Here is a 56,654-nt window from a genome sequence, read left to right as displayed (position 1 = left end):
AGCGGCAATGGCGAAGGCAGCGAGCGCGCGGAAAGCCGCCTGTTGCTCGTAGCGCTGGACCAACCCGGCACAGCTCTGTCGATCCAGGTGCCTCCAGTTGCCAGTCGAGGGGGCCTTGGCGCCCCTGCGGTGGCACTCGGGCCGCACGGAACAGCCACCTTCGCTTACGTCGCGGACACGCATGGCCAACTCTGGCGCTTCGACCTGACGGGCGCGCCGCCTTGGTCGCACGCACTGGGATCCAACGATACCGAGCGCCGCACGCCCTTCTTCACGGCCACCTCACGCGGCGGCTCCATCCAGCGCATCCTGAGTCCGATCCTCCTGGCGTCCACCACTGGCGGTCCACTGCTTGTTTTCACCGCACTCGGTGCCGACGGGCATGCCACGCTGTATGGCGTCGCAGATACAAACATGTCTCGACGCAATCTATCGCGCGACAGCCTCGAAGGTTTGAGTACCAGCGAAGTGTTAGATGGCGTGGTCATCCAGCGGGGAAGTAACAGCGTCGTAGGCTGGCGCATCGATCTGCCCACTGGCCAAAGGCCAGACGACCTGACCGCAGCCGGTCTGAACAGTTTGCTGCTCACCACACGCGACGCTGCCGACCGCGAACGTACCTATCTGCTGGACGCGAAAACCGGCCTCCCCGTGAGCAAAGATGGTCGAACAGGCCGGGTTGTCCTGGGCGCACCGCTCATCACCATACAGAGCGCTCCGCCCGCCGAGACACCTCGCGGTGACGCCACGCAGGCGACACACACCGTCCTGTGGCAACTGGATGGCCAACGTGTCCAGCAACTGGAATCGCGCACATACACGCGCCAACTCGGCCGACTCAGCTGGCGCGAAGTGACCGAAGCCGGGGCACGCTGATGCGTCCTACGCGTGCATTCACGTTGGTTGAGTTAATGGCAGCGCTTGCCGTCGTGGGGTTGCTAGCTTTTTTCGCCACATCAAGCTGGTCTGCGTATCGGCAGCGTGCACATCGCGTCAGCGCGGGCGCCGCCTTAGTCGGTGCCCTATCGCAGCTGGAACTCCGGCGGGCGCGCACAGGTACGTACGATGGGGAATCACCATTTCACGGCCCGATCCCGCATGCGGACGGTTATTCCATCCGCCCACAGGCATGCTCCAGCGCGGGTATAGAACTGCCGAAGACTCAATGTATTGAAGTGGTCGCCGTTCCGGATAGAGCAGACGCCTCCTGCGGCATGCTCGTTCTACGAAGCACCGGCGAACGCGAACCGCACGACGCGGCATGTTGGCCATAACACCACCAATGCTAGCCACCCGGAAAGCAGGCGTGACCCTCTTGGAATTGGTGATCGTGCTTGCCATCCTCACTTTACTGGCCGTAATGGCAGTGCCATCAACCATCGACCGCTGGCAGCGCGAGACCGTGACGCTTCTCGCCGAACGCTTGGCCAGTACGATATCGCTCGCCCAGCGTACGGCTCAGCATCGACATCTTCAGACAGAAATCGCCCCTCGGAACGCCTCAACAGGCTGGTCTAGCGGGTGGGAGTTGACAGTATTGGGAACGACAAGTACGCCGGGCGCAGCTACCGCGTCGGAGAGAGAAATCATGGTGTCCGTGCCATTGCCTACGGTGCCTGCGGTCCGGCTCAGCGTGCCTCGTGGCACGCTTTCCTACGAGGCTGTGGGATACTCACGGATGACCGAAGTCACCGGCACCACAGTGACGATCTCTAGCGGACGCCATACGCGCCTAGTACGGATCAACACAGTTGGCCGCCCCCGAATCTGTGACCCAGATACGGACCGCAGCAGCAGTTGCCGAGCTTCCAATACTGATCCGTAACCAGGCCGCTTTACACCCATGTTCTCCGACTTCGACCACGCCATGATGCAGCGCGCCCTGGCGCTGGCCGAGAAGGGTTTGTTTACCACCACGCCGAACCCGCGCGTCGGCTGCGTGATCGTGCGTGACGACACCGTCATCGGCGAGGGCTACACACAACCCGCCGGCCAGGACCACGCTGAAATCCAGGCCATCAAGGATGCGCAGTCTCGCGGCCACGAGGTGCGCGGCGCCACTGCCTATGTGACGCTGGAGCCCTGCAGCCACTTTGGTCGCACCCCACCCTGCGCTGATCGCCTGGTTGAAGCCGGTATTGCGCGCGTGGTGGCGGCCATGGAAGATCCGAACCCCGCCGTTTCCGGACGTGGCTTGCAGAAGCTGCGAGACGCCGGCGTTGACGTGCGCTGCGGCCTCCTGGAACGCGAGGCGCGGGAGCTGAACATCGGTTTCGTCTCGCGCATGACGCGCGGCACGCCGTGGGTGCGCGTGAAGGTCGGCGCATCGCTGGATGGCCGCACCGCGCTGGACAATGGCATCAGCCAGTGGATCACCGAAACCGAAGCCCGCAACGACGGCCACCGCTGGCGCGCGCGTGCCTGCGCCATCCTCACCGGCATCGGCACGGTGCGCGAAGACAACCCGCGACTGACCGTGCGCGCCGTCAATACACCGCGCCAGCCGCGGCGTGTGCTGATCGATTCGGCGCTGGACGTGCCGCTCGATGCGCACATCCTGACTGCAGATGGCCACCACGAGCCGACGCTGATTTTTGCCGCTCACCCCGAAGCCGGCCGCATGCGTGCGTTGAGCGAGCGCGGCGCAGAGGTCATCCTGCTGCCCAACGCAGCCGGAAAGGTCGATCTGGCCGCGGTCCTGCGCGAACTGGGCCGCCGCGAGATCAACGAGCTGCATGTTGAGGCCGGTTTCAAGCTCAACGGCTCGCTGCTGCGCGAAGGGCTCGTTGACGAGGTCCTTGTCTATCTGGCGCCCAAGGTGCTCGGCTCGGGTCAGGGCATGTTCAATATGGGGCCGCTGCAGACGCTGGAAGGCGCGGCCGAATTCTTCTTTCACGATATCTCGCGCATCGGGGGCGACCTCCGCATCCTGGCGCGCCGCAACCCGACGGATTGATTGCTTATGTTTACCGGAATCGTCGCCGCAGTTGGCCGTATTGAAACCGTCTCGCCGCTGGGCGACAACGCCGATGCTGGCGTGCGCCTGTCCATCGACTCCGGCGGCCTGCCGCTCGCGGATGTGGCTTTGGGCGATTCGATCGCCATCCAGGGCGCCTGCATGACGGTCGTCGCCAAAACCGACACCCGTTTCGAGGTCGATGTGTCACGCGAATCGCTCTCCAAGACGGTCGGGCTGGAACACCCGGGCGAGGTGAATCTGGAGAAGGCGCTGCGCCTGGCCGACCACATCGGGGGGCACCTCGTATCGGGTCATGTGGACGGCCTAGGCACGGTCACGCATTTCGCGCCGGTCAACGAATCGCACGAACTGCGGGTGCGGGCGCCGGCAGAGTTGGGCAAATATCTGGCCTACAAGGGCTCCGTGGTGGTCAACGGCGTGTCGCTGACGGTCAATACCGTCCGTGACGATGCCGAGGGCTGCGAGTTCTCGATCAACCTGATCCCGCACACGGTGGCGGTCACCACGCTGAAGCACTTGAAGGCCGGCAGCCAGGTCAACCTGGAGATCGACCTGATCGCCCGCTACGTGGAACGCATGCTGACCCACGCCGCCATTGGCCTGCCCGTGGGCACCCAGCCGCTGGCAGCCGTTTGAACCGCTGGCCCCCACTGGCTTGGGGCCGCCTTGGCGTACAATAGCGGGCTTCCCATTTACGCAGTCGCACGGCCCCCGAAATCATGGATTTACGGGAGTGGGCCGGCGGCGCGCACCCCTGCTACGCCATGTCGATCGCCACAGTCGAAGAAATCATTGCCGAAATCCGCGCCGGCCGGATGGTCATCCTGGTCGACGAGGAAGACCGTGAGAACGAAGGCGACCTGATCCTGGCGAGCGATTTCGTCACGCCAGAAGCCATCAACTTCATGGTCACGCACGCGCGTGGCCTGGTGTGCCTGACGCTCACCGAAGCGCACTGCGACCAGCTCGACCTGCCCATGATGGCGAGCCGCAACGGCACGCAGTTCGGCACCAATTTCACCGTATCGATCGAAGCGGCGGAAGGCGTGACCACCGGTATTTCCGCGGCCGACCGCGCACGCACCATCCAGGTGGCGGCGGCCAAGAACGCCAAACCGTCTGACCTGGTGAATCCGGGCCACATCTTCCCGCTGCGGGCCCAGAAGGGTGGCGTGCTCATGCGCGCCGGCCACACCGAAGCCGGCTGCGACCTGACCGCAATGGCTGGCTTGACGCCCGCCGCCGTGATCTGCGAAATCCTGAAGGACGACGGCACCATGGCGCGCTTGCCGGACCTGGTGGAGTTCGCCAAGAAACATGGCTTGAAGATCGGCACGATTGCCGACTTGATCCAATACCGCAGCCGCACCGAGAGCATCGTCGAGCGGGTCGGCGAGCGCACGATGGAGACGCAGTTCGGCACATTCCATGCCGTTGCCTTCCGCGACCGCGCGGCTGGCCGCGCCCATCTGGCGCTGGTCAAGGGCACGCCGACGCCGGACACCGAAACGCTGGTGCGCGTGCACGAGCCCCTGTCTGTGCTCGACCTGCTGGAGTGCCAGCGCACGACGCACTCTTGGAGCGTCCCTGCCGCCCTGCGCGCCGTGCAGGCCGCCCCGACCGGCGTGGTCGTGCTGCTCAATTGCGGCGATTCGGCGGATCGCCTGTTCACCCAGTTCACCGCACTGGATGCGCCGCACGAGCGCCCGCGCACGAAACCCGATCCGCGCATTTACGGTATCGGCGCGCAGATCCTCAAGGACGTGGGCGTCGGCAAGATGCGTGTGCTCGCCTCGCCGCTCAAGCTGCCAAGCATGGTCGGCTACGATCTGGAAGTGACGGCGTATCAGTCGATGGCAGATGCGCCGGACGTCACTTCGGCTTCGTCCGCCGCCACGCATTGAACTTGGCGCGGTAGCTAAACTGCCGCGCCGGCTTTCTTTTTTTTGACGTTGCCAGATAGACAACCTCAGGCAACCCCAACCGGAATACACCATGGACCACGGCTTCTACCCGACCAATCTCAACGGCGAAGGCCTGCGCATCGGCATCGTCCAGGCGCGTTTCAACGAGCCCGTGTGCGAAGCGCTGCGCGAAGCGTGCGTCGCTGAACTCGAACAACTCGGCGTGGCCGGCGAAGACGTGCTGCTGGTGACTGTGCCGGGCGCGCTGGAAGTCCCGCTGGCCCTGCAGAAGATGGCCGAATCGGGCCAGTTCGACGCGCTGATCGCACTGGGCGCAGTCATCCGCGGCGAGACTTACCACTTCGAGCTGGTGTCCAACGAATCGGGCGCCGGCATCACGCGCGTGGGTCTGGACTTCAACATCGCCATCGCCAACGGCATCCTGACCACCGACACCGACGCACAGGCCCACGCCCGCACCCGCGAAAAGGGTCGCGACTGCGCCCGCACCGCTGTCGAAATGGCCAACCTGACCAACGACCTCGACGGTCTGCAGGATCACGGCCAGGACGACGACGGCGAGAACGAATAAGCGCTTCCTCGCGCAAAGGCTTTTCCCATGACGCAAGACAATTCCCAAGCCAAGACCAAGGCCCCCGCCAAGAGCGCGCGCCGCCGTGCGCGCGAACTGGCGCTGCAGGGCCTGTATCAATGGCTGCTCAATCGCAACGACCCGGGCGTGGTCGAGGCGCATCTGCAGGACGCGCAAGGCTTCAACAAGGCCGACCGCGCGCACTTCGACGCGCTGCTGCACGGTGCGATCCGCGAAGAAACCACGCTGACCGAGGCGTTCACGCCGTACCTGGATCGCCCGGTTGCCGAGCTGTCGCCCGTCGAGCGTGCCGCCCTGCTGGTCGGCGCGTACGAGTTGGTGCACTGCGTGGACATCCCGTACAAGGTCGTGATCAACGAGGCGGTTGAACTGACCAAGACCTTTGGCGGCGTCGAAGGCTACAAGTACGTCAACGGCGTGCTGGACAAGCTGGCTGCGCAAGTGCGCGCTGTCGAGGTCGCTGCCCGCCGGTAATTCGGCGTCTGCGGTTCGCTTTACCTTTTTGCTTCGCTTCAAGATGGACGCCCACCGCCTGCAGACAGCCGCCCGGCTCGCCAATATCCGCGCCTTTCACGTGATGGAGCTGGCCAAGCAGGCCCGCGAACTGGAACTGGCGGGACGCAGCATCATCCACATGGGCATCGGCGAGCCGGACTTCACCGCCGCCGAGCCCGTCGTGCAAGCCGCGGCCGACGCCATGCGGCGCGGCGTCACGCAGTACACCGGGGCCTTGGGCATTCGCCCGCTGCGCCAGGCAATCGCCCGCTACTACCACACCGTTTACGGCCTCGACATCGCTCCCGAGCGCATCATCGTGACGGCGGGCGCGTCGGCAGCATTGCTGCTGGCGTGTGCGGTGCTGGTGGAGATCGGCGGCGAAGTCCTGATGCCCGATCCGAGCTATCCATGCAACCGCCACTTCGTGGCCGCCTTCAATGGCGAGGCGAAGCTGGTGCCGTCGGGGCCGGAAGAACGCTTTCAGTTGACGGCCGCGCAGGTTGAAGCCCACTGGGGTGAGCGCACGCAGGGTGTGCTGCTGGCCTCCCCTTCCAACCCGACGGGCACGTCGATCCTGCCGGATGAGCTGCAGCGTATTGTGCAGACGGTACGCACGCGAGGCGGATTCTCGATCGTCGATGAGATCTACCAAGGCTTGTCATACGATCAGGCCCCGGTCTCCGCACTGTCGTTCGGCGACGATGTCGTTACGATCAACAGCTTTTCGAAGTACTTCAACATGACCGGCTGGCGGCTCGGCTGGCTGGTCGCACCCGCCGAACTGGTGCCGGAGTTCGAGAAGGTCGCGCAGAACCTGTTCATCTGCGCGTCGGCGGTGGCGCAATACGCGGCGCTTGCCTGCTTTGAGCCGGAAGCATTGGCGATCTACGAAGAACGCAAGGCCGAATTCCGGCGCCGCCGTGATTTCATCGTGCCGGCGCTGGAGTCGCTTGGCTTCAAGGTACCCGTCAAGCCGGACGGCGCGTTCTATGTCTACGCCGATTGCCGTGGCGTGAACCACCCGCATGCCGGCAATGCAGATGCCCTCACCCAGTCGATGCTGCATGACGCGGGCGTGGTCCTCGTGCCGGGCCTGGATTTTGGTCCGCACACGGCGCAGCACTACATCCGGCTGTCGTACGCCACGTCGATGGCGCACCTGGAAGAAGCGGTCGCACGGCTCGGTAAGCTCTTCAGCCGGTAAAACACGCTAGGCGTCGCCCAAACAGAAAAGGCCGTCCCGGAGGACGGCCTTTCTTATATAGCGCAGCGAATCAGGTCGATCAGGCTTGGCCCTGCGACTTATTGTCCAGACGCGCCTCTTCCTGTTGACCTGCAGCCGGTTGCTTGTCGGCTGGCTTGGCGGCTTGCGTCTTCACGTCGGCCTGCGTCACGGGGGTTGCCGTTGCAACCGGCTTCACCGGTTCGCGTTCGGACGCCGCCGTCATCGGCGAACGATGACCCGTCGCCACCATGCGCAGACGCGAGCGTTCCTGCAGCACCTTGCCGCCGTAGCCGCCATCACCCTGGGTCACCGCCCCGACATACAGCTTCAGGCCGCCTTCGATCGAACCTGCACGCGCGATGCAATCCTTCAGCACCAGCGCACCGACCTTGATGTTGGCGTACGGGTTGAGCGCGGCACCGACGCCACCCATCACTTCGTACTTGTCCTGGTGGACCTTGGTCATGACCTGCATCAGGCCCTGCGCACCCATGCCGCTTTCAGCGAACGGATTGAAGCTGGACTCGATCGCCATCACGCCCAGGATCAGCAACGGATCAAGGCCGACTTCCTTGCCGGTCTGATATGCAGCCTTCACCAGCTGGCCGGTAGCCGTGGCCGCCACGCGATACTTGCGGGCGATGTATTCCGCCACGGCAGCCTGCTCTCGCGGGGTACCGGCGGTTGCCGACTCACGCGCGTCGCGGACGACTTGCGTGTTCGGAATCTGCGCAGCCAACTCGGCCACGGACGGCACCTTCGAAAGCGTGTCCCAACCTGCGGCCGCGACCGTGCCACCCTGCGCCGCAGCAGGCGCTACAGCTTGAGCGGCACCCGTACCGGCAGACGGCGCTGTCGGTGCAAAAGCCACCGGCTGCACGCCAGCCGCAATCGCGGGCGACGGATTGGCCGAGGCGACACTGGTGTCGACGCCCGGCGTGAAATGCAGCACGCGTTGAGCGACCGTGGCACGCCACTCGCTGTTGAGCGAGAGTGCAACTGCGGCGGCCACCGCCAGCAAGCCGATGCTGTTGAGCACGACATGCCCGCTGCGGAACACCAGCAGTACGCCAGGATGCAACTCATTGCGGGACGCGACGGCGCCCCCTGCGTTCAACTCCATGCGCAGCTTACGAGGCAGCGCAACTTGGCCTGCACGCGCGAGGCGGCGGCCAACCGGGGCGACGAGCCGGCGTTGCAGCGCCGATCCGATCCCGGAAGAATGAAGGGTTTTCCAACCGTTCATACTTACCTCCGTCCGCTGCGCAGATCCGGTAGACGCCTTTCTTTTGCCTGGCGCCGTGCGTTTCGAATCGCAACGGTTTTTAGTAAGGATGCCGCGCTGTTGCAGTCAGCCGGCATCTGTTGGGGGCACTCCCCTAGTGCCCAGAGAAATGCGGGGCGTGTCCTTGGGGAGGTCACGTCCCGCAGCGATGCTGATGTGCTCTGGTGTCGCCCCTCATACGTTTGAGAGCGGGGCGAAGGCATTAGCCGAAAACATGTTGCGTTGCAACAATTACCAGATCGGATTGGATTGTAGGAAGCGCGTTATGCCAAGTCAATCATAAAGAAGTAAGTTTTTATATCCAAAAGTTATGATAAGGCGTCCGTTGTTGGGACTAGCTGACCTGCGATGCGTTCTGTCATCAGGGGGCCATGGGTTTTTGGCCGTACAATCGCGGCCACCCTGCCTACACCAAAAAAATGTCGCCCCGACGGCCATTCGGCGGGCCAGACCCTCCGCGTGATAGGCGATCCACCTTACCTTTGGTTACAAAATCTCCATGCAATACAGGGACTTACGTGACTTTCTCGCCCAGCTCGAGCGCACGGGCGAACTGCGCCGCGTGCGCCAGCCGGTGTCGCCGCGCCTGGAAATGACCGAAGTCTGCGACCGCCTGCTGCGCTCCGAAGGCCCGGCGGTCGTCTTTGAGCAGCCGGTGGACGGCGCACAGAAATACGACATGCCGGTGCTGGCCAACCTGTTTGGCACCACGCGTCGCGTTGCGCTGGGTATGGGTGCGGAGTCGCTCGATGAACTGCGGGACGTCGGTCGCCTGCTCTCGGCGTTGAAGGAGCCCGAACCGCCGCGCGGCCTGCGTGAAGCCGGCAAGCTGTGGACGATGGCCAAGGCCGTGTGGGATATGGCACCGCGCAAGGTGTCGTCGCCGGCGTGCCAGGAGATCGTGTGGGAAGGGAATGACGTTGACCTCTCGCGCATTCCCGTACAGACGTGCTGGCCCGGCGATGCGGCGCCGCTCGTCACATGGGGGCTGGTCATCACGCGCGGGCCGCACAAGAAGCGGCAGAACCTGGGTATCTACCGGCAGCAGGTCATCAGTCGCAACCAAGTCATCATGCGTTGGTTGGCGCACCGGGGCGGCGCGCTGGATTTCCGGGAGCACGCCATCGCGAATCCGGGCCAGCCGTTTCCGATTGCGGTGGCGCTGGGCGCCGACCCGGCCACTATTCTCGGCGCGGTGACCCCGGTGCCGGATACGCTATCTGAGTACCAGTTTGCCGGCCTGCTGCGCGGCAGCCGGACCGAGCTTGCGACCTGTCTGACGCCTTCGCTGGCGCAGGCACAACTGCAGGTGCCGGCCGGCGCCGAGATCATCCTCGAAGGCCACATCCAGCCGGACCCAACGCACCCGAGCGGCTACCAGCACGCGCTCGAAGGCCCCTTCGGCGATCACACCGGCTATTACAACGAGCAGGACTGGTTCCCCGTGTTCACGGTCGAGCGCATCACGATGCGCCGCAACCCGATCTATCACTCCACGTATACAGGCAAGCCGCCCGATGAGCCGGCCGTGCTGGGCGTGGCGCTCAATGAAGTGTTCGTGCCGCTGCTGCAGAAGCAGTTTCCGGAGATTGCCGATTTCTACCTGCCGCCCGAAGGCTGCAGCTATCGCATGGCGCTGGTCAGCATGAAGAAGCAATACGCCGGCCACGCCAAGCGCGTGATGTTTGGCGTGTGGAGCTTCCTGCGGCAGTTCATGTATACGAAGTTCATCGTGGTGGTGGACGACGACGTGAACCTGCGCGACTGGAAGGAAGTGATCTGGGCAATCACCACGCGCGTGGATCCGGCGCGTGACACGGTCATGGTCGAGAACACGCCGATCGACTACCTCGATTTTGCGTCTCCGGTGTCGGGCCTCGGCTCGAAGATGGGGATCGATGCCACCAACAAATGGCCCGGCGAAACCACGCGCGAATGGGGCCAGCCCATCGTCATGGATACCGCGGTCAAAGCCCGCGTCGACGCCATGTGGGACACGCTCTTCCAATAACCACAAGGCTTGGCGGCCTGGCCTGCGAGCGAACGATCGTTCGGTTATTCTTAGCGAGTTAAGCGACTGCTGCATCTAAAAGGCGGGCCCTCTTTGTCTACTGGGCCCGCCTTCCTTATGGAGAACGCCATGGCCGAAGCACTCGACGCATCCCGCACCGCCGCCAACGCGCTGGAGCGCATCACAGACCGCACCCTCGTCAAAACGCAGTCCTATGTCGACGGGGCCTGGGTGGGCGCGGCAGACGGCGCGACCTTTCCCGTCTACGACCCTGCCACCAACGCACACCTGACCGATGTCGCCAATCTCGGGCACGCAGAAACGCTGCGCGCCATCGACGCAGCCAATGCGGCGTGGCCCGCGTGGCGCGAGCTGACCGGCAAGGAGCGGGCCGGCCTGATGCGCCGCTGGTTCGACCTGCTGATCGCCAACGCCGACGACCTCGCCGCGCTGATGACCGCTGAACAAGGCAAGCCGCTGGCCGAAGCCAAGGGCGAAATCGTCTACGGCGCGTCGTTCATCGAATGGTTTGCCGAAGAGGCCAAGCGCGTCTCCGGCGACGTGATGGCCAGCACCTGGCGCGACAAGCGCATGGTCGTGTTGAAGCAGCCGGTGGGCGTGTGCGCGTCCATCACGCCGTGGAACTTCCCGCTGGCGATGATCACCCGCAAGGTTGCACCGGCCATGGCGGCAGGCTGCACCATCGTTATCAAGCCGGCCGAGCAAACGCCGCTGTCCGCGCTCGCGATGGCCGAACTGGCGCACCGCGCGGGCATTCCGAAGGGCGTCGTCAACGTCGTGACGGGTGACGCGGATCGCTCGATCGCCATCGGCAAGGCCTTGTGCGAATCGCCGATCGTGCGGCATCTGTCGTTCACGGGGTCGACGCCGGTCGGCCGCATCCTGATGCAGCAGTGCTCGCCGACGGTGAAGAAGGTGGCGCTGGAACTGGGCGGCCATGCGCCGTTCATCGTGTTCGACGATGCGGACATCGATGCCGCCGTGGAGGGCGCGGTGCAGTCGAAGTACCGCAACGCCGGCCAGACGTGCGTGTGTACGAACCGCTTCTACGTACATGCATCGGTGTACGACACGTTTGTCGAGAAGCTCTCGGCCAAGGTCAAGGGCATCAAGGTCGGCAACGGCTTCGAGTCGGGCGTGGTGCAAGGCCCGCTGATCGACGACCAGGCCGTGGAGAAAGTGCAGCGCCACATTGACGACGCGACGCAGAAAGGCGCGCGCCTGACCGCCGGCGGCAAGCTGATGCAGGGCTTCGGTTCGCAGCGTTTTGTCGAGCCCACGGTGCTGGCCGACGCCACGCCCGACATGCTGATCGCACGCGAAGAAACCTTCGGCCCGGTCTCGGCCATCTTCAAGTTCCAGGACGAAGCGGAAGTCGTGCGCCTGGCCAACGACACGGAATTTGGCCTGGCTTCGTACTTCTTCAGCCGCGACATCGGCCGCATCTGGCGCGTGGCCGAGCAGCTCGAATACGGCATGGTCGGCATCAACACGGGGCTGATCTCGAACGAGGTGGCGCCGTTTGGCGGCATCAAGCAATCGGGCCTGGGCCGCGAAGGTTCGGTCTACGGCATCGACGAATATCTCGAACTCAAGTATCTGTGCATGGGCGGTATCTGAAACGCCATTCCCCCCTTGGCCGACCTGCCACATCGATAGAGCGGGCGGCCTTCCCCCTTGCCTGACCGGCGGAGGAGACACATGAGCACCATCCAGGAAGGCGCCCTGCTGTGGACGCCATCGGCCGAGTTCATCGCGCGCGCGCGCCTGACGCATTACCTCGACTGGCTTGCGCGCGAACGCGGGCTGCGCTTCTCGGCCACCACGCCCGAGGGCTACGCGCAACTGTGGGAGTGGTCCACCACCGAGCTGGACGCGTTCTGGACGTCCGTCTGGGACTACCTCGACCTGCGCGCCTCGACGCCCTTCACGCAGATGCTGGGCGACCGCACCATGCCGGGCGCGCAATGGCTGGTCGGCGCCAAGCTGAACTACGTCGATCAGGTCATGCGTCATGTGGAGGAAGGCGGCAGCCCCGACCGCACCGCCATCCGCTACGCCAGCGAGACCAAACCGCTGGCCGACCTGTCATGGCGCGAACTGCGCCAACGCGTTGCCTCGCTGGCGGATGCGCTGCGCAAGATGGGCGTGGTGCCGGGCGACCGCGTTGCAGCCTATCTGTCGAACACGCCGGACGCGATCGTCGCATTTCTCGCCACGGCCAGCGTCGGGGCCATCTGGTCCGTCTGCGCGCCCGACATGGGCCAGGTGGCCGTGACCGACCGCTTCCGGCAGATCGAACCCAAAGTGCTGATCGCGGTGGACGGCTATCACTACGGCGGCCGCGCGTTCGACCGCACCGACGTGGTCGCAGAGATGGTCGCCGCGCTGCCAACCGTCGAACATCTCGTCGTCGTGCCGCAGTTGCTCGGCGAGGTCAACCGCGCGCGTTTCCTGCAAGCCTGCGACTGGCGCGACCTCACAGCGAACGACGTACCACTCGTCGTCACGCCCGTCGCCGCGGACCACCCGCTGTGGATTCTTTATTCGTCCGGCACCACCGGCATGCCCAAGCCGATCGTGCACGGCCACGGCGGCTTGCTGCTCGTGCAGACGATGATGGGCGCACTGCATCTCGACCTCGGCCCCGACGACGTCTACCACTGGTACAGCAGCACCGGCTGGGTCATGTGGAATTCGCAGGCGAGCGGCCTGCTCGGCGGCGTCACCCTCGCCATCTACGACGGCAACCCCGGCACGCCCGATCTCAATACGCTGTGGCGTTTCGCGCAGGATGCGGGCGTGACGTTCTTTGGCGCCGGCGCGGCGTTCTTCGCCAATTGCCTGAAGGCCGGCATCGAGCCCGGTCGCGATTTCGACCTGTCGAAGCTGCGTGCGGTCGGCTCGACCGGCTCGCCGCTCTCCGCCGAGGCCTACGACTGGATCTACCGCCACGTCAAAGCCGACGTCTGGCTCAATCCGATTTCGGGCGGCACGGACTTCGCAGGCTGCTTCGTAGGCGGCGTCGCCACACTGCCCGTCTATGCGGGTGAGATGCAATGCCGCAACCTCGGCTCGCGCGTGGAAGCATTGGACGAGGCTGGCCAGCCGCTGATCGACGCGGTGGGCGAGCTGGTGTGCACCGCGCCCATTCCGTCGATGCCGCTCTTCTTCTGGGGCGATACCGACGGCAGCCGCTACCGCGACAGCTACTTCGACATGTACCCGGGCCAGTGGCGCCACGGCGACTGGATCAAGATCACTCCGCGCGGCGGCGCCATCATCTACGGCCGGTCCGACGCGACCATCAATCGCCACGGCATCCGCATGGGCACCGCCGAGCTGTACCGCGTGGTCGAAGATCTGCCGGAAGTGCTCGACAGCCTTGTCGTCGATCTGGAATTCCTTGGCCGGGAATCGTTCATGCCGCTGTTCGTCGTGCTGCGCGAAGGCGTGACGCTCGACGACACGCTGCGCAACACGATCAATGCACGCATCAAGGCAGGCCTGTCGGCCCGGCATGTGCCTAACGTGGTCGTACAGGCGCCCGGCGTGCCGCGCACGCTGTCGGGCAAGAAGATGGAAGTGCCCATCAAGAAACTGCTGCTTGGCGCCCCAGTCGAGCGCGTCGCGAACCCTGATGCGATGGCCAATCCGGACGTGCTGGCGTGGTATGCGAACTACGCCGGGTCGCTGGTTCGACAAGGCGGCACGCACGGCGAGACCGCGCCGGCATTGGAATCGTGGCGGAGCTAGACCGATCGTTCGTCCCGCGTTTCACAATCTCCGCCAATCGAACGATGGCAGGGCTCGGATGTGATGACTAACGTGCAGCTTGCACCGGCACATCAAGATGCCGGGCGAGTTGCTTAACGGGGAGTCACCATGCTTGTAACGACGAACGTCCTGATCAAGACGGAGGACGGCCGCGAAGCCTTGGCCCAGCGCCGCCACGACATGCAGATGCGCCAGCGTCATCTGCTGATCCTCATTGACGGTGCCCGCACGGTCGGGCAACTGCATCAACTGCTGAGCGACTGGTCGGACCTCGACGAACTGCTGCTGGGGCTGCAACGGGCCGGCATGGTCGACGTGCTTCCGGGCATCTCGCATGAAAGCGCTGCCGGTGTCGCTCCCTTCGACCCCATCGCACACTTCAACCGTCCCTTGCTCGACGATGACAGCGACAGCGTCCCTGCCGCCCTATCGCTCATCTACGACGAACTGCCGCCGCTGACGGGCATGACGCTCGGCCTGCAAACGGCCGCGGCGCCCATCGACGAGCCAGCGGCCAATGACGCCACCCTGCCGCAGGCGGCGCCCGTCCAGGCGTCTTCCGCCCCGCAGCCGGCCGTGCCGCCGGAGTTGGCCGATGTGTTGCCCAACGTGGTCAAGGTCGAGTTGATGCGGTTGGCGGTGCAGCACTTTGGCTCGGCTGCCGGCGCCGCCATGCCGCTGTTGCGTGCCTGCAAGGAAGATCCGCAATCGCTGTGCGACGTGGTTGCCGCGTGCGCCAAGGCCGCGGCCCCGACGGCCGGCGAACGCGCCGCCGCGAAGTTCGTGGATGCTGCCATGCAGGCGATGGCGCTGCGGCGTTAGGCGACGGCACCGATGTAACCATGGCCTGCTTCCGGACAGTGCAGAGCGCGCTGCCCGGGTTCAAAACGAAGTCACCCAGGTCGTTCAGGCCAACGCACAAGCCATGTCCGAAGCCACGGCGACGAGCGCGCCGGCCACCCGGTCAATCTGCGCCGGTGCCAGCCCGGCAATATTGATCCGACCGCCCTGGGTGCCATAGATGGCGTGGTCTGTGCGCAAGCGCTCCATGGCATCCGCATCCAACGGAAGCATGGAAAACATGCCCTTGTGCCGCGACAGGTTCTGGAGCGCAACGGGGGCGCCCAGACCCGCCAGTGCGTCATCAAGGCGCCGTCGGTTGCCAACGATACGCTGACGCATGTGCTCCAGCTCGTCACGCCAGCAGGCCGCCAATGCGGCATCGCCAAGGATGGCCGCCACGATGGCAGCGCCGTGGTCGGGCGGCATCGAATAGTTGCTGCGCGTGATGCGCTCCAGCACGCCGCCAACCGGCTGCAGGGCTGCCGCGTTCTTGCCGATCACCAAGGCGGCGCCGGTGCGTTCGCAGTACAGGCCCATGCTTTTCGAGCAGCTTGCCGCGACGAGCACCGTGTCGAGCGCATCGGCCACCAACCGCAGGCCCGCGGTGTCCTGCACCAGACCATCGGCCAGGCCCAGATACGCCATGTCGACGAGCGGGATCAGACCCTGCTTCGCGCAGCGCTCCGCCACGCTTTGCCAGACCTCGATATCCATGTCGATGCCGGTCGGGTTGTGGCAGCAACCATGCAGCAGCACAACGTCGCCCGCACGCGCGGCCCACAGGTCTGCGAACATGGCATCCGCATCAAGCACCCCGCCCTCGGCACGCCAGCGGTAGCGGTCTACCGCAAGCCCCGCCGCGCGCATGATGGGCACGTGGTTGACGTAGCCGGGGTCGGACACCCAGACGCGAGCGCCGGGTGAAGCCACGGCGATGAAGTCGGCGAGCAACCGGAGCGCGCCCGTCCCGCCCACGGTCTGCATGGTGTGCTGGCGCGCCAGGCGCCCCGCGTCGTTGCCAAGCAGCAGCGTCGCCAGCGCGGCATTGAACTCGGTATTGCCGGCCAAACCGCGGTAGGCCTTGGAGGCACCGGCAGCGGCCAGGCGCTCCTCCGCAGCCTTCACCGCAGACATGACCGGCGTCTGCCCGGCGTCATCGCGGTAGACACCCACGACAAGATCGACCTTGTCGGGCCGAAGGTCCGCACGGAAAGCAGCGGTCAGGCCCCACAGCGGGTCCGGGGCAACGGTGGCGAGGGTCGCGAGCATGATGTGGTCTCCGGAAGAGCGATGCGATGGTCTACGCGCGGTTTGCGAGGATCACGCCAGCGGTGATCACGGCAATGCCGCAGGCAACGGTCAAGGTCAGCGATTCACCGAGCAACGGCACCGCCCCGAGGCAAGCAAGCGCGGGTGCCAGCGAGCCGATGGCGGAACAGCGCGGCGTATCCAGATGACGAATCGCCAGCGCGTAGGACAAGCTGGAAATCACGCCAACCCCCAAGCCCTGTGCCAGCAGGAAAGGCATGGCGTTGGCCACGGTGAAATGCCCGACATGGCTGTCGACCAGGCCTAGGCCTACCAGCAGCGCCGTCAGCAAGAAGGACGGCACGCTCAGCAGCAATGCGCAGCCGATGGCATCGAGCCCCGCCCGGCGCAGCCCCAGCGTGTAGCTGCCCCAGAGCAGACTCGCCAGCAACAGCAATCCGGCGCCGGCCACAAACGCGCCATGCGACACGTGCGATTGCGAGACCAAAAGGAGCAGCACGCCAGCGAGGATGATCGCGATGGCGCGCCCGCGTGCCGCCGCGATGCGCTGGCGGTCCACCACATACGCGATCAGCGCCACCGACAGCGGCGTCGTACCCGCGATCAACGCAGCCACGTGGGCGGCCGATGTCACCTTGCCGCCGGCCGAAGCCATGAAGAAGAACGGCACACCGCCGCCCACCAACACCATCAGCGCGCTGAGCGGCTTCACCCGCCGCAGCATCGGCCAGCGGGAGGGCAGGAACGGCAACAGCAACAAGGTCGGCAGGCCGAATCGGATGAGCGCCACGTCGGCAGGCGCCAGCGGCGACGCGCCAATTGCCCGGATCGACAGTGCGAACCCGGCCCAGATCAGCACCGTCAGCACCATCGCCGCATACCCGATCAACGGGTTGGCCTGGAAGGCATTTCGCCCCGCCTGCGCGCCTACGCCCACCGTCAATGTCGAACCACGCATGCCGCCACCCTCGATTTCAGAATGGAGACAGAATGCCCCAGCACGAAAAGTAGTATCTTGCGATTTCCACTAAGGCTGTGCGCTACTTTGGCAGAAGCTGCTACTTCCGAAAAATCACATGGATAAGAAAGACAGGCAGATCATTGCCGCCCTTCAGAAAGAAGGCCGTTTGACCAACCAGGAGCTGTCGGAGCGGGTGAACCTGTCGCCCTCACCGTGCCTGCGCCGGCTGCGGCTGCTGGAAGAGGCGGGCATCATCCGCGGCTACACGGCCATCGTCGATGAAGAGGCCTACGGGCTACCGGTGACGGCATTCGTGCATATTCGTCTGCAGCAGCACTCGCGGGAGGTGGTCTCGACGTTCGAGAACCGCATCCGCGCCATCGACGCGATCCTCGATTGCTATGTGCTGACGGGCGAGGCGGATTACCTGCTGCGCGTGCTGGTGGAAAGCCTGCAGGACTACGAGCAGTTCGTGCGCGGGCAATTGCACGCCATCCCGGGCATCGCCGCCATCGACACGAGCTTTGCGTATGGCGTGGTCAAACGGTCGACGGTGTTTCCTGCGTGGGATGAGAACAAAAGGAGTTCGGTGCGCAAACGCAGGCCGGAAAGCGCACGCTAGCGCGCTTTCCTCACGAACATCCGCGCCCGGCCGCTTGCCGAATCTCTGCTACCGCGCATAAAATGTCCGGCTACGCGGGCGTCGTATAATGGTAATACCCTAGCTTCCCAAGCTAGAGCCGTGGGTTCGATTCCCATCGCCCGCTCCAAAATTCCCCTAAGCGTCTGATTCCGCGAGGAACTTGGGCGCAACCGGAGCAGCGGCACGCAAGACTACTACGGAAGCGTAGTCCGTATGGCCGCCAAACCCGGGTATCTCTACCGCCGTCCGAGCGGTATCTATGCCGTCCGCATCTGTATCCCCGCCCGCCACCGTGCCTCTGTTGGCCGGGGCGAGGTTCACATATCGACCGGCCTGCGCGAACTCGCGTCCGCTAAAATCCTCGCCTTTCAAACTCTGGCGGACTGGAAAGCCCGCTTGATGAGGCTGGACCGCATGGACGTGTTGCAACTAGAAGCGGGTAGCCCCCTGCTGGGAGGGGACGGTTTCCTTCCGCTGGACGTGGCCGCGAACGCGATCGGCCTGACTGCGCCAGCGCTGGCGGGTGAGGTCGCCAACCTGGGGGATGACCTGCATGTGTTCGCGGATGGGTGGACATGCTGGGTCGTGCCCGACATCCGCGAGGTAGAGCGTGACCATGACGGCACGATCATGCTGGACGATGCTTTAGAGCGCGGCCACGAGCACCGACTATCCCAGCACCTCATCTGGCCCGACACTCACGCCGTAGCCGCCCAGCTTGCAGCGACCGGCAGCACAGGCGAATGCCGGTTCTACCTGGACAGCCTGCGCCGTAAAGCCGCGTTCCTGCCCTTGCCTGGGGTGGATGTGCCCGCTTCACAGATCAAGATTCACAAGAGCGCGGCAGACCGCGTTAGGGGCACGCTACGGGCACGCCTGACCCCTGAGACGATTCAGGCAGCACGGGAAGCCGCCAGCAGGGCGCAGCAGACTCAGACAGCCCCACAGGGTCTCAGATACGCAGCAATGAAGGCTGGCGCACTGGTGGCCGCCTTCATGTCGGCCAAGACCGAAGCGGGTGCCTGGAAGCACGACCATCGCCAGAAGATGGAGACGGAGCTAAACGCCTTTGTCGAGCTGATGGAAGACCCGCCACTGGCCGACCTGGACCGGCCTGCAATCGACCGCTACCGTAGTTGCCTGCTGCGCCTGCCCGCCAACATCTACCAGACACGGCGGAAGCTTGGCGCGGACCTCTCCCTATCCGCGCTTGCCGAGCAGGCCGCCGCGCGGGGCATGCCAACGATGACGGCAACCACAGCAGATGGCTATATACGCCGACTGTCCGAGTTGTTTAATTGGGCAGTCAAGTCGGACTACATGCCGAAGAACCCCGCCCAGGCGACAGCCCCGAAGCGGAAGACAACGCGCGATCAGGATGAGCGCGAAGCGTTCTCAGGTGATGACCTCGCACGCATCTTTGGCGCAGTCTGGTATAGGACAGGACAAGGCGAGCGCGCCAAGAACGGCACGTTCCGAACATTTCGCCCACACTACTATTGGCTGCCTCTACTGGGCCTCTATACCGGCGCACGCATCAACGAGTTATCGCAACTCTACCTTGCCGATGTTCAGCAGACCCCAGGCGGCACGTGCTTCCTGGACATTAACCTGAACGGAGCCGACAAGCTCTCGGCTGACGACGAAACAGCAACGGGCGACAAATCCCTCAAGACGGTCAACTCCGAGCGGAGCTTGCCGCTACATAGCGCATTGCTGGCATTGGGATTCGTAGACTATTGCCAAGCCCTGCGAGATGCGGGACACGTGCGCCTGTTCCCCGAGCTGCGTTATGACAGAGTGAAGGGCTATGGTAAGGCCGCAACCAATTGGTTCAATGAGCGATATCTTGGTCGGGCACTCAAGATGGAGCGTAACGGGAAGAAGGTCTTCCACTCGTTCCGACACACGTTCATCACTGCCCTGTTCGACTTGGGCATACCGGACGCAACCGTTAGCCAGCTTTCCGGCCACGCGCAGGACGGCGGCATGGCTGCCGTCCGCTACCGAAAGGACCAGAACGCCGACAAGCTCAAACCCTACATCGAGCGCCTTAGCTTCTCTCTGCCCTCGATTGCGCCGTTCGACGTTACCGCAGGAATGGAAGCGCTCGCGGACGGCCTGAGCGCAAAGCAACTCAGCAAATGCTGAACCAATCCGAACCGATATCCGCTCTATAAGGTTTCGTGTCGGGAACCCATAGTTGAAAACTGGACTGCATACCGGGTCGATGCGGTTTTCTAGGACTTCACCCCTTCCCGCTCCTACCGTTTGGGAGGGTATGCCGATTCGATGTCGCTCGTTACAGTTGTTTTGCTGCCGCTGACGTTGCAAGACCTGCTACTTTCGATGGGGATTAGCCTTGAAGAACAAAGCCGCACTTGCTATCGCGCTATTGATGGCGTTCGTTACACAAGCTGCTAACGCAAAGCAGCTCACGAAGAAAGAGTTGTCGTCCAGATTTGAGATGAATTCTTTCGCCGCCGGTAGCATGAAGAGTTGCATGAATTTCACGCTTGCCGCTCGACTCAAATCGGCAACCCTTGAACTCCTCAGCGCTCATGGAGCTAGAAATCTGTCTGAGCTCGATTACCGATTCGAGCAAGGATCGGATACAACTTCTGCTCGGATCAATCAGACCTTCGGGCGCGGTGGATTGCAAGATAAGTGCGACTTAGACGAGCGCGCTGCGAGAGCAGCGCTTGAATCGACATTCGACGATATTCGGAGCGCCCGCCGCTAACTGCCCGCGCAGCATGCCGCTCCCGTGCGTTAGGTTGAACTTGTGCGCGTCGAGACCAGTTACGGGTGGGTTCCATACGCGCACACGAAGCTACCTAACCGCAGAAATTCACCGTCGCCAACGCCTCGTCAGCTGCCGGAAGGCGTCCCGTGCTTTTTCGTTCAGCTTGCTATCAGCCTTCGTGGCTTTGCCGTATAGACGGTCGCCACTGTAACCGCTGTAGTCCTTCGCCAAACGCCAGCGTCGTCTACGCTCACCAACCTGCACTGAAGTTTGCCCCAGCGTCCAGTGCAAGAGCGGACCGAGGTCCGGCGCCATTTTGCGGAAACTGGTGGATTCCCGAAAATCTCGGGCGAAGTCCGCTACCGCCCACTCCTCTAGTGTTTGGTATGGCAGCGCCGCCCCCCGCAGGGTTATCTCAATTCGCGCACGATGCTCCGCGTCTGGCAGCGCCACCCCTCCGCGATCCGTGGTCTTGAAATAGATGTGCTGATACCGATTGTCGGACCTGTTCCCGATGCCGATTTGCCAACCCTCCATCAGACGACGAGTCAGGGCCGGAAACCGGATGGGGATCGAGCCCCTTACGCCTTCTTTTCCCGTTCTATAGATGCGCCGGTTGTCGCTTACCATCATCGTGCAGAATTTATAGAATCGCGCCGCTTGCTCCGCCAACTCCTCTCTTGTTGCTCCTCTACTAAAGGCATCGAACGCGACTTCGATTGCGGTAACGCTTGGCGAGCGCGTGAATGGATGTTGCTCCGCCAACCCGTTCAGAGCGGATGCAACTTCTTGCCACTTCGCGGGGTCGTGCATCCTGAAGCGAAACGTTGTTGCCGCTCCCCCCGCCCCCGCGTCCATCGGTTCGACGAACGGATTCTCGTCGCCGGAAAGGCCCAGCACCCTTCGCAGCGTCCTTTGAACCGTGTGGAAGTTCGTTGTTGATCCAGCTTGGAATTCAAGCTCAATCCAATCCACCGCTGCTTTGAAGTGGAGGCGACTATAGTCCATCATCAATTGACACGTTCGCCGCCAGACGCATGCCGCCTGCTGGTGGCCTGTTTTCGGCGGCAGGTTGCTAGACAGTGCAAATGGCCGATCGCATACGGGCGACCGGTGCACCGTCCTTATCAAATCTGTTCCCCCTCCAGCTTCTGTGTCGGTCAATTGCCAGCGTGACAGTCTTGATCGGCGCCCTGCCGGCGCCAGGGATCGCTGCCAGCACCTTAGAAATGAATTCCTTCACGTCCGCGACGGCATAGACCGGACGATAAGATTTACCGTCATGACGCTGGGCACAAGGCAACAGCGTATGACCGCCAATGTTCTGCTGGCCACGAATGTTGTCCGTCAAGAAGTCTCGCCAACTACGCAGCGGCCCGAGTTTCACCCGCAGCAGAAGCGCGGCTTCAGAGACAGAAAGGGTCGGTGTAAGAACAGTCGTCATCGCGCAATCCTTTCACCTGCTTGGACAGCGTCGGCAAGTTCCTTCGCGATGGCCTTTGCTTCATCCAGGGCAAGCCGGTAGACCATGAGCGGGTCATCGGTAACGAGTTGAACAAAGGGAGTGCCGCTGGCCTGGTCCACCTGAAGCGTGATGCCAGCAACTGTCAGCCTGCGCCCCGTGGTGCTGCCGCCCTTCTCGCCAATGCCGAATGCTTGCAGCACTTCCGCCGCACGCCCGGTCATCTTGATGCTGCCGAGTTTGCGCCCCTTCTCCCACTCAGCGAATTTTGCAAGTTCGTCACGGCGATAGAAGACACCCCCGCCCATCCGGTCGAAGGGGATGCGATAGGTCGCGCGGCGTGCTTGGTTTCGGTTGTTCTGAAGCCAGAGCGCCCATTGCTCCGGGGTCTTGTCCGGCATCAGTTCGTTGAGAACGTCCGCAGCGACGCTGTTGCTCAAGAGTTCTTCCATGAGGCTGCATGTGCTGTATGTCATGGGAGGGACTTTATCACCATGTCAATCACCAATCAATCACTATTTGATTATTTATTGACCAAATGAAGGGACTCAGGTTAAGCTGACCACACATTAAACGAACGTCTTGCAACGTAGTCAGGCAGGAAAGCGAGTCATGGCAAACGGAAAATTCGTCGCCTACTACCGGGTGAGCACCGCAGCGCAGGGGCAAAGCGGCTTGGGCCTTGAAGCCCAGCAGACCGCCGTCACCATGTATCTCAACGGGGGCGCCTGGGAATTGATGGGAGAGTTCCGGGAGGTGGAGACCGGGAAGGGGTCGAATGCACTTGCGAAGCGCCCTCAGTTGCGCGCCGCGCTGGATGCCTGCCGTAAGCAAGGCGCTACTCTCATTATCGCAAAGCTGGATCGCCTCGCCCGGAACGTGCACTTCGTTTCCGGCCTGATGGAGAGCAAGGTGCGGTTCGTAGCGTGCGATATGCCGGAGGCAAACGAGCTGACCATCCACATCATGGCGGCATTCGCGGAGCATGAGGCTAAGCGCATCAGCCAGCGCACCAAAGATGCGTTGGCCGTCACTAAGGCTCGCGGCACGATATTGGGCAAAGCTGGCGCAGCAAACTTGCGTCCGAACCTCAAGGAGCGTCAGGACGCGGCTCTGGCCTTCGCGGAGAGGCTGCGCCCCCTATTCGATGCGATGCGCGCCCGTGGACTCTCGCACCGCTCAATAGTGGAGGAGCTGAACAGCATTGGCGTGCCAGCGCCAATGGGAGGGGTATGGCGGTTATCTCAGGTGCAACGGGTCTTAGGGCGACTGTCTGCACACGAGTAAGCTCACTTGCAGCAGCCCCCCCCAACGAGACTACTCAGGAGCCACTCTTGTAGTCTTTAGAGCAAACAGCGAATGTCAGACAATACCGCGCTCGAAAGGCCGCACCCTCACCCAAATTTCCGCAAGTCATTTTCGTGCGGCCCTGAGTCCATATGTGGCACCATTTCGGACGGACCTAGCAAAAGGGGCCATTTCGGCTCTTTGCTGGACACGCCGTGTAAATCAACGCACACTGCCCGATCGGCGTGATGGACTGTTTGCAAGGGGCGAGCACCCCAGCGCCACCACCCGCACACATAACTTGATAAAGAGAGAATAGTCTTGGACATTATCGAGGTCATCGACCAGAAGATTGGAGAAGTGAGAACAGAAAGCCTCGACATGTCCGTAGGCGAAATCATCTCCCTCCAAGAAAGTTCAGAACTCCTAATTCAGCCAGATTTCCAGAGATTGTTTCGCTGGAGCGACGAACAAAGGTCTCGGCTGATAGAATCGCTGCTACTTGAGTTGCCAATACCTTCGATTTTCGTCATCGAAAGAGAATCCGGAGTCTTTGAACTAATAGATGGACTCCAGAGAGTCAGCTCGGTAACTCAATTCATAAGCCCTGAAGCTCTAAAATTAGATAAACTAGTATTGGATGGCTGCGATCTTGTCCCAGAGCTAAACGGCCTGACATACGAAGAGCTCCCCCTCACTCTCCGCCTCCGACTGAAGCGAACTGGCATTCGAACTGTCATCATCAAGCGCCAAAGTAGTCAGTTCCTGCGCTATGAAATGTTCAAACGCCTCAATACAGGCGGAGCAAAACTTTCCGAACAAGACATTCGGAACGTTAACGCGCGCATGCTCGGCGAAAAAGGTGCGGAATTCTACGAATTTCTCACAAAATGCGCCAACCACCCAAGTTACGCGGCCAGTATTGAATTACTGCCAAACTCAAATGTCGACACACGCGGAGACGAGGAACTCGTTCTTCGATTTTTCGCGGCGAAGAACTATCGCAAGCAATTTAAGGGGAGCATTAGCGACTGGCTGGATAGCTATATGGAAAGCATTCTGCTGATGGCCAATGCTTTTGACTATGATTCAGAATGGCAAAGCTTTACCGAGCTATTTGACACATTGAATGAAAAATTTGGTCTACATGCGTTCGTAAAATATCGAAATGGGGCACCCATCGGGGCCGTGGCACCGGCCTATTTTGAGGCGGTAAGCCTGGGGTGTTTGACTTCACTGGACGGGCTTCGCAGCAAATCAGCCGACGATGCACGAACCATTCTTGCCAAGACGGTTGAATCCGACGCATTCCGAGCCGTTACTGGCCCCGGCGCAAATTCCTTACCCAAATTGGAGAAGCGAATCGAAATCGTTGCACAAGCATTTGCCTAGATAGGAAAATGACAGCTCTAGCGAATTTCTTCACAAACCAACTCTCTTCCGATCTTAAGTGGAGAGAGGAAGAGTTGGCGATCTTGCGAAAGCAATTGATTCAATCGTCGGCAGGGAGTGCTCAGGAGAAAACGCTGCTACGTGCCAATCTTGCAATGATCTATGCTCACTATGAGGGGTTTTGCAAGTTTGCGCTGGAGATTTATATTGACGCCTTAGAGAAGCTTCGCCTAAAGCGATGCGAACTGAAATGGCCGATCGCAGCGCACTCCCTCGCCCCCTTATATAAAGAATTATCCAGCGAGTCAAACCAAACCACTTTCTTTACAAAAATTTTTAATGAACTTGAGAGCTTCCTCAACGACGAGGCGACATACGATCGCCCTTCACATATCGCAAATCTCTGGCCTGATCTACTAAGTGAATGGCTGTCAAAATTCAATCTTGATACAGCCAATATACTTGCGGACAAGCCCCTGCTTGAATCCCTGGTTGCCAATAGAAACCAGATTGCGCATGGAAAGAGACTGACCATAAAAAGCCGAGCGGATCTGGATCAGTATGCTCACGCTGCAATGATGGCGATGCACGAAGTCGCAATTGGAATTGCCGATGCGCTGGAGAAAAAGACCTATCGTAGACACGCCGAAGTTAGAACAATCTTTAACCACGCAACGTAGGCATTCCTCGCATCCCCAAAGCGCGGATGTCACTGCCGCCACTCCGCAAGATATGCCCCTCAAAGCGCACAACGAGAGGCGGCTCGCTGAAGGATGCCTAGATTAGGGGCAGATAGCTCTGTTGTGCTATCCTCTGCTACTCCAATGCGGTAGCCCGATTCTGGCTACCGTTAGCTAGAGTTGCTTTGTAAACAAGAACTTGTGCGCCGTGATGTGGGTCCGTTCGATTCCCATCGCCCGCTCCACCGAACAGTCTGAAGCCGCCCTCGGCGGCTTTTTTGTTGCCTGCGCGCCCGTCGCTCCATCGACGAGCAACCGGCACGGGATCTCCATGCAGCCCATCGAACAGCCGGGCACCGGCCCCGACGACATCACGCCGGAATCACAAGACACCCATGCAGCCGAAGGCGCCCAAACGGGTGCCGAAAACGGCCACCCGCGCCGCATCCGCTCGTTCGTCCGCCGCGCTGGCCGCACGTCTACCGGTCAGCAGCGCGCCATCGACGAACTCGGCCCGCGCTTCCTGCTGCCTTACGCTGCCGAGCCCTTGGATTGGGACGCCGCCTTCGGCCGCGCCGGCGCCAAGCGCATCTTCGAGATTGGCTTCGGCATGGGCGAGACCACGGCCCACATCGCGCAATTGCGTCCGGACGACGATTTCCTCGGCGTGGAAGTGCATGAGCCGGGCGTCGGTGCGCTGCTCAAGCTGATCGGCGAACGCGAGATCGGCAACATCCGCATCGTTTCGCACGATGCCGTGGAAGTGCTGGCCCACATGATTCCGGAAGGCACGCTCGATGGCATTCACGTGTTCTTCCCCGACCCGTGGCACAAGAAGCGCCACAACAAGCGGCGCCTGATCCAGAGCCCGTTCGTTGCTCGCCTGGCCGCGCACCTCAAGCCGGGCGGCTATCTGCATTGCGCGACGGACTGGGAGGAATACGCCCACCAGATGCTGGAAGTGCTGTCCGCCGAACCGACGCTGGAAAACACCGCCGACGGCTTCGCGCCGCGCCCGGACTATCGCCCCGTCACCAAGTTCGAGAAACGCGGCCTGCGCCTCGGGCACGGCGTGTGGGACGTGGTTTTCCGCAAGCGGGCCTGACCACGTCCGCGCACGCCGGCGCGCGTCAGCGTGCGCCGAAATGCGTATCGCCGAAGAGGTTCTTGGCGTGGCGCGGGAAAGCGCGCCAGTATTGCGGCGGCGCCTTGACCGTCGCGCCCAGCTCAGCGGCCGCCGCCCAGGCCCAGTGCGGGTTGTAGAGGAACGCCCGGCCGACAGCGACCAAATCCGCCCGCCCCTGCGCAACGATGGCCTCCGCCTCATGCGCCTCGTTGATGAGGCCGACGGCGATGGTCGGGATATCGGCCTCGTTGCGGATCTTCTCGGCAAACGGCACCTGGTAACCCGTCGACAGCGGAATCTGCTGCTGCGGCGACACACCGCCCGACGACGCATCGATCCAATCGCAGCCGCGCGCACGCAGCGCCTGCGCAAACACCACCGAGTCTTCCGGCGTCCAGCCGCCCTCGACCCAATCGGTGGCCGACACGCGCACGCCCACCGGGATGTTGTCCGGCACGACGGCGCGCACCGCATCAAAAATCTCCAGCGGATAGCGCATGCGGTTCTCACGCGAACCGCCATAGGCATCGGTGCGCTGATTGGCAATCGGCGACAGGAATTCGTGCAGCAGATAACCGTGTGCGGCGTGCAGTTCGATGGCCGACAGCCCCAGGCGCACAGCACGACGTGCAGTCTCGACGAACTGATCGCGCACGCGAGCGAGGTCTGCATCGGTCATTTCGCGCGGGGCGCGCTCTTCCGGACGCTGCGGCAACGCGGACGGACCCATCGTTTCCCAGCCGCCGGCATCGAGCGCCAGCAATGCGCCACCCTCCCAGGGTCGAGCGCTCGAAGCCTTGCGGCCGGCGTGCGCGATCTGCATGCCGATCGGCACCAGCGCGTTCTGCCGAATAGCAGCCAGCGTGCGCTCAAGCGCAGCCTCGGTCGCGTCGTCCCACAAACCCAGGCAGCCGTTGGTGATGCGGCCTTCCGGCGACACCGCGGTCGCCTCGATCATCAACAGCCCCGCGCCCGACAGCGACAGGCTGCCCAGATGCGTGTGATGCCACGCCGTGGCTTCGCCGTTGTCGGCCGAGTACTGGCACATCGGCGAGATGACGATGCGGTTCTCAAGCGTGAGACCGCGCAGGGAGAAAGGCTGGAAGAGAGCACTCATGATCGGGAGATTCGGCAGTCAGCGGCTGACGGAAGAAACCGCCAGTGTGTCCGAATCTGCCCGATCGTGCAGACGGTGCGAAAGCCTCGCACCGAGGAAGGGAAATGCTCGCCGGTGGCTTAGGCCTGCCAGGCGATGAGGTGCGTATAGGCCGTCACCAGGACGATGATGCCGAAGATGATCCGGTACCACGCAAAGCCGCGGAAATCATGCGTGGCAATGAACTTCAGCAGCCAGCGCACGCAGAAGAACGCCGAGATGAACGCGGCCACAAAACCCACCGCGAAGATCGACAGATCGTCCGCCGACAGCAGCGCGCGCGACTTGTACAGCTCGTACACCGTCGCGCCAAAAATCACGGGGATCGCCAGGAAGAACGAGAACTCTGTCGCCACCTTGCGCGACAGGCCGAACAGCAGGCCGCCGATGATGGTCGAGCCCGAACGCGACGTACCCGGAATCAGCGCGAAGCACTGCGCGAAGCCCACCTTGATGGCATCGGAGATGCGCAGGTCATCCAGCGTTTCAATGCGCGGCGCGCCAGCCTTGGCGGCTTCGAGCAGCGCGTTGGCGCGCGGGTCATGCGTCTCGCCGCGATGACGCTCACGCCATTCGGCCCACAGGATCATGAAGCCCCCGAGGATGAACGCCGACGCCACCACGATCGGGTTGAACAGATGGGCCTTGATCGCCTTGCCGAAGATCAGCGCAAGTGTGATTGCGGGAATCGTCGCCACGATCACGTTGATCGCAAAGCGCTGCTGACGCGGATCATTCGGCAGACCCTTGATCACGGCGATGATCTTGTGACGGAATTCCCAGCACACCGCCAGGATGGCGCCGAACTGGATCACGATCTCGAAGATCTTGCCCTTTTCGTCATTGAAGTCGAGCAGCTGGCCAGCGAGGATCAGATGGCCGGTACTGGAAATGGGAAGGAACTCGGTCAGGCCTTCGACGATGCCGAGAATCAGCGCTTTGATGGCGAGTGCGATATCCATGCAGTAAGCAAAGAGGGAAAAAGAAAACGAAGCGCTGGGCGTGCAGCAGAACTCAGGGCCGCTTGGCCTGGACGTGCACGCCTTCGGGCAAAACCGTGATTGTACCGGGCTCTACGGCAATGCCAGCCACTTTCAGCTGTTCGGGCTTGAACGTGTAGACGGCGTAGTCGTTGAGCAACTGGCCGGCAATCAGCGAACCGATCGAGCTGATTTGCGGGCCGATACCGCCGGGCACGTTCTGCAGGTCGAAGCGATCGACAGTCGGCTGATCCAGGCGAATCGAATGCGTGGGGGCGTCGTAATGCAGGCCGCTGGACACCGCCAACGGCCCCGTCAGCGGCTGGCGGAACAGCCCGCTCTGCACAACGGCATCTGCCTGGATCGCGATGCGATTCCGCGCCGGGTCGAGCGACACCTGCGGGTTCGACAGCGTCACGTCGAAGAAACCGAGAAAGCGCCGCTGGAACGGGAATTTGCGGGCCAGCGCATCCTGCATCTGGCTACGCGAAAAGGTGTAGCCGTCGCCGGTCCAGCCGGTCGGCATGCAAGCCACCAGCGTGACGGCAATGGCCACGGCAACGGCGGCCGCACCCGCCCACCAGCGGATTGGGTTGGAGCGGGCAGCAGGTTTCATGGAATCGGTCATGACAAATCAACGCGCTGCGGTAGCGATTTCAAGTCGGGTCAAAAACTGCATGGCGTGCGTGGCCGAGCCTCCGCACATCTCGGGTTCGGGCTGCAAGCTTCTGCAGACCGCCGGACGTTCCGGCTGGCCGAAGATACGACAGCCGTGGGCCTCATCCAGTTGCGCACAGCGCACGCCGGCCGGCTTGCCGTTCGGCATACCAGGAATGGGGCTGGAAATGGAAGGCGCGATGCAGCACGCGCCGCAATGAGGTCGACAGTCCATGCTGTCCGAGTCGGTGAAATCTGGGCGGAAACCGCTATTGTGCACCAGCACAATCGAGGCCCAGTCTGATTGACAATGCGGAAGCCGCTTGACCCACCCCTGCCGCATGCGTACATTAATGACCGGAAAGTAAGTTATCCGTGAGTCAGTGACCGTGGGCGCTGGCTGACACCCTACCGCCGTGACTGATCAAGATTCCGAGTCTTCCTCCAAACGCTGGACGCGCCGCAAAGAGGCGCGCCCCCAAGAACTGGTCGCCGCCGCGCTGAGCCTTTTCGTGGCGCGCGGCTATGCGGCCACGCGGCTGGAAGACGTGGCGTCCGCGGCCGGCGTGTCCAAGGGCACGGTCTACCTGTACTTCGCCAACAAGGAAGAGCTGTTCAAGGCCGTGGTGCAGGAAAACCTGGTGCCCGCGCTGGCCGAGGGCGAGGCCCTGATCGACAGTTTTGACGGCACAAGCGAAGCACTGCTGCACGAGATCCTGATGGGCTGGTGGGAACTCATCGGCGAATCGCCGGCTTCGGGTCTCACCAAGCTGCTGATGACCGAGTCGGGCAACTTTCCCGACCTGGCGCAGTACTACCACGAAGAAGTCATCGACCGCTGCGACCGGCTGTTCGCGCGCATCCTCGAACGCGGCATGGCCCGCGGCGAATTTCGCGACGTCAACATCGACCTCACCACGCTGACCATGGTCGCGCCGATGATCTTCCTGATGATGTGGAAGCATTCGTTCGGCCCGTGCTCGCACCGGGAGCTGGAACCGAAGGCGTTCATCGCCCACGTCGTGTCGCTGCTGCTGCATGGCGTGCTGCGCAATCCGGCGATGGGCGCTGTGATTCCGCCTCCACCCGCCCTCACTGCGCAGCCGTGGCGCACGCTCCCGGAGCGCGCCAACAACCCCGACGAAGGCGCGTCGTCATGACAGCGTCTGCCGAAATGTCCTCCGGACTTGCTAAAATGCCGGGTTTGTCGTCAAACCCTCATTTGCATCACTCGCTCCGCGTGGAAGGCATGCCCATGGACATCGAAAAATCCCGGTTCAACATGATCGAGCAGCAAATCCGTCCTTGGGACGTGCTCGATACCGACGTTCTCGACCTGCTCAGCGTCGTCAAGCGCGAACACTACGTGCCCGAGGCTTACCGCGCGCTGGCCTTCGTCGACATGGAAATTCCGCTGGCCGGCGGCCAGAACATGCTGGCGCCGCGCGTTGAAGCCCGCGTGCTGCAAGAGCTGGCCGTGCGCAAGCACGAAGACGTGCTGGAAGTCGGCGCTGGCTCCGGCTACATGGCCGCCCTGCTCGCCCATCGCGGCCGCCAGGTCACCACGCTCGACATCGTGCCGGAACTCGTCGCCTTCGCCCGCGACAATCTCTCGCGCAACGGCGTCACCAACGTCGACGTGGTCGAGGCCAGCGGCGCCCAAGGCTGGGGCGACGGCGTCTACGACGTCATCTGCGTGTCGGGCTCGGTGCCCGCCGTGCCGGAAGCGCTGCTCAAGCAACTCAAGGTTGGGGGCCGCCTGTCCATCTTCGTGGGCGGCGCGCCGGTCATGGAAGCACAGCTCATCACGCGCATCTCCAACACCGAATATCAGACGCGCAACCTGTTCGAGACGTATGTGACGCCGCTGGTAGGCGTTCCCGCACCGTCGGCCTTCCGCTTCTGATTCCTTTCGGCTCCCCAATCACCATGCAGCAGCTCGCTCCCACCGCCCTCGCCCAATGGCTCGCCGACGCATCGCGCGCGAAGCCCGTCCTGCTCGACGTGCGCTGGACGGAGGAGGTGGAAATTTGTGCCATTCCTGGCATCACGCACATCCCGATGGACCAGATCCCGGCACGTGCCAGCGAGCTGAATGCTGACCAAGACATCGTCTGCATCTGCCACCACGGCGGGCGCAGCGCGCAGGTTGCGCAGTTTCTGATTCAACGTGCCGGCTTTGATGCTGCGCGCGTCTACAACCTGCAAGGCGGCGTCCATGCCTGGGCTAACCAGGTGGACCCGCAGATGGCGACGTACTGATTGGGGAAGCCGCCGCCGGGCAAAGCCCTGTTCACGCTCCACAGGCACTGAACAGGGTCTGACGCGCCCGCGCTGCCTTCCGAACGCGAACGTTTCCTCCTCGCTCGGGGGCTTTATGACTGTTGCTCGCAGTAGCCGTACGCGGATGGCCGCGCGCGGTTCGCTTGTTGTGCTGTGCTGTTCGATGATGCCGATGTTCGCGTGGGCGCAGTCCCAACCGAACACGGCCGCTGCAACCGACCTCCTCTCCGCCTACCGCGCCGCGCTGGCCAACGATCCGCAATTCGCATCGGCGCGCGCGCAGTCGCTGGCGCAACGCGAAAAGCTCACGCAGGGCCGCGCCGGGTTGCTGCCGCAGATCGGCGGCGCCTGGAGTTCCACGCGCATCATCTTCGATCAAACCGCCCCGGCTGAATTCAACAAGACGTTCTCGTCGACGGGCTGGACGCTGTCGCTGTCGCAACCGCTCTTCCGCTGGGACCGCTGGGAAACCTACAAGCAAGGCGAGATTGCCGCGCAAGCCGCCGAGGCTTCGCTGGCGCAGGCGCAGCTCGACCTGATCACGCGCACGGCGCAGGCCTACTTTGACGTGCTCAACGCTCAGGACACGCTGCAGCTCGCCACCGCGCAGCGCGATGCGATCCAGCAGCAATACGAACAGGCGCGCCGCAACTTCGACGTCGGCAACGCCAACATCACCGACGCGAACGACGCGCAGGCACGCCGCGACGCAATCGACGCCAGCGTCATCGCCGCACGCAGCGACTTCGAGATCAAGCAGTCGGCGCTCAAGCAGATCATCGGCGAACCCGTTGGCACGCTGGCCGGCGTGCGCCCAGGCGTCACGATCCCGCAGCCGGAGCCCGCTTCAGCAGAACCTTGGGTGGACCAGGCGCGCAGCAGCAACCTGCAGGTGGCACTGGCGCAATACAACCTGCAAAGTGCAGAGCGCGATGTGAAGAAGGCCACCGCGGGCCACCTGCCTTCGGTCGACCTCGTGGCGCAGACCGGCCACACCAATGCCAGCGGCAACCAATACCTGCCGTCGCTGCCGGGCGGCGCACGCTTCGACAGTTCACAGATTGGCGTGCAGGTGTCGATTCCGATCTTTGCGGGCGGTGCGATCCAGTCGCGCGTGCGTGAAAACATCGCGCTGGAAACCAAGGCCGCAAACGATCTTGAGTTCGCCCGCCGTTCTGCCGAACAAGGCGCGCGGCAAGCCTATATCGGCGTCATTGCCGGACTTGCACAGGTGAAAGCGCTGGAAGCGGCCGAGCTGTCGGCGCGCACGGCGTACGACTCCAATCAGCTCGCCTACGGTGTGGGCGTCCGTATCGGCACCGATGTGCTGAATTCCCAGGCGCAGCTCTTTCAGGCACGCCGCGATCTGGCACGCGCGCGTTACGACACCATCGTCAACGGGCTGCGGCTGAAGTCCGCCGCCGGCTCGCTGACCGAGGCAGACGTGATCCAGGTGAACACGCTGCTCACGGCCAACGGCTCGAGCGATATCACCGCGTTGCCGCCGGCAAGCGCCAAACCTGAATCGGCGAAACCGGCCGGCAAATCCGCCAAACGCTGATCAGTGTGTCTGGCCGCGCGGCGGCAGAGGCCGCTCGGCAAATTGCAGCAGCGCGCCGCTGGTCGTTTTCCAGATGACCTGGCGGCCCTGCTTGCCGTTGGCCGACGGCTGCATACCGACGGTCGCCAGCGGCGACTTGAGCGCCTCCAGGAACGCGGTTTCCAACTCCATGCGCGCCGGGTCGCACGCCATGCGCGTCGACACCAGGTTGCCGAAGCGCATGCCCGAGGCGAGCTTCTCATACGGCCCCGAGAAGCGATTGCAGCCCGAATAGCCCGACACCACACCGTTGGCCGCCTCCAGGCCAGCGCTGAATTCGATGGAAATCGGCTGCGTAGCGGGATCAGCGTCGTCGCCTTCCGCGGAAGGCAATTCCTTGGGCGCGGCACCCGACTCCTGCCAACGCACCAGCACGAAGCGTGAGCGGCCTTCACCCTGCGCTTGGGCGAGCGTCGCCTGGCCCGGGTTGGGCGCGGCGTTGGCGGGCGTCTGTTTGGTTTCAGCGGCGGGCGCTGATGCGGCAGCGGGGGCGGCAGCAGCAGGCGCAGATGACGGCGTCGGGGTCATGCAGCCGGCGCCGATGATGGTGGCGGCGGTCACGGCAGCCAGCGCCGCGGCGGTCAGCACCACGCGGCGCGGCGTTTGCAGCAGGCTCGGCTTGGGTCGATTCGATTGGGACATGAACGGATCGTGAACGGTAACGGAATGCAAACTACACGAAGAGCCATTAGTCTGTCCGGCTCGCCATGAGTTCGCACGTTTCGTGCCGGACATCGACAGCGTTACAGCGTCGGCAACACCAGGGACGCCACCGCCTCCACCGTGCGGGCCGTCGCACCGCCGTGCGTGGCGGCAAAGGCCAGCGCGGCGCGCGACGCGGCTTCGCGCGAATCGGCGTCCGACAGCCACGCGTCGATCACACGTATCGCCGCAGCCGCATCCGCAACCTGCTCGCACGCGCCCGCGGCCACCGCATCGCGTGTCGCCTGCGCAAAATTGAATGTATGCGGGCCGATGACCACAGGCGTGCCGACCGCGCAGGCCTCGATCAAATTCTGCCCCCCGAGCGGGAGCAGGCTGCCGCCGATGAACGCCACTTCGCCTGCCGCGTAATACAGTGCCATCTCGCCCATCGAGTCCCCGAGCAAGACGTCGGCGTCAGCAAGTTGATCGGCCTCCGTCACGCCTGCGGCAGACACCGACAACGCGCTGCGACGCACGACACGCAAGCCTGCGCGTTCAGCCGCCTGCGCTACTTCATCAAAACGCTGCGGGTGACGCGGCACGAGAATCAGCAAGGCATGCCGGCGCCCCACATGCTGCGCGCGATGCGCCTGCCACGCGTCGAGCAGCAACGCTTCCTCGCCCTCGCGCGTGCTGGCGGCCACCCATGCCGATCGGCCACGCAGCGCATCGTGCAGCACACGTCCGGCCATGATTTGGTCCACATGCGGCGTAATGTCGAACTTCAGGTTGCCGGTCACGCGCACGCGCGGCACGCCGAGCGAGCGGTAGCGATCGGCATCGTCAGGCGTCTGGGCCAGCACGGCAGCAAGCTGCGCGTACGTCTGGCGCGCGGCGTCGCCGAGGCGAGCGGTGCGCCGGTGACTGCGCGCAGACAGGCGCCCGTTGACGAGCACCATCGGCACACCGGCCGCATAGGCGCGCTCGATCAGCACCGGCCAGATCTCGGTCTCCATCAGCAGCCCAAGGCGCGGTTGGAAATGGCGCAGAAACCGATCCACTGCGCTCGGCAAATCGTACGGAAGATACGCCTGGATAACGCGCCCGCTGCGTTGCGCCGCGAATTCGGCCCCTGTGCGGCGACCCGTCGGCGTCATGTGGGTCAGCAGGACAGCGTGGTGCGGAAAGCGCGCAAGCAGGGCATCGATGAGCGGCTGTGCGGCGCGTGTCTCGCCAACGGACACCGCATGCACCCACAGCAACGGACGATCCGGATTCGGGCGCGGCGGGTAGAAACCCAGCCGCTCGCCGACGTGCTGGCGATAACCGGGCTCCTTGCGACCGCGCCACCACAGGCGCAGCAATGCGAACGGCAGCGCGATGCGCCACAACCAGCGATACAGGAGGCGCAGCATCAGAGCACACCCAGCGCACGCAGCGCATCGAGCGCCTGCGCGCTGGTGGGATGGGCGTCGGCGCTGCCGATGTCGTGCACGTTAGCCGTCCAATAACCACCGGTACGCCACGACGTGGTGAAGTTGTAAAGCGCGACGGTCGGCTTGCACAGTGCAGCGGCAATGTGCACGAGGCCGGTGTCCACGCCCACCACTGCCGTCGCTTGATCGAGAAACGCCGTCACATCGGGCAGCGACATGCGCGGCGGAATTACGACGCGTCCGACCGTACCCGGCACCGCCGCGACGATGGCTTCGCGGATGGATTCACTCGTGCGTCGCTCGGTCTCGCTGCCCCACGGCAAGACGATGGCGTAGCCGCGTGCAAGCAGCGCGCGTGCAACATCCACCCACGCCTCGAGCGGCCAACCTTTGTCGGCGCGCGAAGTCGCATGCACCAGTGCCACGTACGGACGTGGCAGATTGAACGGCAAGTCGGCGGGCGGCTGCAAACCGAAGTCGATGGTATCGGGCAGCGCGTAACCGAGCGCCTCCGCCACCATGCGGCGCGAGCGCTCGACCACATGGATGTGCGGTTCCATTTCGACCTTGCGTTGGTAGAACAGCTTCGCAAGCGGCTCATAGCCGGCGCCTTCCGTCCGATTGCCGAAGCCCGCCACGAAACCACCCGGCGCCAGCTTGGCCTGCGCAGCCACGAGCGCCGTTTTGATCAGGCCTTGCGTGTCGAGCACCGCGTCGTACGACTTGGATCGCAACGCGCGACGGAACGCCGCCACCTCGCCCAAGGTCCTGCCGGAGCCGAGTGACTTGCGCCACCGCCGCAGCGCAAACGGAATCACGCCCTGCACACCACGCACGATGCGGACGATGCCGGCGAAGCCCTCCTCGACCACCCAGTCGATCTCAGCATCCGGATACGCACGCAGGATATCGGCCACCACCGGCGTGCAATGCACCACATCGCCAAGCGACGATACCTTGACGATCAGCACACGCATGCCGTCATCCTTTCCCCCAACTTCATGAGTGCGGACCGTGCGATCAGAACGGCAGTTGCGCGTCCGGCTTCTCGGCCAGGATCACGCGGCGGAATTCACCTTGGATGCGCGCCATCGCGGCATCGTTGTCAGCCTCGAAGCGCATCACCACCACCGGCGTGGTGTTGGACGGACGCGCCAGGCCAAAGCCGTCTTCGTATTCCACGCGTACGCCGTCGATGCGGTTCACTTCCTTCGCGCCGGCAAAGGTGGCGTTGGCCTTGATCTTGTCGAGCAACTCGAAGGATTCGCCCTCGGCGCATTTCAGTTGCAGCTCAGGCGTGCAGTGCGAGTTCGGCAGCGCGTTGAGCGTAGCGCTCGGGTCGGCCAGGCGCGAGACGATCTCCAGCAGGCGCGCGCCCGTGTACAGACCGTCGTCGAAACCATACCAACGGTCTTTGAAGAAAATGTGGCCGCTCATCTCGCCGGCCAGCGGAGCGCCCGTTTCCTTCAGCTTGGCCTTGACGAGCGAATGGCCCGTCTTCCACATCGTGGCCTTGCCGCCGTGCTCACGAATGAACGGCGCCAACTTGCCCGTGCACTTCACGTCGAAGATGATTTCGCCGCCCGGGTTACGCGACAGGACTTCCTGCGCGAACAGCATCAACTGGCGGTCGGGGAAGATGACCTGGCCGTCCTTGGTCACCACGCCCAGACGGTCGCCGTCGCCATCGAACGCAAGGCCGAGTTCGCAGTCCGTGGTCTGGAGCGTGCGCACGAGGTCCTGCAGGTTCTCGACGTGGGCCGGGTCCGGATGGTGGTTCGGGAAATGGCCATCCACCTCGCAGAACAACTCCGTCACCTCGCAGCCCATCGCACGGAACAGCTCCGGCGCAAAGGCGCCTGCCACACCGTTGCCGCAGTCCACGGCAATCTTCATCGGGCGGCTCACCTTGACGTCCGAGACGATTCGGTCGATGTACTGTTGGCGGATGTCCACCTGGACGTAATCGCCCGCGCCTTCAGTGAAGTCGGCCTGCTCGATACGCGTGCGCAACGCTTGAATCTGTTCACCATAGATGGCTTGGCCCGCCAGCACCATCTTGAAGCCGTTGTAGTCGGGCGGATTGTGACTGCCCGTGACCATCACGCCCGACGTAGCGCGACGGCCGGCCAATTCTATGTTCGTGCCGAAGTAGACCATCGGCGTGGCCACAAGACCCAGATCGATCACATCGACGCCGCTCGCGCGCAGACCGTCCGCCAGCGCGGCAAGCAACTCGGGGCCCGACAGGCGGCCATCGCGACCGATGACAACGGCGGATTCACCCTTGGCGCGTGCTGCCGAGCCGAAGGCACGGCCGATCAAGCGTGCGGTTTCGGCATCGACGGTTTTTCCGACGATGCCCCGGATGTCGTAGGCTTTGAAGATGGTGGGGTTGATGGAGTGCATAAAGCGTACGGATTTAAGTTACAGCCGACATTGTAAGCGCTGGTGAAAAAGTGTCTGCCAGCGTCTCTCTGACGATAACATCAGCGAATTGGATGCCACCCAATAAGATATCTATAGATCACATTTCTCTAAAAGAGGGAGGCAGCCGCGCGTTACAATGTCAATTCTTGTAACTTAAACAACCCTTTTCATCCAACATGACCGTAACGCCTCTGGAAGAGCAACCATCTACCGCAAATGTGACTCGAGTGCTACGGGAATCGGCCAGATGGGTTTTGTTGGCAGGCGTAGTCGGAGCAGTTGCGGGGTTAGCTGCTTCGATCGTCGTTCCGCCGCGATGGACGGCCAAACTGACAGTGCAAATCGGTCAGGTCGCCATGGCCAATACAAATGGGGCCCCAGTTAAGTTGCCGCTTGAGAACCAATTGACGGCGGCTGAGCGAGTCAATCAGCCCAACTTCCGCCTTGACGTCATCAAAGCATTGGGGCTTCCTCAGCCTGACACGGGTAGCAAGAAAGCTGATTTGGCGTTTGACTCACTACGCGCGTCAGCAGAGCGCAGTCCCGATCTCATTACGTTGCAGGCCGCGAGCTACTCCAAAGAAGAAGCGCTTGAAATCGTCGATACGGCATTCAAAGGGCTTTCCGCCACGCATCGCAAACTGTTTGAACAGTCGACGGAGACCACGCAGCAGGAGCTAACGCGAGCGCAGAACAATCTGTCCGCTGCGGACGAGGAATATCGTAATGCGGCGAATGCGCTGAAGTCAGGCTACACCGGCAATGGCGCCACAGCGGCCGGAGCACGCGACGTATTGGTTTCGAATACCGTGTCGCTCCTTCGTGCACAAGTCAGCGATCTGCACCAGCAAGTGAGCGCGTACAGAGACGCGTTGTCCCCAGTACAGAGCTATCCCACGCGTGCGGTGGCGCCAGCCTACGTTCCGGAACGACCCAGCACTCCTAGCAGGACCGTCTGGGTGCTAGGCGGCGTCGTTATCGGCCTGTTGGTTGGCGCTGCGCTCGCTTTACTCCGGGACACGCTGAAAAGCGCGTGAGAAGCGAACTTGATGCGCTGCAGCTCGACCTGATCTTGAAGTAAAGGACAGCGTTTTCAGAGTACACAGAAGCGCCATTGCTAAAACGCGGTTGGTGGCGCTTCATGCTTCGAGTATTCAGGCTGCCGCTTGGCCCGAGGAGATCGAGACGACCTGCGAAGGTTGCGGTCCATAACCGTGAACGTATCCGCGCAGGATTTCCTTGATCAGAGTCTCGTCACTTCGCATCGCCGCTTCGCGCATCTGCGAGAGAACGGGCGCAAACCTGGGCCAAGGCACGTAATCCTCTCGTGCCTTCATGATGCGTTCGTGGAACGTTCCTTCGGGGTTGTCACCGATCAACAGTTCCTCGTAGAGCTTTTCACCAGGACGCAAGCCGGTGATCTTGATAGCAATGTCCCCATTCGGATGACTGTCGTCGCGGAGCGATAGACCCGAAAGCTGCACCATTCGACGCGCCAGATCCATGATCCTCACAGGTTGGCCCATATCAAGTACGAATACCTCCCCGCCATGCGCCATAGCGCCGGCCTGGAGCACCAGCTGAGCGGCCTCTGGAATTGTCATGAAGTAACGGGTCACTTCCGGGTGCGTTACCGTCAGCGGGCCACCCTCCAGCAACTGCCTGCGAAACAACGGCACCACGCTACCGCTGCTCCCGAGCACGTTGCCGAAGCGAACCATGGCAAACACGGTTTTATTGGGGACGGTAGCTTCGGAGGCTCCATTCAGTAACCCAAAATCGATCGACTCAGCCGCCGCCAGTGCTTGGAGCACGAGTTCCGCCATGCGCTTGGAGGCGCCCATGACATTGGTGGGACGCACGGCCTTGTCCGTGGAGACCAAGACAAAATATTCGACAGCGCTTTCCATGGCCGCACGTGCCATGTTTAGCGTGCCAAACACGTTGTTGAGCACACCCTCCGACGGATTGCACTCTACAAGCGGCACATGTTTGTACGCTGCTGCGTGGTACACGGTAGCAGGTCGATGAAGTAAGCAGATCTCCCTCAAACGCTCCAGATTTGCCACACTGGCGAGAAGCGGCACGATTTCGACGGACAGTCGATGCTCAAGGCACAGGCCTTCCAGCTCACGGTGAATCGAATACAACGCAAATTCGCTGTGCTCAACCAGGATCAGCTTACGCGGACGCTCGAGCACAATCTGGCGACACAGTTCACTCCCGATGCTGCCCCCGGCGCCAGTGACCAGAACGGTCTTGTGGCTGAGGTTACGGGCCAGCAACTCTTCGTCAGGCGGAACCGGTGCACGCCCGAGAAGATCCTCCACATCGAGCTCTTGGAAGTCGCGGACTGTAACCTTTCCCGAAGCCAGATCGACCAGTCCAGGCAGCGTGCGCACATGCACGGGAAGCTCGCGTAGCTTTGCGATAATGGCATTCCGCCGAGCGCGTCCGAGCGACGGGACCGCGAGCAGGATATCGGTAACGCCCATGCGGTCGACCGCTTCCGCAACCTCATCGTGTCCGATAATGTCCAAACCGTTGATGGTACGACCAACCTTGGTGGGATCGTCGTCGATGAAGCCGAGCAGCACAAACTCGCGCGTCACGCTCAAGGCTGATGCAGTTTGGGCTCCTGCCTCCCCTGCCCCATAAATCAACAATCGCCCCATCCCGTGGTAAGACTTGCCCGATTGCCCGGCGAGCCAGAAGCGAGCCATTGCGCGGCTTGTACTGACAAGCAGAAGGAACAGAATCGGTTGAATAAGGCCTACGCTGCGCGGCACACCATCCCATTTGAAAAGAATAATGGCCAGGAAGAACAGCGCGCCGTAAAGCCCTACGGCCTTGGCCGTGGTGGCGAGTGCAGCCATACCGGTATAGCGGAAAATGGCGCGATACAAGCCAAAACGCACAAACAGCGGAAAAGCCAACACAGGTGCAAGCGCATACACATACTTTTGCTGCATCTGGGGGAAGCCCGCCTGATCAATCCGCAGGTAGAAGGCAATCCACACCGCGATCAGCGACAACAACAGATCGAGTACGACCACCAAGAAACGCTTGGTAGGCCGTGATAACTCGAGTAGAGGGCTCATCAGCTTGTTCACCGGGCCGCCCGCTTCAGCACGTCGTCCACCACCGAGCACGTCTTGGCGATCTCGGCATCCGTCAGGGTAGGATGCACTAGGAACATTAGACTCGTCTCGCCAAGCGAACGCGCGACTGGCAGCCGGGTCTCGGGACGCCACCCCGTGTTGTCGAACGCCTTTTCAAGGTACACCTCGGAGCAGGAGCCCTGATAGCAGGGAACGCCTGCCGCATTGATTTCCTCAATGATCCGGTCGCGCGTCCAACCTTGTGCCAGGCGCTGTGGCTCAACGTAAACGTAGCATTTGTAATGCGCATGCACATCGCCTGCCGGCACTTCGGGCACACGCACAACAGCATGATTTCGACAGGTCGCCCAAATGGCTTCTGCGTGCGCTGTACGGCGAGCAGTCCAGTCCGACATCCGACCAAGTTGGATCCGACCAATAACGGCTTGCATTTCAAGCATGCGCCAATTAGTGCCGAAACTCTCGTGCAGCCAGCGGAAGCCAGGCGGATGCTGGCGTTCGTAAACGGCCTCATAGCTCTTGCCATGGTCCTTAAATGACCACATGGCGCGCCAGAGCGCCTCCTCATTGGTCGTGACCATGCCACCCTCGCCGCCTGTGGTCATGATTTTGTCCTGGCAGAAACTCCACGCGCCAACATGGCCGATCGAACCAACGCTGCGGCCGCGATACTGCGTGCCGTGCGCCTGAGCACAGTCTTCAATGACTTTAAAGCCGTGCTGGTCGGCCAGTGCCATGATTGGATCCATGTCGCACGGCCACCCGGCAAGGTGCACACAGACCACGGCTTTGGTGTGCGGCGTCAAAACGCGAGCGATGGTCTCGGCCGATAGGTTGCCGCTGTCCGGTTCCACATCGGCAAAGACAGGCGTCGCCCCGGCATTAACCACAGAGGAGATGCTGGCGATGAACGTGCGCGGCGTCACAACGACTTCATCGCCGGGACCAATGTTCAGCGCCTTCAACGCGACGTCCAGCGCAAGCGTGCCGTTGGCCAATGCAACGGCATAGCGCGTACCCGTCCACTGAGCGAAATCTTTCTCAAATTCACGACATTCGGTGCCTGTCCAATAGTTCACCTTATTGGACATGAGCACACGCTGAACGGCATCGGCTTCTTCAGCGGTGAAGCTGGGCCACGGAGAAAAAGGGGTATTTAGCACGGTGATTTCCTGGCAGATTTAGGCAGCCTTACGCTCGAGTGGTTTAGCTGGATTGCCTACGACCGTGATACCGGCGGCCACATTCTTCGTCACTACAGCGCCCATCCCAATCACCGCCCCGCGGCCGATAACCAGTGGCTCACCCGGCTTGCCCTGTCGTAAAATTGCACCCGTCCCAATATAGGCGTGGTCCTCGATTAGCACGTTTCCATTGCACTGAACTCCGGGCGCAAATGTCACGAAGTCGCCAATGACGCAGTCATGCGCGACATAGCTGTAGATATTCGCGTGAAACTGTGTACCAATACGGACATTGCTAGTTATCGTGACAAACGGGCACAGGATAGCCCCCTCACCAATCTGAACCGCGTCCATAGAAACCACGTTGGCTGCGCGCAGCTCGTAGAAACGTACTCCATCCCGACTACAGCGCTCGACGAGCGCTTCGCGAACCTGACTGTTGGCAATAGCCAAGCTGATATTACGAACCTCAGCCGGTTCCTGCATCCACTCGTCATATGTCAGCACGCGATGCCCGTTCAAAGTGGCTGCGGGAGGAGCATCATCCACGAAAACCAAATCCCACGGGCCTGATTCAGTGCGCTCCAGTTGCTCCCGCATAACAGGCAACACTTCACGACCGAAACCGCTTGCTCCAAAAATCGCAAATCGCTTCATGATATGGTGGCTATATCGTAAAAAATTAGTCTTTTATCCCAGTGAATTTCGACATGGTAGCCTCTCCATCAGCGCTGATGCCTTCGCGTACAAGCACCTTTCGCACCGTCAGCCACAGGATTTTGATGTCAAGCCACAGCGAGTGGTTATCGACATACCAGACATCAAGTCGGAATTTGTCTTCCCAGCTCAGCGCATTGCGGCCGTTGACCTGAGCCCAACCGGTCACGCCTGGACGAACTTCATGGCGCCGAGCCTGTTCGGCAGAGTACAGCGGCAGGTATTCCATGAGCAGCGGCCTTGGTCCTACAAGGCTCATATCGCCCTTAACGACGTTCCATAGTTCCGGCAATTCGTCCAAGCTTGTCGAGCGTAGAAACCGGCCAAACGGCGTCAAGCGCTCGGCATCGGGCAGCAATTGACCATCGGGCCCACGCGCGTCCGTCATGGTGCGAAATTTCACCATTTCAAAAGGCTCGCCGTACAGACCAGGCCGACGTTGTCGGAAGAATACGGGGCTGCCCAACTTGCGACGGATACTCCAGACCAACAGCAGGAAGGGTATCGACAGCATCACCAGTGCAAGCGTGGCGAGCAAAAAATCAAAAATGCGCTTCATTGATTACGTTTGCGGGTTATAGGAACGCGGCGCACATCTGGCTCACCGCGCTACGCTCAGCATTCATTCCGCTCTGGTACTTTCGTGAGATTTAGGCATGGCGTCGCGCACGGGAGCCACCGACTCCAGTGTCTGCAGCCAGAGGTCAGCCAGTCTCGCACGATCGAAGTCGCGCTCAGCCAAGGCGCGCGCGCGCAGACCCATTGCCTTCAACTCGCTGCGATTATCAGCCGCTCGCTCCAATGCATCCGCGAAAGCGCTTGCATCGTCTGGCGGCACGGCAAAACCGCAATCTTCTTTGGCAATCATTTCGGCAAGCCACCCAGGATAGTTATTGAGAACCGGCAGCCCCGCAGCGATGTAATCGAAGAACTTGTTTGGCGACGTTCCAAAATAGAACGCAGGAACGTTGGCCAGCACCTGCAATCCCACATCCGTGGACGCCATCAAACCCGCCAGCTTGCCCTTGTTGACCGCGGCATGGAAGATGACGTTATCGAGTCGCTCTTGGGCGGCACGAGCTTCCAGCGCCGGTTTGAGTTTGCCCTGCCCAATCAGCACGATCTTGATGTCGGCGCGACCTCGCCGCTTCAGCTCGGCAGCAGCGTCGAGGACCGCATCCAAGCCGTTGGCCATGCCATGCGTACCTGCAAAGACTGCCATCAGGTCACTAGGCGTCACACCTTGCGGGCGCCATGGCTCCGCCGGCGAATCAAAGATAGCCAAGTCACAGCCATTCGGGACAATCGCGATCCGTTCTTTCGGTACACCGCGATGCATAATTCCTTCGACGATACCCGGCGACAGGCCGATGAGGCGATGAGCGGAACGATAGCTTGTCCACTCAAGCACGCCCATTGCCCACAGAACGGCCGGATTTCGGATTACGCCCATTGCGCGCGGCAATTCGGGCCACAGATCGCGCACCTCGAACACAAAGGGTTTGCCACGCAACCACCGTGCAAAGATCCCAGGCAGCCCAGCAGTCAGCGGCGTTGTCGTGGCGAATATGACGTCGTACGGCTCGGTTAGCGCGAAGCCGATGCTACGCAGTGCGAATTTCAGGAACGTCGCCGTGCGCTTGATGAAACCATCACTGTTCGAATAGGCAAGGTCGAGCTCGATGACGTCGATGCCGTCGACCGTTCCTCGCCGCATACCACGCTGGAATGGCGCTTCCAGGCCCGTGTGCCCGCCCGTGAAACTACCACACACCATGGTGACCGAATGGCCTGCCTCGAGAAGGCGCCGAGCCATCGCATAGGAGCGAATGCCGCCTGTGCCCCGCGGGGTCACAAAGTGCTGATGAAAATACAGGACCTTCATGTTTGCCATTCGTATCGGGAAATCAATGTGCCGCCATGAGCCACTTCGAGTTCCAACACCGGGATTGCCGTCTTCTCGAGGTAGTACAAAGACTCCCACCCTTCCACAAGCTCACACCGCGTGACCGCCACATCGGCCGACACGCGCAACCGATGCCCCTCACTCATACTCACCACGAAAGTGGAACCGGACCCGTCTGACTCCAGCGCCCAATCGCCAGGAGCAAGCCTCCATCGCAAGACCGCGCGCTCGGCGAAACCCGTTACCCGATCTCGCACCTCAAGGTAGTTCGTGTGCAGGGCTATGGATCGATGATGGGATGCGCCCTGTTCGTCGGAATAGGCCACCGTCATCGTTACAGGATTGGAACCCAACAACGGCTCAACGACCTCAGCCTTCAGCCAGTTTCCGAACAGGAAGCGTGACAAACGCGGCATCTGGTCACGGCCATCAAATTGCACAGTATTGTGGCCCTGGGTGCCTCCAAAATAGTTCAACCAGGGCTGCTCAGTGTTGTAGCTGAACGTGCCTGCATCACGCAGGCAAGGTCGCCCTGAAATCCACAGATCCACATGCAGAGCATCGGCTTGGCTTGGGCGGAAGCGGAACCGCGGATAGCGCAGCAACGCCATGGCTGGCCCATTGCGCATGGCTGCAAAGCCGCCATCATCAGCTTGCAACATGCCTGGCGCGGATGCCAATTCAGTTGCCTCTGCTACACCAAGCCACTTCAGCATTGCCCGTGCGGAGTCGCACGAGGGGTAGGCCTGTTGTCGCCCAAACAACGCCATCCCTAGATGCACGCTCGGGCGGTAGTCTCGGTACGGAGCATCCGTGAGAGGCAACAAACGAGCGCCATCGTTCGCACCAACGTTGGGGGCGTCGCCATTCGAAGGTTGGATCATCACGTGGAGCCAGCGCGTCGCAGCCAGCGCCTTCTCGTGCCACGCCGCCGAGAGCGGAGGTACACCGCTGAGGCGTTGCCAGACCTCCACCCAGCTGAACGTATCGAGCATCAACCGGTGGTAGTTGACTGAGTACTGACTAAACGTGCCGTGCTTGCCGATCAGTCGAGCGGCTCGGTTTTCGAGCCACTTGCGCCCCGTCGTAGCCCAAGCGTGACCGCGGGCATCGCCAAACATCTCCAACCAAGTCCCACCGATGAATAGGGCGGCGGCCTCCGAGGTGCCATGATTGTTGTCTTGCGCCATCGCGTATTGGACCGTGGGCGCAATACGTTCGAGATGCAGTGCAATCAGCGCACGCAGCGAAGGCAACGCTTCACGAACCTGACCCAGGATCACGGCGGCGCAAGACAAATGAATCACACGAATGGAAGCCTCTTGGCCGCACTTCCAGTTCGGGCCGATGTAAGGCGCGTTCTGATGAATCCAGTCGGCCAGCCACGCGTTAAGACGTGCGAGGGCAGCCGGGTCGCCTTGCCTAGCTCGTTGGGCGAAAGCAAGTGCCCAATCAAGACGCGACGCCTCCCAAATACCTTTGATATCGCCGACCGTGGAGTCAAAGTCGGGAATCTGCCACCAGGGTCGAGCAGGATCGAGGACCCTTGCACCAGTCAGCGGGTTGGTGAACCAATCTGGCGGGGCATCGCCAACCTGCACAGGCCAGCGACCAAACCATTTCGCCTCATGGCTCCAACTCGAGACAGCGGGCGCATCAACGGGTGGCAGCTTCGTAGCGGCAAAGAACCCTCCACCCGGCACTTCAGCATGCAGCCGCCGCACCTTGTTGAGGCCCAGACGCACGCCCACGCGATAGCCCACTGCCCTGGCAATGTTGGGCAGTCCCAATGCCAGGGCGACCTTGATTGTGGACCAATGGCGCTTCATCTTGGATTTATCCCTGGCTACGCAGCAGGTCTGCGACTTCGATGGTGACCCGTGCGACTTCAAAGATTTCGTCGACCGGGATTGCGGGCGTGCCGGTCTCGATGCCAGCCAGGAAAGCCGCTGCGCAGGCGTTCTGGCCCTTGTCCTGGCGCCAGAGGTTCATCTTTCGGAATCCCGGCCAGCCGTAGCCGGTGAGCTTGCGGAAGTTATCCAGTTGCAGCACGCGCCCCGCGGCAAATACCTCAACACGTTCCTTCGGGAAGCTGGCTGCGCCATTGGCCAGGTACAGGATCGTTCCAAAAGAGCCATCCGCAAAACCCAGCGTGATCGACGCCTTGTCTTCGGTAACGGTCACGCCCGGGGTATCGCCCATGCGTCGCCCCTGAACCGACACAATCGGGCTGCCTGCGAGAAAACGCATCAGATCAATGAAGTGACAGGCTTCGCCAATGATCCTGCCACCGCCTACGGCGTTGTCCTGTGTCCAGTGGTTCGGCGGAATCGCGCCAGCATTCATCGTCATGATGAACGATTTAGGTTCCTTGACCGCCGTAAGCAACGCCTTCATTTTCTGCACCTGGGGCGAGAACCGGCGGTTGAAACCGACCATGATCTGCGGCCCACCAGCGGGCTTGCGCGCCTGCGCTTCACCAAACACGCGCTGTACTTCATCGAGCCCGGCGTGGTCGATGGAGAGAGGCTTCTCGACAAAGACATGCTTGCCCGCAGCCAGCGCTTGAGCAACAAAGCGGGCGTGCGTATCGTGACGTGTGACGATGGCCACCGTGTTCACGGCCTCATTGGCCAGCATGCCGGAGAGATCAGTCGACGCCTCCGCAAAGCCGGCCTTCTTTCCGTGGATCACGCCGTTAATGCCACCAGCCGTGACGATGCTGTGAAACTGGGCTCCCGCCGCCTTGAATGCGGGGATCAGCATGCGGGACGCATAGTTGCCGGCGCCAATGAACCCCAGCACCGGCCGCTGCACGTCGTATGAAGGCGCCTGCGATGCCAAGGCGATCGTACGCTGTGTGCGGGTTTCTGGAGCGGACCCGTACTGCAGAACAATGCCCAGAGCGGATTTGTCCGTCGTCAACAGGTCGTATGCCTGCGTCGCGCTTTCAAACGCAAAACGATGCGTGACAAGCGATTTCACATCGAGCTGGCCGCTGGCCAGCATGTCAAGGACAGCTTCAAAGTTGCGCTGTTCAGTCCAACGCACGAAGCCCAGAGGATAATCGTTGCCTTTCTCTTCATAGCCCGGATCGTAGCGCCCAGGGCCGTACGAGCAGGACACCTGGAAGCTCAGCTCTTTCTCGTAAAAATCGGCACGGTTCAGCTCGAGCCCCGTGACACCGACCAGTACGATGCGTCCGCGCTTGCGGCACATGTGTGCGGCCTGGCTGACAGGATCGCTCGATTTTGTCGAAGCCGTGATGAGTACCCCATCGACACCGCGTCCATGAGAAAACGCCATGGCCGCTGCCACTGGATCCTCGCCGGCGCCTGGGTTGCACGTTGCGGCGCCAAAAGCGCGCGCCAGCGCCAACTTGCTCTCATCAAAGTCGATACCGAGTACGCGGCAGCCATGGGCACGCAGCAGCTGCACCGTGGCCAGCCCGATCAGGCCCAATCCAGTTACAACAATCGACTCGCCCAACGTTGGCTGGATCAGGCGGATGCCCTGCAGGCCGATCGAGGCGAGCACAGTAAACGCTGCCGCCTCACTGTCGACGTCATCCGGAACCTTGGCACACAGATTCTTGCCGACGCGCACAACGTCCGCATGCGGGCCATTCGAGGCCACGCGATCTCCCACAGCAAAACCCGTGACACCCGCACCTACCTCAAGCACCACACCGACGTTGCAATAGCCCAGCGGCAACGGTTGGTCGAGTTTGCTGCGTACTGCCTCTACCGTGGTCATCAGCCCATCAGTCTTGACCTTGTCGAGAACCATTTTGACTTTCTCGGGCTGTTGACGGGCTTTGTCGATAAACGAGGCGCGGCCGAAATCCACCAACATCCGCTCTGTTCCGGCAGAAATCAGGCTGTGCGTCGTTTGGATCAGCAGCGTACCTGCGCTCGCTCGCGGCGCCGGCGCCTCCACCAGCGAAGTTTCACCGGTGCCCATATTCTGAAGAATCTGTTTCATTGGTTCGATCTAACGACGTTCGTTATACAGGGTAGCGGCCATCAAGGTATTGCCGACACCAGAGTTCCATACAGACCAGCGCGAAAATCGAATACGTACCGTCGATTCGCTGCTGCTGATCTGCTCGACGCAGAGCGTCCACTGCTGCCACATCGAAAATGCCCCGACGACGAATCGACTCCGGCGACAGCAGATCGTCGACCAAGGGCTTAAGCCGCGTCTGTAGCCAAGAGCGCAGCGGCACACCAAAGCCTGTTTTAGGGCGATAAATCACATCGTGGGGCAGCATCCGCTCCATGGCGCGCTTGAAAATCCATTTTCCTTCCCTGCCACGTTGCTTGTAATCGACCGGCAACCTAGCAGCAAGCTCGACCAGCTCCAGGTCCAGCAACGGCACGCGGACTTCGACGCCGGCCGCCATGCCCATCTTGTCGGTGTAGTTCAGATTGTGGTCAGCCAGGAAGTGCTTGCACTCCAGATACAGCATCTTGTTCAGATCTGCAGTCTGTTGCGGTACCTGCTCAAGCGACGCAAGCAGCGGCTGGGCCAGTGACGCGGGTGTGAGCGATGCTGCGAAATCGCGATTCAGCAAACCCAGGGCGCGCTCCGGGGCAAGCCACATGAAATAACTCGCCAGGCGCTCCGCAGGATCCTTGTCTGCATACTGGAGCGCCTTGCCGACACGCCGCAGCAACGGCGAGGACACCGGCAACGCCCTGCTGGTGGCAGCAAGCACGCTGCGCGCGGGGCGCGGCAGCCATGACCAATAATGTTCTTGCTGCATTGCGAAATGTCGGCGATAACCCGTAAAGATATCGTCGCCGCCAGATCCCGAAAGCAGCACCGTGATCCCATGCTGGCGCGCGAGCTCTGAGATAAACAGTGCATTGAGCGCCGCGGGATCTGCGGTAGGCTCGTCCAGGAAATACACCATCTGAGCGAGGCGATCGACCATCTCGGGGCCGACTTCCACCGTGTGCAGATCAACGTTCAAATGCTTGGCGACACGCTGCGCATAGGGCAGATCGGCCGCGAACCCCTCATCTGCGACAGAGCCGTCATTCACGGCAATGGTGAAGCATTGGATACGCGTGTCCGGCAATGCCTTGCGGGCGCTCGCGACGACTGCACTGGAGTCCAGTCCACCGGACAGAAATGCGCCCACCGGCACGTCCGACAGCAGTTGACGGCGCACCGCCTGCTCAACCTTCTCTGCGACGAGATCCGCGGCTTCGTCCTCCGATACATTCAAGATCGGTTGATCGTATGGCAGATCGTAGTATCGCCACTGGCGGACAATGCGCCCGTCTTTAACGATTATTGCGTGTCCTGGCTCGACCTTGCGCACTGAACGTACGAGCGTGCGCTCGCGAGGCGACCAGAGGTACCCCAAGTGACTGAGCACGGCTTGGGGATCCAGAGCCGTATCGGCAAGCCCGGCACGCAGCAGCACCTTCATCTCGCTAGCAAACGCAAAGCGACCGTTGTCCGCCGTGTAGTACAGCGGCTTAACACCGAGCTGGTCCCGCGCGATGAACAAATACTCGTTCCGCTTGTCCCAGATGGCGAGCGCAAAAATGCCGTTGAGGCGATTGAGCATCGCCTCTCCGTACTTCTCGTATAGATACAGAATCACTTCGGTATCCGAGTGGCCACGGAACACCACCCCGTCCGCCTTCAACTCGGCAGCAAGCTCGGGGGTGTTATAGATCTCGCCGTTGTAGACGATCACCGTCGCATCGCTGCGCGTAGCCATTGGCTGGTGCCCGGCTTCCGAAAGATCCTGAATCGCAAGGCGGCGGTGTGCGAGACCTACCCGGTTTGCCTCGAACACGACCTGCCCTTCGTCATCCGGCCCACGATGCCCGAGCACGCTGGCCAGTCCACGCAGATTCATGGCTGCAGACTCATAGCCGGAATAGCCGACAATTCCACACATAGTTCAGATCTCTTTTCGCTTTTCGGGAATGAGGCAGCCGATTCAGGAAGCCGTACGCGCAACCAGTAGACGCGTCGCAGACAACTTGATCGTGAGCCAGAATGGAAGGTAGATGGTGAAAAAAAGCACCGTGACGGATGCTGCTTCCCCACGGAAATAGTGCAGCAGCACGCTAATGAAGATTGCGTGCCTTCCTAAAGTCAAATCACAGCCGGGCGTCACAATGGCAGCCCGATGCAACACGCCACCAACAAGGAACGCGTTTAATAAAGACAGTGGCAAAAACGGATCATAGCGTCGCATTGCCCCTCCAAGTTAGCCCTCGATAACCGAGCAATGCCAAAACACCCGAGAATTTCACCGCGCCCATATGTAGCAGCAGTGAAACGAAAGACCCCACAACAAACAATACTATGACGCCTTTTTCTGCGAAGTGATGCGCCATGGGATAAGCAAATACCGCCGTTATAACGGCCTCTACAATATTGACGTAAACAAATAGTCGATATTTACCAAGCGCCGTGATTAATGTCCCCAATGAAAGCGTGGCGGCCCGCATCGGCAAGGCGAGGATCATAATAAACAGTGCATTGATAGTCGGCGTATAAGATAAAGCCAACCACTTATAGTTAATAAACCAGGCGATAAACACCAACACGAGGAATGCTGTTGCCAGAGCCACCATGTTGCGCACGAGTCGACCGAATCGTTCACAGAGAAGCACTGGTGTATGCAACTGGGCTACAAGGCGGGGCAGCTCCACCTGCGCTGTTACAGAGAGGAGCAGATTGGGGCCCATCAGCATCAATGATGCAAGTCCAAAGAAACCAATCTGATCTGTCGGAATCTTTGCCGCCGCGAGCGCCAAGATCGGAAGGTTGTCGCACAACAGCCGAAAGAACAGCGCCAAGTTTGCGGTCACACCCAAAGAGACGATGTGCCAAGTGGGCAGCATGTCACAATTGAAGCCCCCCGCGTCTCCGAAATAGTGGCGCACCGCTAACAGCATGCCTACCAGCACGGTTGCTTCGCCAATGTAACGACCGATTACCCAGCCATTCACGCCGAACACCCGCGCCATCAAGCAAACGATACCCACGCTCGAACACGTCAGCACCACCACCCGCAGTGAGAATAACGAGGCAGTCTGCGTACCTTGCATAAACGCTGCGACTACGCGGATAGTGTTACTAAGAAGTGCAACGCCGGCGATCATTGACGCGTAGTGCATCATCTCGCCCGACCAAAAACCTCGCGTCCAAAGGAGCGCTGCGGCCACTAGACTGCCGGCAATCAACTCCATGCAAATCAGCCGCTTCAATAATACGGCTTTCTGGCGTGCCTCCCGCAGAGCCGCGATTTCCCGAATGGCAAGTGTGGGGGCGCCGACAGAAGTGCCCAACACCACGATAGACAGGATGCTTTCGATCGTCCGGATCACGCCAACTTGGCTCGGAACAAGAAAGAACGCGGCCAGGAACTGGGAAATCAATACACCGCCCTGAATACAGACGGTCAGGATCAGGACGCCAACTGTCGCCCGGTATCGATTGAAGAGATGGAGAATCTGTGCCACAGATCTTCTGCCCTGGTGCACGCCGATTAGGGGGATGGCTTTACCATGTCGATGACGCCTGCTAACTGCTTTGCCCGCTGTTCAATCGAAAAATGTGTTTCGATATGCCGCAGCTGTGCAGCCTGCACGTTTTGATCAGCCGGGGTATCTGCCGCCTCAAGCATGGCTTTTACCAATTGCTCAATGTCGTTGGCAGGCACCAGTCGGGCATGCTTTCCAGTAACTTCTGGCACGGCTCCGGAAGGACTTGTGATCACTTGTGCACCACAAGCGAGAGCCTCACCGATTGCATGACCAAACCCTTCGAACAAGGTCGGTTGGACATAAGCCCGACAACGGCGGTAGTGATGACGCTTTTCCTCGTCCGAAATCATGCCGACAAAGTCCACCCGATCTGCTACGCCCGCTTGGTGAGCTAGCGCAACCAACGCGTCGTAGTGGTCCCCCTTCTTTCCTGCCATCACAAGGCGCAATTCCGGCCGGAGCCGAGCTACGCGCCCGAACGCCTCAACAATGGAATCTAGACACTTACGCTTCGCGTTCGTGCTGCTGCTCCAACTGACCGTAAAGAAATAGTCGCTACGCTCGGACGTCCCTGAACCAGGGTTGTAGTACTCCGTGTTGATGGCCAGCGGACTGAGTATCGGGTTGTGCACCGGCAAATGTTTCGTTACGAGGTCGTACTCACACTGAGAGATGAAGAGATTGCACGTCGCATGCTTGAGCGCGAACTTCATCAGCATCTTCTGCCACAGTGGGCGATCGAGATAGCACATCCCGGGAATGACACCGTGGCACGTGTCATAATCGAACGCCCCCGTCACGATCACAGGACGCCGCCCTACGATCGATCGAAGGATGGGATAGAACGCGTACGTCCACCACCAGCAATAGTAGACGTCGGCAGTCTTGTCCAAACTCTTGAGGTCGCCGGCTAGCACGACCTCGTGACCGAGGCTTCGAAGAATTTCAATATCGACCTTGTAAAACTCAACCGTCTCAAACATTTCACGCCAGTTGGCGTGGTTGGTCATGTTTGCGAAAAAGCAGATGCGCATGGGTATCGATTCGTACAGGGCCATCACGAGGCGGACGCCTGGCGTCCGCCTTCGCAGGGGGTTCAAGGGGTTGCGCTGATGTACCGGTCGTACATGTTCGCAAGAATGTCGCGCAAACCTGGCGCCGGAATATCGCCCACGAGGCGACGCAACTTTGCCGGCGAACCGTACAGTCGAACCACCTCTGCGCCACGCACCAGAGCGGGGTCGACTTCGACCTGAATGTCACGCCCCGAAATGTCTCTCATCGCATCGAGAATCTCGGCGATAGAGTAGGCGCGGCCACCGCAAATGTTCACTGTCTCGGATACCGCATCTCCGACGAGCAGACGGCGGTACGCCTCGACGAGATACCGAACATCGCTGATGTCTCGAGACACATCGATATTGCCCAGTCGAATGACAGGAGCCCCGGAAGCGAAATGCTTGACGATCTTAGGGACGAGGAAATTCTCTGCCTGTCCGTAACCCGTGTAGTTGAACGGGCGTGCAATCAGCATGGGAAGCCTGGCAAACCAGTTGCGACAGATCATCTCCATCGCCAGCTTGCTATTGGCGTAGTGATTCGTTGGGGCTGGTGGCACGTCCTCGGTGATCGGTAAGTGCTCTGCGTTTCCGTAGACATTGGCACTACTCGCCAGCAACACCTTGGTCGGACTCACCCCTGCGTCAACAATGGCCTTGAGCAGTGACTCTGTCCCAAGAACGTTGACGCGATAGAACTCAAGCGGGTCGTCGTGCGCCACGTAGGCGATGGCCGCCAGATGCACAACATAATCCGGCCGCACAGCATCAATGATCCGGGTCAGCGAAGCGGTATCGTTCAAGTCACAGTGCTGAACACCCTCACCGGCGCCCTGGCTTATACCGTGCACCTCCAGACCGTCAGCAGCCAAGGCGTCACGCAAGTAACGCCCCGTGAAGCCAGACAGTCCCGTCACGAAGACTCGCTTGGACATGATCAGCAGGAGAATCCGTTGCGGTTTCGGCGCAGATCGGCCTCAACCATCAACTGACACAGCGTTTCAAGCGACGTTTCGGGGCTCCACCCCAGTTCAGCGCGAGCCTTGGACGGATCACCGATCAGCAGGTCCACTTCCGCCGGACGGTAGAACTTCGGATTCACACGCACGCGCTGCTTGCCGGTCGCCACGTCGACGGCGACTTCATGCTCGGCCTTTCCCGACCAAGCGAGTTCGATCCCAGCGGCCTTGAACGCCATTGTGACGAAATCACGCACGGTCTCCGTGCGGTTGGTCGCCAGAACATACGTGTCCGGGCGATCAGCCTGGAGCATCAGGCGCATGCCCTCGACATACTCTTTGGCGTACCCCCAATCCCGCTTGGCATCCATGTTGCCCAGTTCCAGGCAATCCAGTTGGCCGAGCACGATCTTGGCTACGGAATCCGTGATCTTGCGCGTCACGAATTCCTTGCCACGCAGCGGCGACTCGTGATTGAACAAGATACCGCTGGCACCGAAGATGTCGTAGGACTCACGGTAGTTGATCGTGATCCAGTGCGCGTACAGCTTGGCCACACCGTAGGGACTGCGCGGATAGAACGGCGTCGACTCAACTTGCGGCACAGCTTGCACCTTGCCAAACATCTCTGAGGTCGAGGCCTGATAGAAGCGGATCGCCGGATTGACGATGCGAATTCCTTCCAGCAGATGCAAAGCGCCCAGACCGGTGATGTTTGCCGTATTGATCGGCTGGTCAAACGACACACCGACAAAACTCTGTGCGGCAAGGTTGTACACCTCGTCCGGTTGAACCTTGTCCAGCAGCCGGATCACACCGGACGGATCGCACAGATCGAACTCCACAAGCTCCAGTTCGGGATGGTGCTCAATACCCAGCTCGGCGAGACGCCAGAAGTTGACCGTGCTGGAGCGACGATACGTGCCATACACGCGATAGCCGAGTTCGAGCAGACGGTGGGTCAGATAGGCGCCGTCCTGGCCTGTGATGCCGGTAACAAGAGCTTTTTTCAACGGACAATTCCTCGCGTGTCGATGATCGATTTACCTTGCAGTGCCCCCCACGGAATGGCCTTGAACTGGTCGTGGTCTACGAGCAGCACGACGATGTCGGCCCGTTCAAGAGCAGTTGCAGCGTCGGCCAACTCCACTTTGCCGGACAACGATGCAGGCAGTGCTTCAACGTGAGGCTCAACTGCGAGAATTTCACCGATGCCATCCGCAGCCAAGCGACGGACAATTTCGACTGACGGGCTTTCCCGCAAATCGTCGATGTTTGCCTTGAACGCAAGCCCCAGGCAAGCGATAACAGGTGCCGTCAGGCCGCGTGCAGCGTCCTTCACCTTGTTGACCACATAGCCCGGCTTGCCGTCATTGACTTCCCGTGCCGTGCGAATCAAGCGCGCCTCGGCGGGCGCTGAATCCACAATGAACCACGGATCAACTGCAATGCAGTGCCCACCAACGCCAGGGCCCGGTTGCAGGATATTGACGCGCGGATGGTGATTTGCCAGGCGGATCAGCTCCCACACATTGATCTTCAACCGATCACAAATCAGCGACAGCTCGTTCGCGAAGGCAATGTTCACATCACGGAACGCGTTCTCCGTGAGCTTTGCCATTTCCGCAGTACGTGCGTCCGTTTTCAAGCGCTCGCCTTCAACGAACGTGCCATACAGCTGCGCGGCCAGGTCTGCACCCTTTGCCGTCATGCCCCCAATGATGCGGTCATTGGAGATCAACTCTCGCAGGATATGGCCCGGTAGCACACGTTCAGGACAATATGCCAAATGCACATCTGCCTCTTCCCCAGCTTGATGCGGGAACTTCAGATCGGGACGTGCCTCGGCAAGCCAAGCCGACAATTGTTCCGTTGCACCGACGGGCGAGGTGGATTCCAGTACTACGAGATTGCCCGCTGCCAACACCGGAGCAATCGAACGCGCCGCCGCTTCAACATACGCAAGATCCGGCTCATGATCGTTCTTGAAGGGTGTCGGCACCGCGATCATGAATGCATCGGCAGGCTGCGGAGCAGTGGTGGCCGAGAGGAAGCCTTCCTTAACCACCTGGTGAACCAGCAGATCAAGGTCAGGCTCGATGATGTGAATTTCGCCGCGATTGATCGTATCAACGACGTGTTGGTGCACATCGACACCGTAGACCTTGATGCCTCGGCTCGCGATCACGGTGGCTGTGGGCAGCCCGATATAACCCAAGCCGATCATCGAGACCGAACGGATTGTTGCCATTATTCAAACTCCCTTGCAAGGATA

54 protein-coding genes and 1 tRNA gene (2 of these 55 cut by a window edge) are annotated in these 56,654 nt (G+C 61.4%); 26 read left to right on the top strand and 29 right to left on the bottom strand.

The features are described from left to right. The 9 genes from ABIC76_RS22910 to ABIC76_RS22870 form a co-directional block, all read left to right on the top strand. Positions 1-876: the 3' end of a pilus assembly protein gene (locus tag ABIC76_RS22910; RefSeq protein WP_354535353.1), read on the top strand. The gene continues 933 nt to the left of window position 1, outside the view; the window shows 876 of its 1,809 coding nt (coding positions 934-1,809); its start codon lies off the left edge, out of view; the stop codon is at positions 874-876. Continuing rightward, positions 876-1,274, top strand: a complete 399-nt coding sequence (locus ABIC76_RS22905; protein WP_354535352.1) for a type IV pilin protein — start codon at positions 876-878, stop codon at positions 1,272-1,274. The genes ABIC76_RS22910 and ABIC76_RS22905 overlap by 1 nt, the downstream gene beginning before the upstream one ends. After that, entirely contained in the window at positions 1,262-1,825 is a 564-nt protein-coding gene (locus ABIC76_RS22900; RefSeq protein WP_354535351.1) for a GspH/FimT family pseudopilin, read from the top strand. The genes ABIC76_RS22905 and ABIC76_RS22900 overlap by 13 nt, the downstream gene beginning before the upstream one ends. Positions 1,826-1,843: 18 nt before the next feature. Beyond that, positions 1,844-2,956 (top strand): bifunctional diaminohydroxyphosphoribosylaminopyrimidine deaminase/5-amino-6-(5-phosphoribosylamino)uracil reductase RibD, encoded by a 1,113-nt coding sequence (gene ribD, locus ABIC76_RS22895; protein WP_316884422.1) that lies wholly within the window; start codon positions 1,844-1,846, stop codon positions 2,954-2,956. Positions 2,957-2,962: 6 nt separating this feature from the next. Then, positions 2,963-3,616 carry a riboflavin synthase gene (locus ABIC76_RS22890; RefSeq protein WP_354535350.1) on the top strand — a complete coding sequence of 218 codons (654 nt, stop codon included), beginning with the start codon at positions 2,963-2,965 and terminating at the stop codon, positions 3,614-3,616. 128 nt (positions 3,617-3,744) lie between these two features. Beyond that, entirely contained in the window at positions 3,745-4,884 is a 1,140-nt protein-coding gene (gene ribBA / locus ABIC76_RS22885; RefSeq protein ID WP_102064702.1) for a bifunctional 3,4-dihydroxy-2-butanone-4-phosphate synthase/GTP cyclohydrolase II, read from the top strand. A 91-nt stretch (positions 4,885-4,975) separates the two neighbouring features. Further along, positions 4,976-5,476: a 6,7-dimethyl-8-ribityllumazine synthase gene (gene ribH / locus ABIC76_RS22880; RefSeq protein ID WP_004629552.1), complete on the top strand. Its 501-nt coding sequence runs from the start codon at positions 4,976-4,978 to the stop codon at positions 5,474-5,476. Between the two features lie 27 nt (positions 5,477-5,503). Then, positions 5,504-5,971 (top strand): transcription antitermination factor NusB, encoded by a 468-nt coding sequence (gene nusB, locus ABIC76_RS22875; RefSeq protein ID WP_012761449.1) that lies wholly within the window; start codon positions 5,504-5,506, stop codon positions 5,969-5,971. 43 nt (positions 5,972-6,014) lie between these two features. Next, positions 6,015-7,199 (top strand): pyridoxal phosphate-dependent aminotransferase, encoded by a 1,185-nt coding sequence (locus ABIC76_RS22870; RefSeq protein WP_354535349.1) that lies wholly within the window; start codon positions 6,015-6,017, stop codon positions 7,197-7,199. Positions 7,200-7,278: 79 nt separating this feature from the next. Here the strand turns inward: ABIC76_RS22870 and ABIC76_RS22865 are convergent, their stop codons facing one another. Beyond that, positions 7,279-8,466, bottom strand: coding sequence for a lytic transglycosylase domain-containing protein (locus tag ABIC76_RS22865; RefSeq protein ID WP_354535348.1), 1,188 nt, complete (start codon positions 8,464-8,466; stop codon positions 7,279-7,281). 538 nt (positions 8,467-9,004) lie between these two features. On the opposite strand from ABIC76_RS22865, the gene ubiD reads away from it, so the two are divergent. From ubiD to ABIC76_RS22845, 4 genes are all read left to right on the top strand, one after another. After that, complete coding sequence (gene ubiD, locus ABIC76_RS22860; RefSeq protein ID WP_354535347.1) at positions 9,005-10,516, top strand: 4-hydroxy-3-polyprenylbenzoate decarboxylase; 1,512 nt, start codon at positions 9,005-9,007, stop codon at positions 10,514-10,516. 129 nt (positions 10,517-10,645) lie between these two features. Beyond that, positions 10,646-12,157 carry an NAD-dependent succinate-semialdehyde dehydrogenase gene (locus ABIC76_RS22855; RefSeq protein ID WP_102064698.1) on the top strand — a complete coding sequence of 504 codons (1,512 nt, stop codon included), beginning with the start codon at positions 10,646-10,648 and terminating at the stop codon, positions 12,155-12,157. Positions 12,158-12,238: 81 nt separating this feature from the next. Beyond that, entirely contained in the window at positions 12,239-14,293 is a 2,055-nt protein-coding gene (locus ABIC76_RS22850) for an acetoacetate--CoA ligase (RefSeq protein ID WP_354535346.1), read from the top strand. 129 nt (positions 14,294-14,422) lie between these two features. Beyond that, a complete protein-coding gene (locus ABIC76_RS22845; protein WP_354535345.1) occupies positions 14,423-15,136 on the top strand; it encodes a hypothetical protein in 714 nt (237 codons plus the stop codon). A gap of 84 nt (positions 15,137-15,220) precedes the next feature. On the opposite strand, the gene ABIC76_RS22840 is transcribed toward ABIC76_RS22845, so the two are convergent. Both ABIC76_RS22840 and ABIC76_RS22835 read right to left on the bottom strand, forming a co-directional pair. Beyond that, positions 15,221-16,426, bottom strand: coding sequence for an amino acid aminotransferase (locus tag ABIC76_RS22840; RefSeq protein ID WP_354535344.1), 1,206 nt, complete (start codon positions 16,424-16,426; stop codon positions 15,221-15,223). Between the two features lie 31 nt (positions 16,427-16,457). Then, positions 16,458-17,384 (bottom strand): EamA family transporter, encoded by a 927-nt coding sequence (locus ABIC76_RS22835; protein WP_354535343.1) that lies wholly within the window; start codon positions 17,382-17,384, stop codon positions 16,458-16,460. Between the two features lie 118 nt (positions 17,385-17,502). Here ABIC76_RS22835 and ABIC76_RS22830 point away from each other — a divergent pair, with 118 nt between their 5' ends. The 4 genes from ABIC76_RS22830 (at position 17,503) to ABIC76_RS22815 (ending at position 20,773) form a co-directional block, all read left to right on the top strand. Beyond that, positions 17,503-18,009 carry an Lrp/AsnC family transcriptional regulator gene (locus ABIC76_RS22830; protein ID WP_343549252.1) on the top strand — a complete coding sequence of 169 codons (507 nt, stop codon included), beginning with the start codon at positions 17,503-17,505 and terminating at the stop codon, positions 18,007-18,009. A gap of 74 nt (positions 18,010-18,083) precedes the next feature. Then, positions 18,084-18,157: transfer RNA gene (locus ABIC76_RS22825), tRNA-Gly, on the top strand. 86 nt (positions 18,158-18,243) lie between these two features. Then, complete coding sequence (locus ABIC76_RS22820; RefSeq protein ID WP_354535342.1) at positions 18,244-20,181, top strand: tyrosine-type recombinase/integrase; 1,938 nt, start codon at positions 18,244-18,246, stop codon at positions 20,179-20,181. 211 nt (positions 20,182-20,392) lie between these two features. Beyond that, entirely contained in the window at positions 20,393-20,773 is a 381-nt protein-coding gene (locus ABIC76_RS22815; protein ID WP_354535341.1) for a hypothetical protein, read from the top strand. Between the two features lie 108 nt (positions 20,774-20,881). On the opposite strand, the gene ABIC76_RS22810 is transcribed toward ABIC76_RS22815, so the two are convergent. The 3 genes from ABIC76_RS22810 to ABIC76_RS22800 all read right to left on the bottom strand — a co-directional run bounded on the left by ABIC76_RS22810 (position 20,882) and on the right by ABIC76_RS22800 (position 22,690). Beyond that, a complete protein-coding gene (locus ABIC76_RS22810) occupies positions 20,882-21,787 on the bottom strand; it encodes a hypothetical protein (protein ID WP_354535340.1) in 906 nt (301 codons plus the stop codon). A gap of 64 nt (positions 21,788-21,851) precedes the next feature. Further along, positions 21,852-22,220: a hypothetical protein gene (locus ABIC76_RS22805; protein ID WP_354535339.1), complete on the bottom strand. Its 369-nt coding sequence runs from the start codon at positions 22,218-22,220 to the stop codon at positions 21,852-21,854. Beyond that, positions 22,217-22,690, bottom strand: coding sequence for a hypothetical protein (locus ABIC76_RS22800; protein WP_354535338.1), 474 nt, complete (start codon positions 22,688-22,690; stop codon positions 22,217-22,219). Before ABIC76_RS22800 ends, ABIC76_RS22805 begins: the two co-directional genes overlap by 4 nt. A 160-nt stretch (positions 22,691-22,850) precedes the next feature. On the opposite strand from ABIC76_RS22800, the gene ABIC76_RS22795 reads away from it, so the two are divergent. The 4 genes from ABIC76_RS22795 to trmB all read left to right on the top strand — a co-directional run bounded on the left by ABIC76_RS22795 (position 22,851) and on the right by trmB (position 26,702). Beyond that, positions 22,851-23,525 carry a recombinase family protein gene (locus tag ABIC76_RS22795; protein WP_354535337.1) on the top strand — a complete coding sequence of 225 codons (675 nt, stop codon included), beginning with the start codon at positions 22,851-22,853 and terminating at the stop codon, positions 23,523-23,525. Between the two features lie 321 nt (positions 23,526-23,846). Continuing rightward, positions 23,847-24,917 (top strand): DUF262 domain-containing protein, encoded by a 1,071-nt coding sequence (locus ABIC76_RS22790; protein ID WP_354535336.1) that lies wholly within the window; start codon positions 23,847-23,849, stop codon positions 24,915-24,917. A gap of 8 nt (positions 24,918-24,925) precedes the next feature. Continuing rightward, positions 24,926-25,597, top strand: coding sequence for an MAE_28990/MAE_18760 family HEPN-like nuclease (locus ABIC76_RS22785; protein ID WP_354535335.1), 672 nt, complete (start codon positions 24,926-24,928; stop codon positions 25,595-25,597). A 331-nt stretch (positions 25,598-25,928) separates the two neighbouring features. Then, the gene (trmB, locus tag ABIC76_RS22780) at positions 25,929-26,702 is read left to right on the top strand and encodes a tRNA (guanosine(46)-N7)-methyltransferase TrmB (RefSeq protein ID WP_354535334.1); all 774 of its coding nucleotides are present in this window, start codon (positions 25,929-25,931) and stop codon (positions 26,700-26,702) included. Positions 26,703-26,727: 25 nt separating this feature from the next. Here the strand turns inward: trmB and ABIC76_RS22775 are convergent, their stop codons facing one another. The 4 genes from ABIC76_RS22775 to ABIC76_RS22760 form a co-directional block, all read right to left on the bottom strand. Then, entirely contained in the window at positions 26,728-27,840 is a 1,113-nt protein-coding gene (locus ABIC76_RS22775) for an NADH:flavin oxidoreductase/NADH oxidase (protein ID WP_354535333.1), read from the bottom strand. 119 nt (positions 27,841-27,959) lie between these two features. After that, positions 27,960-28,841: an undecaprenyl-diphosphate phosphatase gene (locus ABIC76_RS22770; RefSeq protein WP_354535332.1), complete on the bottom strand. Its 882-nt coding sequence runs from the start codon at positions 28,839-28,841 to the stop codon at positions 27,960-27,962. Between the two features lie 52 nt (positions 28,842-28,893). After that, positions 28,894-29,487, bottom strand: coding sequence for a DUF1439 domain-containing protein (locus tag ABIC76_RS22765; protein WP_354535331.1), 594 nt, complete (start codon positions 29,485-29,487; stop codon positions 28,894-28,896). A 6-nt stretch (positions 29,488-29,493) separates the two neighbouring features. Next, entirely contained in the window at positions 29,494-29,751 is a 258-nt protein-coding gene (locus tag ABIC76_RS22760) for a YkgJ family cysteine cluster protein (protein ID WP_354535427.1), read from the bottom strand. Between the two features lie 181 nt (positions 29,752-29,932). Between ABIC76_RS22760 and ABIC76_RS22755 the strand changes: the two genes are divergently transcribed. From ABIC76_RS22755 to ABIC76_RS22740, 4 genes are all read left to right on the top strand, one after another. Continuing rightward, complete coding sequence (locus tag ABIC76_RS22755) at positions 29,933-30,676, top strand: TetR/AcrR family transcriptional regulator (protein ID WP_354535330.1); 744 nt, start codon at positions 29,933-29,935, stop codon at positions 30,674-30,676. Positions 30,677-30,771: 95 nt separating this feature from the next. Continuing rightward, the gene (locus tag ABIC76_RS22750; RefSeq protein ID WP_027677993.1) at positions 30,772-31,422 is read left to right on the top strand and encodes a protein-L-isoaspartate O-methyltransferase family protein; all 651 of its coding nucleotides are present in this window, start codon (positions 30,772-30,774) and stop codon (positions 31,420-31,422) included. A 23-nt stretch (positions 31,423-31,445) separates the two neighbouring features. After that, a complete protein-coding gene (locus ABIC76_RS22745) occupies positions 31,446-31,778 on the top strand; it encodes a rhodanese-like domain-containing protein (RefSeq protein ID WP_027677994.1) in 333 nt (110 codons plus the stop codon). 145 nt (positions 31,779-31,923) lie between these two features. Next, positions 31,924-33,360 carry a TolC family outer membrane protein gene (locus ABIC76_RS22740; protein WP_147216997.1) on the top strand — a complete coding sequence of 479 codons (1,437 nt, stop codon included), beginning with the start codon at positions 31,924-31,926 and terminating at the stop codon, positions 33,358-33,360. Here the strand turns inward: ABIC76_RS22740 and ABIC76_RS22735 are convergent, their stop codons facing one another. The 4 genes from ABIC76_RS22735 to ABIC76_RS22720 all read right to left on the bottom strand — a co-directional run bounded on the left by ABIC76_RS22735 (position 33,361) and on the right by ABIC76_RS22720 (position 37,889). Then, entirely contained in the window at positions 33,361-34,041 is a 681-nt protein-coding gene (locus ABIC76_RS22735) for an META domain-containing protein (protein WP_354535329.1), read from the bottom strand. Between the two features lie 101 nt (positions 34,042-34,142). Then, the gene (gene waaA, locus ABIC76_RS22730) at positions 34,143-35,459 is read right to left on the bottom strand and encodes a lipid IV(A) 3-deoxy-D-manno-octulosonic acid transferase (RefSeq protein ID WP_354535328.1); all 1,317 of its coding nucleotides are present in this window, start codon (positions 35,457-35,459) and stop codon (positions 34,143-34,145) included. After that, positions 35,459-36,457, bottom strand: coding sequence for a lipopolysaccharide heptosyltransferase I (gene waaC / locus ABIC76_RS22725; protein WP_354535327.1), 999 nt, complete (start codon positions 36,455-36,457; stop codon positions 35,459-35,461). The genes waaA and waaC overlap by 1 nt, the downstream gene beginning before the upstream one ends. A 43-nt stretch (positions 36,458-36,500) precedes the next feature. Beyond that, positions 36,501-37,889 carry a phosphomannomutase/phosphoglucomutase gene (locus ABIC76_RS22720; RefSeq protein WP_316884403.1) on the bottom strand — a complete coding sequence of 463 codons (1,389 nt, stop codon included), beginning with the start codon at positions 37,887-37,889 and terminating at the stop codon, positions 36,501-36,503. A 377-nt stretch (positions 37,890-38,266) separates the two neighbouring features. Between ABIC76_RS22720 and ABIC76_RS22715 the strand changes: the two genes are divergently transcribed. Continuing rightward, entirely contained in the window at positions 38,267-38,947 is a 681-nt protein-coding gene (locus ABIC76_RS22715; RefSeq protein ID WP_354535326.1) for a hypothetical protein, read from the top strand. 117 nt (positions 38,948-39,064) lie between these two features. On the opposite strand, the gene ABIC76_RS22710 is transcribed toward ABIC76_RS22715, so the two are convergent. The 15 genes from ABIC76_RS22710 to wecB all read right to left on the bottom strand — a co-directional run. Then, a complete protein-coding gene (locus tag ABIC76_RS22710; RefSeq protein ID WP_354535426.1) occupies positions 39,065-41,011 on the bottom strand; it encodes a polysaccharide biosynthesis protein in 1,947 nt (648 codons plus the stop codon). Between the two features lie 8 nt (positions 41,012-41,019). Further along, a complete protein-coding gene (locus ABIC76_RS22705) occupies positions 41,020-42,195 on the bottom strand; it encodes a DegT/DnrJ/EryC1/StrS family aminotransferase (RefSeq protein ID WP_354535325.1) in 1,176 nt (391 codons plus the stop codon). Between the two features lie 18 nt (positions 42,196-42,213). Then, positions 42,214-42,873, bottom strand: coding sequence for an acetyltransferase (locus tag ABIC76_RS22700; RefSeq protein WP_316874036.1), 660 nt, complete (start codon positions 42,871-42,873; stop codon positions 42,214-42,216). 25 nt (positions 42,874-42,898) lie between these two features. Continuing rightward, a complete protein-coding gene (locus ABIC76_RS22695; protein ID WP_354535324.1) occupies positions 42,899-43,492 on the bottom strand; it encodes a sugar transferase in 594 nt (197 codons plus the stop codon). Positions 43,493-43,555: 63 nt separating this feature from the next. After that, positions 43,556-44,818: a glycosyltransferase family 4 protein gene (locus tag ABIC76_RS22690; protein ID WP_354535323.1), complete on the bottom strand. Its 1,263-nt coding sequence runs from the start codon at positions 44,816-44,818 to the stop codon at positions 43,556-43,558. Continuing rightward, entirely contained in the window at positions 44,815-46,668 is a 1,854-nt protein-coding gene (locus tag ABIC76_RS22685; protein ID WP_354535322.1) for a heparinase II/III family protein, read from the bottom strand. The genes ABIC76_RS22690 and ABIC76_RS22685 overlap by 4 nt, the downstream gene beginning before the upstream one ends. Positions 46,669-46,675: 7 nt before the next feature. Further along, positions 46,676-48,823 (bottom strand): bi-domain-containing oxidoreductase, encoded by a 2,148-nt coding sequence (locus tag ABIC76_RS22680; RefSeq protein ID WP_354535321.1) that lies wholly within the window; start codon positions 48,821-48,823, stop codon positions 46,676-46,678. 22 nt (positions 48,824-48,845) lie between these two features. Beyond that, a complete protein-coding gene (gene asnB / locus ABIC76_RS22675) occupies positions 48,846-50,762 on the bottom strand; it encodes an asparagine synthase (glutamine-hydrolyzing) (protein ID WP_354535320.1) in 1,917 nt (638 codons plus the stop codon). 42 nt (positions 50,763-50,804) lie between these two features. After that, the gene (locus ABIC76_RS22670) at positions 50,805-51,065 is read right to left on the bottom strand and encodes a hypothetical protein (protein ID WP_354535319.1); all 261 of its coding nucleotides are present in this window, start codon (positions 51,063-51,065) and stop codon (positions 50,805-50,807) included. Further along, positions 51,052-52,338 carry an MATE family efflux transporter gene (locus ABIC76_RS22665; RefSeq protein WP_354535318.1) on the bottom strand — a complete coding sequence of 429 codons (1,287 nt, stop codon included), beginning with the start codon at positions 52,336-52,338 and terminating at the stop codon, positions 51,052-51,054. Before ABIC76_RS22665 ends, ABIC76_RS22670 begins: the two co-directional genes overlap by 14 nt. A gap of 26 nt (positions 52,339-52,364) precedes the next feature. Continuing rightward, positions 52,365-53,420 (bottom strand): glycosyltransferase, encoded by a 1,056-nt coding sequence (locus ABIC76_RS22660; RefSeq protein ID WP_354535425.1) that lies wholly within the window; start codon positions 53,418-53,420, stop codon positions 52,365-52,367. 38 nt (positions 53,421-53,458) lie between these two features. Next, positions 53,459-54,355 carry a GDP-mannose 4,6-dehydratase gene (locus tag ABIC76_RS22655; RefSeq protein WP_354535317.1) on the bottom strand — a complete coding sequence of 299 codons (897 nt, stop codon included), beginning with the start codon at positions 54,353-54,355 and terminating at the stop codon, positions 53,459-53,461. A gap of 2 nt (positions 54,356-54,357) precedes the next feature. Beyond that, the gene (gene gmd, locus ABIC76_RS22650) at positions 54,358-55,392 is read right to left on the bottom strand and encodes a GDP-mannose 4,6-dehydratase (RefSeq protein ID WP_354535316.1); all 1,035 of its coding nucleotides are present in this window, start codon (positions 55,390-55,392) and stop codon (positions 54,358-54,360) included. Next, positions 55,389-56,630 carry a UDP-N-acetyl-D-mannosamine dehydrogenase gene (gene wecC / locus ABIC76_RS22645; protein ID WP_316884390.1) on the bottom strand — a complete coding sequence of 414 codons (1,242 nt, stop codon included), beginning with the start codon at positions 56,628-56,630 and terminating at the stop codon, positions 55,389-55,391. Before wecC ends, gmd begins: the two co-directional genes overlap by 4 nt. Then, positions 56,630-56,654, bottom strand: the 3' end of a protein-coding gene (wecB, locus tag ABIC76_RS22640) for a non-hydrolyzing UDP-N-acetylglucosamine 2-epimerase (protein ID WP_354535315.1). 1,097 nt of this gene lie beyond the right edge of the window; the window shows 25 of its 1,122 coding nt (coding positions 1,098-1,122); its start codon lies off the right edge, out of view; the stop codon is at positions 56,630-56,632. The genes wecC and wecB overlap by 1 nt, the downstream gene beginning before the upstream one ends.

Source organism: Ralstonia sp. 1138, from assembly GCF_040544795.1.
Taxonomy (GTDB): Bacteria; Pseudomonadota; Gammaproteobacteria; order Burkholderiales; family Burkholderiaceae; genus Ralstonia; species Ralstonia flatus.
The sequence above is the reverse complement of the archived record's forward strand: the minus strand, read 5'-3'. Positions and strand labels throughout refer to the sequence as shown.

Excerpts from the sequence above, each read along its gene's own strand:
- ABIC76_RS22710 (WP_354535426.1), bottom strand. The coding sequence starts at position 41,011 with ATGAGCCCTCTACTCGAGTTATCACGGCCTACCAAGCGTTTCTTGGTG.
- ABIC76_RS22835 (WP_354535343.1), bottom strand. The coding sequence starts at position 17,384 with ATGCGTGGTTCGACATTGACGGTGGGCGTAGGCGCGCAGGCGGGGCGA.
- ABIC76_RS22685 (WP_354535322.1), bottom strand. The coding sequence starts at position 46,668 with ATGAAGCGCCATTGGTCCACAATCAAGGTCGCCCTGGCATTGGGACTG.
- ribD (WP_316884422.1), top strand. The coding sequence starts at position 1,844 with ATGTTCTCCGACTTCGACCACGCCATGATGCAGCGCGCCCTGGCGCTG.
- ABIC76_RS22770 (WP_354535332.1), bottom strand. The coding sequence starts at position 28,841 with ATGGATATCGCACTCGCCATCAAAGCGCTGATTCTCGGCATCGTCGAA.
- ABIC76_RS22820 (WP_354535342.1), top strand. The coding sequence starts at position 18,244 with ATGGCCGCCAAACCCGGGTATCTCTACCGCCGTCCGAGCGGTATCTAT.
- ABIC76_RS22905 (WP_354535352.1), top strand. The coding sequence starts at position 876 with ATGCGTCCTACGCGTGCATTCACGTTGGTTGAGTTAATGGCAGCGCTT.
- ABIC76_RS22720 (WP_316884403.1), bottom strand. The coding sequence starts at position 37,889 with ATGCACTCCATCAACCCCACCATCTTCAAAGCCTACGACATCCGGGGC.
- ABIC76_RS22830 (WP_343549252.1), top strand. The coding sequence starts at position 17,503 with ATGGATAAGAAAGACAGGCAGATCATTGCCGCCCTTCAGAAAGAAGGC.
- ABIC76_RS22745 (WP_027677994.1), top strand. The coding sequence starts at position 31,446 with ATGCAGCAGCTCGCTCCCACCGCCCTCGCCCAATGGCTCGCCGACGCA.
- ABIC76_RS22810 (WP_354535340.1), bottom strand. The coding sequence starts at position 21,787 with ATGATGGACTATAGTCGCCTCCACTTCAAAGCAGCGGTGGATTGGATT.
- ABIC76_RS22680 (WP_354535321.1), bottom strand. The coding sequence starts at position 48,823 with ATGAAACAGATTCTTCAGAATATGGGCACCGGTGAAACTTCGCTGGTG.
- waaC (WP_354535327.1), bottom strand. The coding sequence starts at position 36,457 with ATGCGTGTGCTGATCGTCAAGGTATCGTCGCTTGGCGATGTGGTGCAT.
- ABIC76_RS22670 (WP_354535319.1), bottom strand. The coding sequence starts at position 51,065 with ATGCGACGCTATGATCCGTTTTTGCCACTGTCTTTATTAAACGCGTTC.
- ABIC76_RS22870 (WP_354535349.1), top strand. The coding sequence starts at position 6,015 with ATGGACGCCCACCGCCTGCAGACAGCCGCCCGGCTCGCCAATATCCGC.
- ribH (WP_004629552.1), top strand. The coding sequence starts at position 4,976 with ATGGACCACGGCTTCTACCCGACCAATCTCAACGGCGAAGGCCTGCGC.
- waaA (WP_354535328.1), bottom strand. The coding sequence starts at position 35,459 with ATGCTGCGCCTCCTGTATCGCTGGTTGTGGCGCATCGCGCTGCCGTTC.
- ABIC76_RS22750 (WP_027677993.1), top strand. The coding sequence starts at position 30,772 with ATGGACATCGAAAAATCCCGGTTCAACATGATCGAGCAGCAAATCCGT.
- ubiD (WP_354535347.1), top strand. The coding sequence starts at position 9,005 with ATGCAATACAGGGACTTACGTGACTTTCTCGCCCAGCTCGAGCGCACG.
- ABIC76_RS22765 (WP_354535331.1), bottom strand. The coding sequence starts at position 29,487 with ATGACCGATTCCATGAAACCTGCTGCCCGCTCCAACCCAATCCGCTGG.
- ABIC76_RS22785 (WP_354535335.1), top strand. The coding sequence starts at position 24,926 with ATGACAGCTCTAGCGAATTTCTTCACAAACCAACTCTCTTCCGATCTT.
- ABIC76_RS22840 (WP_354535344.1), bottom strand. The coding sequence starts at position 16,426 with ATGCTCGCGACCCTCGCCACCGTTGCCCCGGACCCGCTGTGGGGCCTG.
- nusB (WP_012761449.1), top strand. The coding sequence starts at position 5,504 with ATGACGCAAGACAATTCCCAAGCCAAGACCAAGGCCCCCGCCAAGAGC.
- ABIC76_RS22655 (WP_354535317.1), bottom strand. The coding sequence starts at position 54,355 with ATGTCCAAGCGAGTCTTCGTGACGGGACTGTCTGGCTTCACGGGGCGT.
- ABIC76_RS22690 (WP_354535323.1), bottom strand. The coding sequence starts at position 44,818 with ATGAAGGTCCTGTATTTTCATCAGCACTTTGTGACCCCGCGGGGCACA.
- ABIC76_RS22900 (WP_354535351.1), top strand. The coding sequence starts at position 1,262 with ATGTTGGCCATAACACCACCAATGCTAGCCACCCGGAAAGCAGGCGTG.
- ABIC76_RS22695 (WP_354535324.1), bottom strand. The coding sequence starts at position 43,492 with ATGAAGCGCATTTTTGATTTTTTGCTCGCCACGCTTGCACTGGTGATG.
- ABIC76_RS22890 (WP_354535350.1), top strand. The coding sequence starts at position 2,963 with ATGTTTACCGGAATCGTCGCCGCAGTTGGCCGTATTGAAACCGTCTCG.
- ribBA (WP_102064702.1), top strand. The coding sequence starts at position 3,745 with ATGTCGATCGCCACAGTCGAAGAAATCATTGCCGAAATCCGCGCCGGC.
- ABIC76_RS22850 (WP_354535346.1), top strand. The coding sequence starts at position 12,239 with ATGAGCACCATCCAGGAAGGCGCCCTGCTGTGGACGCCATCGGCCGAG.
- ABIC76_RS22715 (WP_354535326.1), top strand. The coding sequence starts at position 38,267 with ATGGCCAATACAAATGGGGCCCCAGTTAAGTTGCCGCTTGAGAACCAA.
- wecC (WP_316884390.1), bottom strand. The coding sequence starts at position 56,630 with ATGGCAACAATCCGTTCGGTCTCGATGATCGGCTTGGGTTATATCGGG.
- ABIC76_RS22760 (WP_354535427.1), bottom strand. The coding sequence starts at position 29,751 with ATGGACTGTCGACCTCATTGCGGCGCGTGCTGCATCGCGCCTTCCATT.
- asnB (WP_354535320.1), bottom strand. The coding sequence starts at position 50,762 with ATGTGTGGAATTGTCGGCTATTCCGGCTATGAGTCTGCAGCCATGAAT.
- ABIC76_RS22805 (WP_354535339.1), bottom strand. The coding sequence starts at position 22,220 with ATGACGACTGTTCTTACACCGACCCTTTCTGTCTCTGAAGCCGCGCTT.
- ABIC76_RS22795 (WP_354535337.1), top strand. The coding sequence starts at position 22,851 with ATGGCAAACGGAAAATTCGTCGCCTACTACCGGGTGAGCACCGCAGCG.
- ABIC76_RS22775 (WP_354535333.1), bottom strand. The coding sequence starts at position 27,840 with ATGAGTGCTCTCTTCCAGCCTTTCTCCCTGCGCGGTCTCACGCTTGAG.
- ABIC76_RS22800 (WP_354535338.1), bottom strand. The coding sequence starts at position 22,690 with ATGGAAGAACTCTTGAGCAACAGCGTCGCTGCGGACGTTCTCAACGAA.
- ABIC76_RS22855 (WP_102064698.1), top strand. The coding sequence starts at position 10,646 with ATGGCCGAAGCACTCGACGCATCCCGCACCGCCGCCAACGCGCTGGAG.
- ABIC76_RS22660 (WP_354535425.1), bottom strand. The coding sequence starts at position 53,420 with ATGGCCCTGTACGAATCGATACCCATGCGCATCTGCTTTTTCGCAAAC.
- ABIC76_RS22735 (WP_354535329.1), bottom strand. The coding sequence starts at position 34,041 with ATGTCCCAATCGAATCGACCCAAGCCGAGCCTGCTGCAAACGCCGCGC.
- ABIC76_RS22740 (WP_147216997.1), top strand. The coding sequence starts at position 31,924 with ATGGCCGCGCGCGGTTCGCTTGTTGTGCTGTGCTGTTCGATGATGCCG.
- trmB (WP_354535334.1), top strand. The coding sequence starts at position 25,929 with ATGCAGCCCATCGAACAGCCGGGCACCGGCCCCGACGACATCACGCCG.
- ABIC76_RS22865 (WP_354535348.1), bottom strand. The coding sequence starts at position 8,466 with ATGAACGGTTGGAAAACCCTTCATTCTTCCGGGATCGGATCGGCGCTG.
- ABIC76_RS22700 (WP_316874036.1), bottom strand. The coding sequence starts at position 42,873 with ATGAAGCGATTTGCGATTTTTGGAGCAAGCGGTTTCGGTCGTGAAGTG.
- ABIC76_RS22845 (WP_354535345.1), top strand. The coding sequence starts at position 14,423 with ATGCTTGTAACGACGAACGTCCTGATCAAGACGGAGGACGGCCGCGAA.